Raw genomic sequence first — 57,671 nt, 5'->3', positions numbered from 1 at the left:
CTTTAGCAACGCGATTATCTGCAAGTGACACTATGGGTTGGTAATGCATTTCAAATTGATTTTTATGAAGTGCAGTACGAATGCCTTTGAGCATTTGCATTCTAGATTCTGCGACTTTTCGTAAGGTATCGTCAAAAATCACATAGCCGTTACGACCCTGCTGTTTTGCTCGATACATAGCTTGATCGGCGGCCTTCAGCAGGGTCTCCGCTCCGTTACCATCCATTGGTGACATTGCAATGCCCATACTTGTGGTGATATGGCATTGTTCATCTTGGATCTCAAAAGGCTGTTTGAATGCTGACTGGATCTGAGAGGCCAGTGTTTTACACGCTGTTTTATGTTCGTCATCTTCCAACACAAAGACAAATTCGTCTCCACCGATACGAGATAAAAAAGCGTTTGGCGAAAGCGCTTTCAAGCGTTGTGCTACCAACTTGAGAAGTAAGTCGCCGTAATAATGGCCCAATGTGTCGTTAATATCTTTAAAGTTGTCGAGATCGAGTAACAGTACGGCCGTTTGATGTTGGCCACCAGAAACTTGTTTTTTCAAGTGCTTTTTAAGTCCCACACGATTGTGGAGGTCGGTTAATTCGTCAAAATGTGCTTGCTTCCAGATCAGCGCATCTTTGCGCTTAACTTCGGTAATATCGGTGAAAATTGCGACACGTCGATAGATTTCACGATTATTATCGTAAACACTATCTATGGTTAGCCATTCGTTATAAAGCTCTCCATTTTTCTTTCGATTGACAATTTCTCCCTGCCAGCGACCATGCTCGTTAAGCTGCTGCCACATAAGTTCGTAAAAGCTACGGTCATGTTGACCCGATCCCAACATAGCGGTGGACTTACCTAGGACTTCGGAGCGTTGGTAACCTGTAACTCGAGTAAAGGCGAGGTTAACGTCCAAGATAAAGCCATTGGCGTCCGTGATGATCATGCACTCACTACTATTGTTGTAGACTAATGCCGCAAGGTTCAGCGCTTCTTCCTGATGCTTACGCTGACTAATATCACGGAAAATAAGCAACGCTTGAGGATGTGATTCAATGGCACACAAACGACATTCAACAACTTGGCTACTGGTGGGTGAAAACTCTAGTTGTACGTAGGTTTTGTCATTTAACAATGCAAGCTCTGCACGGATCCGCTTATAGATATGTTCTGGAAGTAATTCCCTAAGCGTTTGTGCTTTGTCTGTATAATCGCCATAACGGGATAAGATCTGAGCTTGTTGATCTAGGCGCACATAGCTATCGGGGAGTGCATTAATTAGGGCCTTTACAACGGCAAGTCTATGATTGGCATTGTCTTCGGCGGCCAAACGGGTCCGTGCCATATGGGCAAAGCGTTCGGCAATATGCTCAAATTCACTCGGAACTTTGGTGGCGTCAAAACTGGAATCTTGTTTGCCTGACTCAAGCGCAGCAATTGCATGTTTTAGTGCGCTTAGCGGTTTTAAAAGTTGTTGTTTTAACTGCCAATGGGTTTGCCAAAACAAAATACACGCAAGCGCAAAAAATATTCCCAAAAAGAGTGTAAACCGCTTGTCTATGCTACTTAACTGCGATTCGAAATCAAAGCTGAAGTAGATTTGTAAAGCGTGATTGCTGCTATTAAGAGATTGCTTAACATACACCAAACGGTTGCCTTCAGGGGTGGTAAGCAGCGTCGCTTGCTTGGTTAAATCACTTGGCCACGAGCTGCTGACAGCAAGACCGAGTTGTGCTTTTGATGTCGGGTACTGTGCAATAATTTGCTTTTTGGCATCGGCAATCATTACTCGAGTGCCAACCGGAAGGGGCAACTTTGCTAAGGTTTGGCTCCAATGGGTTAAGCTTTTCACTGCAACTAGCATAAACAAAAACTGTTGTTGATCGTTGTAAATTGGCAATGCGAAGTTAACAGTGGCGCGCTGCATACTGCGATCAATTTGATATTCACCAATACTAAACTGAGCAGTGCGCATTGCGGCTTTAAAATAGCCGCGATCAGCAATGTTGATTTTGCGTTGATCTGGCTGATGCGTAGTACAAAGTACGTTTCCTTGTGCGTCGACTATACCCAGGTTAGCAAGGTTAGGACTAAGAAGCATCGCGTGATATAGCAGCGCAGGGCATTGACCATGCTCTACCGTGAGATGATCAATACGGGTCGACAGTTGCTGAAGAACTTGCTCTGTATCTGCGAGCTCGACCTGCTGAATGGCCGCAACTTGCTTGGCGTAATGCAGCGCCTGTTGTGACTGTTGTGTTAATGCTAGCTGACGTTGCTCGTATAAAAGAAATAAAATAATGATCAGACATGGCAAGCAAAGCAGAACGAGTAAGCGATAAAATCGAAACTGTATTGAAGATTTCAGAATAATCCCACCTATGGAGCTGATCAGAGAGCGCGAATGATACCGAATCAAGTTGTTACAACCAAGCAAATTTGCATAAATAATTCAGTAGAAAAAGTACGCTAAAGTAAGGTTGAACAAATCGAATTTTTAATTTCTCATTTGAAAGTATGACGTGATTATTCGGTCAAAAAAAATGGCATTTTTTCCTCTCTCCACTTTTTTCCACCAAATTCATGATCTTCCACAAATCCCGCGATTTTTCTGGCTTTCAAAGGTGTTAAAGGTACCGACTGAACTTGACAAAAGTGCTTGTCAAGCCCTAGACTGTTCTTCTGTGGTAAAAAGTGGGTTTTAGTGGATCAAACTGGATCAACCAACTTATAAATAGGATCACGCATGTTTCGAGGTGCAAGTTCGCTAGCTTTGGATGACAAAGGGCGTTTTGCGGTGCCAACTAAGTACCGTCAACCGCTGCTGTCCGAAGATCAGGGAACTGTTATTTGTACTATTGCGATCAACGAACCGTGCCTGTGGCTCTACCCACTCTCCGAATGGCTAGAAATTGAGAACAAACTAAGTCGTATCTCGAACACCAATCCCAGAGTGAGACGTTGGCAACGGATGTTGTTAGGTCATGCTACAGAATACCAACTAGACAAAAATGGCCGGATTTTACTGGCGCCTTCGTTGCGCTCCCATGCGCAGCTAGGCAAAAAGATCATGCTAGTTGGGCTACTCAATAAATTTGAAATTTGGGATGAAGAACGCTGGTATCAGCAAATGCAGGCTGATACCGAAATTGAACACTCAGGAAACTTTGAGGAAAGCCCTGAACTGGATGATTTTTCCTTGTAGGGGTAAACAAATTAATGAGCGAAGAGTTTAAGCATATTTCGGTATTAATGACCGAAACCCTAGATGCCCTAGCAATTAACCCTGAAGGTATATATATCGACGGGACGTTTGGTCGCGGTGGGCACTCAGGTGAAATCCTCAAAAGGTTGTCTACTGGGCGTTTACAAGCCATAGATCAAGACCCTCAAGCAATTAAGGCGGCTGAAAAATTTGCCGACGATACACGTTTCTCTATAGCGCGAAGTCGTTTTTCGCAAATTAAATCCGTAGCGGAACAAGCCGGTATTTTAGGTCAAGTTGACGGTATTTTGTTAGACATCGGTGTGTCTTCACCTCAGCTTGATGATGCAGATCGTGGCTTTAGTTTTATGAAAGACGGTCCACTGGATATGCGAATGGATCCAGATTCAGGTCGAAGCGCCGCACAGTGGCTAGCTGAGGCTGAACTTGAAGAAATGGTGTTTGTGATCAAAAAATACGGCGAAGAGAAGTTTGCTACTCGCATTGCTCGTAAAGTTATTGAAGTGCGTGAGCACACCGCGATTACAACCACCGCGCAATTAGCGCAATTAATTGATGAAGCCGTGCCTGTCAAAGACAAACACAAGCACCCAGCAACTCGTACTTTCCAAGCTATTCGTATTTACATCAACAGCGAGTTAGAAGAAATTCAGACTGCATTGCAATCATCACTTGAGGTGTTAAAGCCGGGCGGTCGGTTAGTGGTGATCTCTTTTCATTCTCTAGAGGATCGCATTGTAAAGCAGTTTATCAAGAAGCAGAGTAAGGGAGAGGCGATACCCAGAGGTCTGCCTTTAACGGATGAACAACTTAAACAAAACCTCACCTTAAAGGCAGTGGGTAAAGCCATTAAGCCTAGCGATGCGGAGATTGCACAAAATCCGCGCTCGCGAAGCTCTGTATTGCGAGTGGCGGAGAAGCTCTAATGAATGCAAGTAAGCAACGTCAACCGAATCTGTTTGTAGAAATTGGCCATTACATTATTGCCAATAAGTTGACTGCATTCTTGCTATTTACGATTTTGATTTCTGCACTCGCTGTAGTGCAAATTACTCACTTAACTCGCCAGCAATTGATACAGCAAGATGAACTATTACAACAGCGCGATGAGCTAGACCTGCAGTGGCGCTACCTCGTTGTAGAAGAAGAGTTTTACTCGCAGCATGCAAGGATAGAAGAGATAGCGAAGATGCAGTTAGAGATGAAACGCCCGACCAGTAAAGATGAACAGGTGATCGTGCTGCCATGAATAAACAAAAGCAAAAAACTCAATCTATTATTACTTGGCGCTTCGCGCTAGTTTGCGGCGTGATGCTCACCGTTTTTATGACACTTGTCGCACGCGCTGCATTTTTGCAAGTAATTGAGCCCGATAAGGCAATTGCAGAAAACGAAAAGCGTACAGTTCGGGTTGAAAAACTCAATGTACAACGAGGCATGATCTTCGACCGCAATGGCAAAGAGCTGGCAGTGAGTGTGCCGGTTGTGAGCGTTTATGCTGATCCCCTTGCCATTGATAAGGCACTTGCCAAAAAAGTGTTACGTAAAGCCCGTAAAGAAGGTGAAGATTATAAGGCGTTGGAACAAAATGACGCGGAGCTGAAAATACGGAAACAAGCTTGGTACGATGATGAGCTCAGGTGGAAAGAGCTTGCAGATGTGCTCAGACTTAAACCAGAAAATGTCGATGAACGGCTTCGGGGAGACCCAAGCCGTCGTTTTGTCTATTTGAAGCGCCAAGTGACGGCGGTTGTTGCCAACTATATTCGTCAAATGCGCCTGCCGGGCGTGCACTTGCTGGACGAGTCCAAACGTTTTTACCCAAGTGGCGAAGTAACGGCGCACATGATTGGTGTAACGGATATCGATGGTAAGGGTATCGAAGGCGTTGAGCGTATGTTCGACTCTGCATTAACCGGTACAGCAGGTAAACGCACCATTCGTAAAGATGCGCAAGGCCGTGAAGTGCAAGTGCTATCAGAAGAGCAGCGTGTTGAGCCAGAAGATGTTTACTTGAGTATTGATTTACGGATCCAAGCTATTGCCTATCGCGCGTTAAAGTCAGCTGTACTGAGCTATAAAGCTACCTCTGGTTCGGCGATTGTTGTTGATGTACACACTGGCGAAATTTTGGCATTGGTGAATAGTCCAAGTTTTAATCCTAATGACCTAAGTACCGCAGCACCATACAAACGACGTAATCGTGCTATGACCGATTTATTTGAGCCCGGTTCAACCTTAAAGCCTTTAGCGGTACTGGCAGGTTTAAATTATGGTGCAGTCAAGGCAACAGACACGATAGATACTTATCCGGGCTGGATGAACTTAAGCGGTGGGTTAGTGAAAGACACTCGCAACAATGGTGAGCTGAGCTTAAGAGAAATCCTTAAAATTTCCAGTAACATGGGGGTTGCGAAGATCTCGCAAATGCTGCCAAAAGAATATTTTATCAATTTATACCAAGAAGTGGGTTTTGGTGAGCCAACGGGCTCAAACATGATTGGTGAAAGCGCAGGTTTATTTTATCCAAACCGCCGTTGGTCTAACTTTGAAATCGCAACATTATCCTATGGTTACGCAGTATCAGTAAGCACTGCTCAAATGGCGAGACTTTACGCTATGTTTGGAGCCGGTGGTATCTTGCGACCACTTACAATAGTGAAGCAGGATGAAATTCCTGAAGGTAAGCGTATTTTTAGCGAGCAAGATACACACGCAGTGGTAGAGATGATGGAGTCAGTATTTGAACGTGGTGGTACAGCCCACAACGTAAAAGTTGATGGGTATCGTGCCGCTGGTAAAACAGGCACTTCAGAAAAAGCCGTGGCGGGTGGCTACGGTGATGAGTACGTTGGTTACTTTGCGGGCGTTGCACCAGTAAGCGACCCAAGGCTTGCAGTTGTAGTGATGGTCAATGAGCCGGCGGGAGATGTTTACTATGGTGGCCAAACAGCAGGGCCCGCGTTTGCTGAAATTATGTCTAATGCACTGAGAATTTTAAACGTAGCGCCTGATAAAGAGCGCGTTGCTTATATTTCGGGAGCAGATAACGATGCGTGATCTGGCTCAGGTACTCAGTGATTATGGTGTCAATATTGCCCCTGTTGAGGTTGAGCATCTGCGTATAGACAGTCGAGCGGTTGGGCCGGGTGATTGCTTTATTGCACTGCAAGGCCATGCCCAAGACGGTGCGAAATATGCCGCCAGTGCCGTTGCGCAAGGCGCTAAATGTGTGCTTGCAGAAACGGGAAGCGAGCTTAATGTTGCACCAGAGCAAGCCATTTTTATCGATAATCTTGCCGATAAGTTGGCGGCAATTGCAGCGCAGTTTTATGCATATCCGAGTAAAAAACTCAAACTCATAGGCGTTACTGGCACTAATGGTAAATCTACCACGACAGCGATGATTGCCAATTTAGCTAGTCTAACCGGTAGTGCAGGGGCTGTGATAGGTACGCTTGGTTATGGCCAACCAGACAGTCTTATTCCGCTGGCAAACACCACGCCGTCAAACGTAGATTTACAACGTATTTTGGCGCTTTTACAGCAACAATATGATCAAGTCGCGATGGAGGTCTCTTCCCATGGCTTGGTGCAAGGTCGGGTTGACGAATGTGACTTTGATGTGGCTGTTTTCACCAATTTAACGCGCGATCACTTAGATTATCATGGTGATATGCAAAGCTATGCAAAAGCCAAGAAACTGTTATTCACTCGCTGTGCGCCAAACTATAAAGTCATCAATATTGACGATGAAGTGGGTGCAAACTGGGCAGCTGAATTTAATGACGGCACTTTGGTTGCCTACGGTCGCTGGGATGAAACGCATAGCTACCAACAATATGTATTCTTTGATGCCGTATTGGCACACCCAAATGGCTTAACGGCAACGTTAAAAACCAGCTGGGGTGAATGTGAAGTCAGCGTGCCACTGTATGGTGAGTTTAATCTTTATAATTTGGCTGCCGCGGTAGCGACCTTACTATTGCAAGGCGCAAGTCTTGAAGCGTTAAGCGAAGCATGCAGCCAACTCGCGCCTGTGGCAGGACGCATGCAGCCATTTAGTGCCCCTGAAAAGCCTACGTGTATTGTTGATTATGCCCATACCCCAGACGCTTTGGCACTTGCACTACAAGCCTTGCGAGCACATGTACCGGGCAATCTTATTTGTGTGTTTGGTTGTGGTGGTGACAGAGATAAAGGTAAGCGTCCTGAAATGGCACGAGCTGCAGAGAAATATGCAGATAAACTGGTGATCACCAGCGATAATCCACGAAGTGAAGATCCCAATTTAATCATTGACGACGTTAAGGCTGGACTCATCCACCCTGAGTATGCTGTCTGCCAGCCTGATAGAGGGCTAGCCATTCAACACGCGATAGACCTAGCTGATGAAAACAGCGTAGTGCTAATCGCGGGGAAAGGGCATGAGGATTATCAAATTATAGGTACTGAGCGCATTGATTTTTGTGATAGGCAATGCGTTGCAGCGATTTTACGAGGGGAAAAGGCATGATCAAGATGGATTTTTCTTGGCTTGCAGCAGTCTTAAAAACCCCTTACGACGGGGAGAATTTGGCAGTCGCCAATATTAATACTGATACCAGAACAATACAGTCTGGAGAGGTATTTTTAGCACTGAAAGGACCTAACTTTGACGGCCACCGCTTTTTGGATGTGGCCAAAGCGCAAGGTGCCATTGCAGCTATTGTTTCTGAGCTTGATGAAGATATTGATTTGCCGCAGTTTGTGGTTGCAGACACGCGTATCGCTTTAGGCCAAATTGGCCGAGCAGTGATTGAGACTGTTGCCCCTAAAACCATTGCAATTACTGGCAGTGTTGGTAAAACCACAGTGAAAGAAATGTGTGCGGCGATTTTGGCGCAAAAAGGCAAAGTCCTTGCGACAAAAGGTAATTTTAATAACGACATCGGAGTACCGTTGACGCTATTGCGCTTAAGTGAAGATGATGAATACGCGGTGATAGAACTCGGCGCTAACCACTTGGGTGAAATAGCTTATACCACTGCATTAGTGAGCCCAGACGTGGCGACAGTGTGTAATGTCGCGCCAGCCCATATCGAAGGGTTTGGTTCAATTGATGGCGTAGGAAAAGCAAAGGGCGAGATTTTCTCAGGGCTAAAAGCTGACGGTGTCGCAGTCATCAATGCAGATAGTGACTATGCCCAGATGTGGCAGGAAAACTTAGCTGTTTCCAAAGTAAAACGTTATAGCTTAAATGATCAGCTTGATATTTGGGTAGAAGCGATTGAGCTGGATGAGTTAGCTCGCCCGACCTTTACGCTATGTCAAGGTGAGGAGCGCGCGATCATTAGTTTACCGCTTTCTGGATTGCATAATGTTGGCAATGCGCTGATTGCGGCCGCATTGACAACTGAGCTGGGCGCAAGCTTGAGTGAGGTGGCTACGGGTCTTGGACAAATGGCTGAAGTAAAAGGCCGCGTCAACATGATCCAGGTGTCGGACACGCTGCGTGTTGTCGATGACACCTACAATGCAAATGTAAAATCTGTTAACGCGGCGATTGATTTACTGGCGTCTATGTCTGGCTATAAAGTATTGGCGTTGGGTGATATGGCAGAACTGGGTGAAGATGCCCGTGAATATCACCGTGAAGTCGGCGAATATGCTAAGCAGCAAGGCATTGATGAATTGTTTTCATTGGGGGTGCTGAGTAGCAGCGCAAGCAATGTATTTGAAAAGCCAAATCGTCATTTCTCGACTCGCGAGAATTTAATGAAGGCGTTACGGGTTGTATTGGCCGAGCAATCAGGGCAATGCACCGTTATCGTTAAAGGATCACGTAGTGCGCGGATGGAACTGCTCGTTGAAGAATTAGTAAACGCTGGCCAGTCGGATAGCGAGACAGGAGAAGTATCATGTTAGTTTGGCTAGCCGAGTATCTTACTCAGTATTATTCTGGGTTTAACGTCTTTTCTTACCTTACGCTAAGGGCGATTTTAGGCATTTTAACAGCCTTGATGATTTCGTTGTATTTTGGCCCTAAACTTATCGCTGCATTACAGCGCATGCAAATCGGTCAGACTGTACGTGATGATGGTCCGGAATCGCACTTATCCAAGTCGGGTACCCCAACTATGGGTGGACTGTTAATTCTGGCTGCAATCTTTACCAGTACGCTACTGTGGGGCGACCTTAGCAACAAATATGTTTGGGTGACGTTATTTGTCATTGGCAGCTTAGGTATTGTTGGGTTCGTGGACGATTACCGCAAGGTGATCAGAAAAGACAGTAAAGGCCTAATTGCGCGTTGGAAATACTTTTGGCAGTCGGTTATTGCGATCTCTACGGCGGCATTTTTGTACTTTACGTCTACCAGCGCTGCGGAAACCACGTTAGTTGTGCCATTTTTGAAAGATGTATTACCACAACTTGGTTTGTTCTATTTGGTTATGAGCTATTTCGTGATTGTGGGTACGTCAAACGCCGTTAATCTCACTGATGGTTTGGATGGTCTTGCCATTGTTCCGACTATTTTGGTTGCCTCCGCACTTGCTATTATTGCTTACGTTACCGGTAACGCGAATTTCTCAAGCTACCTTCATATTCCACATTTACCACTCACGAGTGAGTTGGTTGTGGTGTGCACGGCGATTGTCGGCGCAGGTCTTGGTTTCTTGTGGTTTAACACCTATCCGGCACAAGTTTTTATGGGCGATGTTGGTTCATTAGCGTTGGGTGGCGCACTCGGGATCATCGCTATTTTAGTACGCCAAGAGTTGGTGCTGATTATTATGGGTGGTGTATTTGTAATGGAGGCATTATCCGTCATTTTACAGGTGGGGTCTTACAAACTCAGAGGTCAGCGGATCTTTAGAATGGCCCCTATTCACCATCATTACGAATTAAAAGGATGGCCTGAACCTCGCGTGATAGTCCGTTTTTGGATTATCTCGATTATCTTGGTTTTGGCCGGTCTTGCGACGTTGAAGATTAGATAATGACGTATATTGAGCAATTACAGAAAAAGCATGTCACGGTACTGGGACTTGGAGTCACAGGACAGGGGATCGTGCGTTTTCTGCTGTCGCACGGTATTAATCCAAAAGTGGTTGATAGTCGTCCAGTGCCTCCAGGCTCGGATTGGCTAAGTCACAACGCACCTGAATGTGAAGCGGTATTTGGCAATCTTGCTGATGCCGCTTTGGCGCAAACGGATCTAATTATCATCAGCCCGGGGATCCCATTATTTGAACAAAGCGTTGCCGCAGCCATTGCCGAAGGCGTTGAAGTCATCGGCGATATTGAGCTATTTGCACGCCTCAATACCCGTCCAGTGATTGCCGTTACGGGCTCTAACGGTAAGTCCACCGTTGTTACGCTCGCGACAGAAGTATTGAAAGCCGCAGGCTTAAAAGTTGGGCTTGGCGGCAATATTGGCACGTCCGTGTTGTCGTTGTTAGAGCAGCCGTATGATGTTTATGTGCTCGAGCTGTCTAGTTTTCAGCTTGAAACCACGCATAGCTTGGCTTGTTTGTCGGCAATGATCCTCAATATTACTGAAGATCACATGGATCGCTATCCTGATTTTCAAGCTTATATTGAAGCGAAGCAACGTATTTACCAACATGTTGAGCATATTGTTTATAATGCTGAAGATCATTATACCTTTGCGCAGCATGGGCAAGGCAGCAGTGTGTCCCTTACTGAGGGAGATTATCACTTAATGACCTGTGACGGTGAGCCGCATTTTGCACACAAACAAACACCACTGTTACCGGTAAAAACACTGGCGATGGTAGGGCGACATAACCAATTTAACGCCTTGGCAGTGTTGGCGTTATTAGCGCCGATGCAACTGCCTATGCAGGTCTTTGCCAGCGCCTTTGCGAGTTTCACGGGGTTACCTCATCGTTGTCAGTTGGTTGCCGATGTTGCAGGGGTTCGTTACTTCAATGATTCAAAGGCGACGAATGTTGGATCGACGGTCGCCGCTATTGATTCTTTGGCTTCAGGCCGAAAAAATATTATTTTGATCGTAGGTGGGGATGCGAAAGGCGCAGACCTTTCACCACTCAAGGCGCCACTCAATGCACATTGCAAAGCGCTATTTTGTTTTGGGCAAGACGGCGCACAGTTTATGCCACTGCTGCGCAATAGCCATCAGGTCAACAATTTGGAAGAAGCAGTGTTGGCGGCAAAAACGATAGCGACCAAGGGTGATGTTGTGCTACTAGCACCAGCCTGTGCCAGCATAGACATGTATCCAAACTATATGGCGCGTGGGGATGAGTTCGTCCGTTTAGTGGGGGAGCACACTTGATTAACGTCGCTGATATCAGAGAGGCTTTAACGCCTCGCCAGTCTGAGAGCTTATTTGACGTGCCTTTGATGTACTGCATGCTCATGCTTATTGGAGTGGGATTTGTGATGGTGACGAGTGCTTCTATGCCTGTTGCAGAGCGGCTATTTGATAATCCTTTTCATTTTACTATTCGCCACGTAATTTTTTTAGTGGGCTCCTTTATTCTCTTTTGGTTTGCGACTAGCGTGCCAATGACTTGGTGGAAGCGCAGTAATCCATATTTGCTGCTTTTTGGTTTGGTACTGTTAGTCGCGGTACTTATTATTGGCCGGGAGGTAAATGGTGCTAGGCGCTGGATCCCGCTTGGACCTTTTGGTCTTCAGGTTGCAGAAGCATCTAAACTGTTTTTCTTTAGTTACATAGCTGGCTATCTAGTACGAAAACGCGAAGAAGTACAAGAAAATATCAAAGGGTTTGCAAAACCTATGGTGGTGTTTGCGGCCTATGCATTTTTAATTTTGATGCAGCCTGACCTAGGAACCGTTGTCGTGATGTTTGTGACAACTGTGGGATTATTGTTTTTAGCTGGCGCAAAGCTTTGGCAGTTTTTTACCTTAATGCTAACTGGGGTTTCCTTAGTTGTGTTGTTGATAATTATTGAGCCGTACCGAATGAAGCGCGTTGTTGGCTTTTTGAATCCTTGGGAAGATCCGTTTGGTGCTGGTTATCAATTGGTACAATCGCTGATGGCATACGGTCAAGGGGGCTGGTTTGGTCAGGGCCTGGGTAATAGCATACAAAAACTGCAGTATTTACCGGAAGCACATAATGACTTTATTTTTGCTGTAATCGCTGAAGAGCTGGGTTTTATTGGTGTATTTAGCATAATTATTGTACTCGGCGTATTGGTTACTCGAGCGCTTTTTATCGGGCAAAAGGCCCTTAAAGCAGGCAAAGAATACGAAGGATATTTTGCCTTGGGCATTGGTATTTGGTTTGCCTTTCAGGCAGTCGTTAATATTGGTGCGAGCGCCGGCATTTTACCCACTAAGGGCTTAACGTTGCCGTTTGTTTCTTACGGTGGGTCGAGTCTTTGGGTGATGACAATTGCGACAGGCATCTTACAGCGCATAGACTTTGAGACAAAAATGTCGACAAGGCAAGCAACATCCCGTGGAGGTAGGCGATGACAAAGCGTCTTCTAGTGGTCGCGGGCGGTACAGGTGGACATATTTTTCCGGGTATTGCAGTGGCACAATTTTTACAAGCGCAGGCTTGGCAAGTGAGCTGGGTTGGCACTGCAGACAGAATGGAAGCCGATGTTGTGCCACGTTACGGCTTTGAAATTGACTTTATTGCCATGAAAGGCGTACGTGGTAACGGGGTCAAACGATTACTAACCGCACCATTTATGGTTTTAAAAGCGGTACTTGCAGCAAAGCGTATTTTACAACGGCGTAAACCTGATGTGGTATTAGCTATGGGCGGTTATGTAACTGGTCCTGTAGGCGTTGCTGCGAAACTGCTTGGGATCCCTTTGGTGATCCATGAGCAAAATGCAGTTGCGGGTATGAGCAATAAGTTGCTGGCGAAAATTGCAAGTCGCGTATTGGCGGGTTTTCCCGGCGCATTCAGTGAAAAGCTCGCTCAGGTTGTGGGGAATCCGGTACGTGCAAGTGTTGCTGAGATTAGCGATAAACCCGTTTCAGAGCCGTTAAATCTATTAATTGTCGGTGGTTCATTGGGAGCAAAAGCACTGAATGAAACCGTGCCAGAAGGGCTCAAGTTACTAAAGCAACAGGTGGCCAGTATCGGATTAAATATTCGTCATCAAAGCGGTAAACATAACCAAGACGATACACAACAACGATATGAAAGTGCAGGCATTAATGCTGAGGTCAGCGAGTTCATTCATGATATGGATGCCGCATACGCTTGGGCTGACTTGGTTATTTGCCGTGCCGGTGCGCTTACTGTGAGTGAGATAGCCGCAGCTGGGAAAACGGCGATTTTTGTGCCTTTCCCACATGCCGTTGACGATCACCAGACGGCTAACGCGCAATTTTTAGTGTCGGCTGGGGCAGCTTTTATACTGCAGCAAACGGCACTGACGCCAGAAGTACTAGCAACTACACTGCAGCCACTTGTTATTGAGCCGCAAAAAATTGCGACCATGGCAGCAAAAGCGAGACAATGCGGTAAGTCGGAGGCAACAGCGAAAGTTGCCCAAATTTGTACAGAATTATCGAACTAGGATATTAAATGGAAGCTTCAAGCAGAAGAGCAATGCGACGTATCAACACCATCCACTTTATCGGGATTGGTGGTGCTGGTATGGGTGGGATTGCAGAAGTGCTGGCCTTTGAAGGTTACCGAATTACAGGCTCAGATATCGCCAAAAGTACGATGACAGAGCGATTAACAAATATGGGCGCCGAGATCTTTATCGGCCACCAAGCTGAAAATGTAAAAATGGCTGATGTGGTTGTGGTATCGAGTGCAATCAACGACCAAAACCCAGAGATCCAAGCGGCGAAGGCAAACCGTACGCCAATCGTTCGCCGCGCCGAAATGCTCGCTGAGTTGATGCGCTTTCGTCACGGGATTGCGGTAGCAGGAACACATGGTAAGACCACAACGACGAGCCTGATTGCGAGTATTTTTGCGCGGGCTGAGCTGGATCCAACCTTTATTATCGGTGGCTTGCTTAATAGTGCTGGCAGTAATGCCAAAGTGGGCAGCAGTGAATACCTTATTGCAGAAGCGGACGAGAGTGATGCATCGTTTTTGCATTTGCAGCCGATGGTGTCGGTGGTCACGAATATCGAAGAAGACCACATGGATACTTACGAGGGTGACTTCGAAAAAATGAAAGACACCTACATCGAGTTTATCCATAACTTACCATTTTATGGTCTGGCAGTGGTGTGTATCGATTCGCCAGTCGTAAGAGAATTATTGCCACGCTTTGCAAGGCCGACCATCACGTATGGTGAGGCTAACGATGCGGATTATCAGTTACTGGACTTCAAGCAAACACAAAGTGAATCACACTTTAAAGTCAGAACCAAAGACGGTGAGTTACTTGAAGTGAAGCTAAATATGCCAGGTAAGCACAACGCATTGAATGCGCTGGCATCTATTGCGGTTGCAAAAGATCACAATATTGAAAACGAAGCGATTTATCAGGCATTAGCCAATTTTGAAGGCGTAGGACGTCGATTCCAGCATTACGGCTCATTCAATAATGAAGTGGGTGAGGTGATGCTGGTTGATGATTATGGTCACCACCCGTCTGAGGTTGCGATGACGATAAAAGCCGCTAAGTCTGGTTGGCCTGATAAGCGTTTGGTTATGATTTATCAGCCACATCGCTATAGCCGAACACGCGATTTATATGAAGATTTCGTAAAAGTGCTTTGCGATGTTGATAAACTACTGCTGTTAGATGTATATAGTGCCGGCGAAGCGCCCATCGTTGGTGCGGATAGTAAAAGTTTGTGTCGTAGTCTCCGTCAACGTGGCGTTGAGCCGATCCATATCAGTGACCATGGTGAATTGGCTAAAGTGTTGGCAAGCACTATGGCTGATGGTGACTTAGTGTTGACGCAAGGGGCTGGCAATATAGGTCAAATCGTTAAGCAGTTAGCCGCAACCGGGCTATCGATAGCGCAGTTAAAACAGAGTGAATTATGAGTAGTCAGTTTGGAAAAGTAGCCGTATTACTTGGCGGTAGTTCAGCAGAGCGAGAGGTGTCGCTAAAGTCTGGTAATGCAGTGTTAAATGCTTTCGTTAACCAAGGTGTTGACGCGATTGCTTTTGATCCAGCAGAACGTAATTTATGGCAACTTAAAGACCTAGGTGTGGATCGTGTATTCATCGCACTGCATGGCCGTGGCGGTGAAGATGGCACTATTCAAGGTGCGCTTGAGTTTATGGGGATACCATACACAGGAAGCGGTGTACTTGGTAGTGCGCTTGCAATGGATAAAGTCCGCTGTAAGCATCTTTTTCAGTCTGCTAAGTTAAGTACGGCACCTTATGCTGTGGTAAGCAAAGAGACGGGTTTTGACGCTAAGGCGCTAATCGCTGAGTTTGGTAAAGTCATGGTAAAACCAAGCCACGAAGGCTCAAGTATAGGTATGGCTCAGGCAGACAGCGAAGAGACCCTGACTGCGGCATTAAATAATGCCTTTAAATTTGACGATCAAGTTCTCGTTGAACAATGGATCACTGGACGTGAATTTACCGTGTCTATGCTTGGTAAAGAGGCATTGCCTGTTATTGAAATGCGTACGCCTCGTGGTTTTTATGACTATGAAGCGAAATACCAAGTTAATAGTACAGAGTATTATTGTCCGGCAGATATTAGCGCTGCACATACTGAGCAATTACAAGTGATGGCAAAGCACGCTTTTGAATTGGTTGGTGCCACTGGTTGGGGACGCGTAGACGCCATGCAAGATGAACAGGGCCATTTCTATCTACTCGAGGTAAATACCGTACCTGGTATGACCGAAAAGTCATTGGTGCCGATGGCAGCAAAAGCGGTGGGTGTAAGTTTTGAGCAATTAGTTGTTCGCATTTTGGAGCAAACGCTTTAATATGCGAGCATTTTTGGCAGGGTTGAAGCTGATCGGTTCAAGAGTGAACTGGCCCCTTTTCTGGGGACTTAGCTTCTTCTTTGTGGTGATTTTTACATTGGTGAGAGGAACATACTGGGTAAGTGATTGGTTAGTTGCACATCATGATGCGCAAATAAAAACACTCAAAGTACTCGGTAAACCACATTACACCAATGAAGATGACATTGTGGCGGCAATTAAAACCGCAGATTTAAATAGTTTTTTTGAACTTGATGTAAAAGCAGTCCACAAGGCGGTAAAGTCTTTGCCTTGGATTGCGACAGTGTCAGTCAGAAAACAATGGCCGGATACGCTGCAAGTCTATGTGGTGGAACATAAGCCGGTTGCGCATTGGAACAGCGATTCATTACTCAATGATGATGGTGAAGTATTCCAAGCAAGCAGTAACAAGTTGCCGCAGGGGCTGCCTGAATTATATGGCCCTGAAGGGAGTGCTGAAGAAGCATGGCAAACATTTAAGCAGTTTAAAGCCTTGTTGGCGGTAAATCAGTTTACGTTGGAAAGTTTAGCGCTTTCAGAACGATTTGCTTGGCAGCTATGGCTGGACAATGGGATCCGATTAAATTTAGGGCGTGAAGACAAAGCCAAACGAGTACAACGTTTTATTGACGTGTATCCACGTATGGAACGGCCTGAAGGTAAAGTAATCGATGTCATTGATTTACGCTACGACACGGGACTGGCAGTGAGTTGGAAAGAACCTACTGAGCAGCAAGAACAACAAAATAACAAGAGTGAAGCATGACAAAGTCGGCAGAAAGAAACTTAGTGATTGGATTAGATGTTGGCACATCAAAGGTCGTCGCCACAGTTGGGGAGATCACTGTGGACAATCAACTTAGTATTGTCGGTGTCGGACGCCAAGAGTCTCACGGCATGGATAAGGGCGGGGTAAACGATTTAGACCTCGTTTCTGAGTCTATTAAACGCGCTGTAGATGAAGCCGAGCTAATGGCTGATTGCAGAATAAGCTCGGTTTATTTGGGGATTTCAGGCAAACATATTCAGTGTCAAAACGAAAGTGGCGTGGTGGCAATAAACAATGCTGAAGTCACTGACGATGATATTGCCAATGTTATTCATATCGCGCGCTCTGTGCCTATGTCTGCCGAACGCAAAATGCTGCACTCATTGCCGCAAGAATATAGCATCGACATGCAAGAGGGGATCAAAAACCCTCTGGGTATGAGTGGCGTAAGGATGGAAGCGAAAGCACATATCATTACGTGTTCAAATGACATGGCAAAGAATATTGAAAAGTGTGTTGAACGCTGTGGTTTACAGGTAGATCAATTAACATTTAATGCCTTGGCATCATGTTACTCAGTGTTGACTGATGATGAAAAAGAGCTTGGTGTTGCGGTATTAGATATCGGTGGTGGCACCATGGATATTGCGATTTATGTAAATGGTGCGCTGCGCCATACTGCTGTGATCCCGGTCGCGGGTAATCAGGTCACTGGCGATATAGCAAAAATATTTAGAACACCTATTTCGCATGCCGAGTCTCTGAAAGTACAATATGCCTTCGCGTCGAGCCAAATGGCATCAAGCGAAGAAACCATCGAAGTACCAAGTGTTGGTGGACGCCCTGCTCGGGTAATGTCTCGCCATACTTTATCTGAGGTGGTAGAGCCAAGATTTAGAGAACTGTTTGAGCTTGCACAAGAAGAATTACGTCGCTCAGGTTTTGAAGATCAAATTGCGGCGGGTCTTGTTATCACTGGCGGTAGTGCCAAGATGCAAGGTGCACAAGAAGTCGCAGAAGATATATTCCAAATGCCAGTAAGAATAGGTAAACCAATTGGCATTAAAGGATTAACAGATTATGTTGATGACCCTGCATATGCAACGGCGGTAGGTTTGTTACAATACGGCCGTTCACTACAATCGATGAATGCACAGAAATCGAAAGTAGATGCAGAGGGGAGTTGGTGGAACCGTGTTACAAAATGGTTCCAAGGCGAGTTTTAATACTCAAGTCGGAGAGTGAAGATGTTTGATATTATGGAACAGCACAGCGAAGAAGCTGTCATTAAAGTCATCGGTGTCGGTGGCGGCGGCGGTAACGCCGTAGAACACATGGTAAACCAAGAAATTGAAGGTGTACGTTTTATCGTAGCGAATACTGACGCACAAGCGTTACGCCGTTCGTCTGCGGATATTACCGTACAGCTAGGTACTCAGATTACCTCAGGCCTTGGAGCTGGCGCAAACCCAGAAGTGGGTCGCAGCGCAGCAGAAGAAGATCTAGAAACCATCAAGAGCAGCCTTGAAGGCGCAGACATGGTATTTATCGCAGCCGGTATGGGCGGTGGTACAGGTACCGGTGCCGCACCTGTTGTTGCTCGTGCAGCAAAAGAACTAGGTATTTTGACTGTGGCTGTAGTAACGCGTCCTTTCGATCTCGAGGGTAAAAAGCGCATGGCTGCGGCTGAGCAAGGTATTGCTGAGTTGTCAGAAATTGTAGATTCACTTATTACAATTCCAAACAACAAATTGCTTAAAGTTCTTGGTAAAGGGACTACACTGCTAGATGCCTTCGCTAAAGCAAATGACGTGCTTTATGGCGCGGTACAAGGTATTGCAGAGTTGATCACACGTTCAGGTCTAATCAACGTTGACTTTGCGGATGTGAGAACCGTGATGTCAGCAATGGGTACTGCAATGATGGGGACTGCTTCGGCAACAGGTCCTGATCGTGCACAAGAAGCTGCGGAAGCCGCGATTTCTAGCCCGCTTTTAGAAGATGTTGACCTAACTGGCGCGAAAGGTATTTTGGTGAATATCACCGCTGGCATGGACATTACTATCGAAGAGTTTGAGGTCGTTGGTAACCATGTTAAAGCATTAGCGTCAGAAAACGCGACTGTGGTAGTAGGTGCTGTTATTGACCCTGAAATGAGCGAAGAGCTAAGAGTGACCGTAGTTGCTACAGGCTTAGGTGGTGACCGTCGTCCGCAATTTGGTATTGTAGACAATGGCTTTAGACAAGCCTCAGGCTCAGATGCAGTAGGTGGCACACAAACTAGCTCACAAACGAGCATGTATGTGCCAAGCTTTACGCAACCACAAACGTCAGCGGCAGAACCTGAGCAACCAGCTGAAGCGCCTGCACCACAAGTACAAGAGCAGAAGCCACAACAAGCTTCTAGTTCAGCAAGTGCAAAAGGCAGCGACAGTAAAGAAAAAGGTGACTACTTCGATATTCCGGCTTTTTTACGTAAGCAGTCAGACTAAGGTTGGTATAAAAAATAAACAAAGATTGGCAGTTTGGTGGAACTATGTTATACTCCGCCGCCTATCTAGAATTTAAGTGGGCGAATATATGATTAAACAACGTACGATTGCACAAGTCGTTAAAGCCACAGGTGTAGGTTTACACAAAGGTGAAAAGGTCACGATCACTCTCCGACCAGCTGGTGTGAATACAGGTGTTGTATTTCGCCGCGTTGATCTAGACCCTGTTGTTGATTTTGAAACAACACCGGAAGCTGTGGGCGACACGCAACTGTGTACGTGTTTAACAAATAAAGACGGCGTTCGCTTGTCTACTACCGAGCATTTGATTGCTGCGGTCGCTGCGCTTGGGATTGATAATCTCATCGTAGAGCTAGACAGCGCCGAAGTGCCTATTATGGATGGCAGTGCATTGCCATTCATCTACTTAATTCAAAAAGGCGGGATTGAAGAGCAAAACGCTGCCAAGCGCTTTATTCGCATCAAAGAAAAAGTGCGTGTTGAAGATGGCGACAAGTGGGCTGAAATTGAACCTTACGATGGCTTCCACATCGACTTTGAAATCGACTTCAATCACCCTGCGATCAATGCTAGCCGCCAACGTATTGGATTGGACATTACCGCGCAAAGCTTTACTGAAGAGATCAGTCGTGCTCGTACTTTCGGTTTTATGCGTGACATCGAATACATGCATGCAAACAACCTAGCCTTAGGTGGTAGCATGGACAATGCGGTTGTTTTAGATCAGTTTAAAGTATTAAATCCAGATGGCCTGCGCTATGCGGATGAGTTTGTTAAACACAAGATCTTAGACTGTGTGGGTGATATGTTTATGGCAGGTCACAACATTTTAGGTAAGATCTCATGCTATAAATCAGGCCACGGCCTAAACAATATGTTGCTTCGTGAAATCATGGCAACTGAGTCAGCATGGGAGTGGGCAACATTCGAAGAGCCAGTCAGTATGCCAGCGCCAGGAATGGAAGCGGGTATCAATACCGCAACGGCATAAGCTTCTTAGGCTAATATAGTTTGATAAAAAGTGACGCTAAGGCGTCATTTTTTTTGCGTTGTGTTTGCGTGTTTAGCGAGTCTTTCTAGTTTTGCTTTAAGCGATGGTGGCGCGGATTGCGCTAGCGCTAGCAAATGCTCGCCAGTGGCTTGGCTCATACTTCGATTGGCTTGATAGGTCGAAGATTGGGATTCCACCTTATTTGAGAGACGCTGTTGAGCTTCTGGATTGGTGGTAATTTTCACTAACGCACAGTCATGTAATCCCACTTTTCTAAATGCACTGAGAATATCCATTTTTAAAAAGTTTAACCGAGTAGCAAGCGTTGCTGAAGCCGCTTCTATTGTTAGTGTCCCTTCTTTGTAGTAAGCAACACGGCACTTCTTACTCAAAATAGGGCCTAGAGTGTCTTCCAAACAGCTCTGTAACTGTTCCGCTTGGGCGCTTTTTTGACCATATTGATTGAGTTTATCTGACCACCCCCCCATCACTTCATCAAGCGGTTTTGGATTGTAGCGATTTTTAGCCAATGACTTACTTCCCATAGGTTGAAAAATAAAAAATAACCGCCATATCGGGATAATACGGAGTTAAATTACTCCGCACTGGTGGTTTCTCAGTCTACTAAGTATATCAGAGAGAAATTTTTGAGAAATCCAAAAGTACCAACATTTGTTGTCGAAAGCGCTTAGTTTTGTACTCGAATAAATGAGTCGAGTTAGGTGCCAACTAAACTTTATCACTTGCAACGCTACACTTACGCTCAACAGTAAAGATTTCTTGCAATTGAACTTGGTATTATTTACCCAATAAGGTTTGCAGAAACAAAGAGTCTGGTATGATAGGGCATAATTTTAACTCGGCAAGATACAAAATGCTCACTCCTAAATTGGCATAATGAAAACCGTAGTTTAGGAACGCTTTTGTCGCCAACAGGACAAGCGCGCCCCAGTCTTAATAACATAGGTTTAGAGACATGGGTCAGCCAATACACAGAGTGAAACGGTTTAAACATGTTAGCAAATATTTTTACCAAAATTTTTGGTAGTCGTAATGATCGCACCATCAAAAACCTAAGAAAAACAGTCGCTTTAATCAATGCGTTAGAAGAACAATACGACAAATTAAGCGATGAAGAACTAAAGGCAAAAACCGCTGAATTCAAACAGCGTATTGAACAAGGTTCGAGTCTAGATGATTTATTACCAGAGGCGTTCGCTACGGTGCGTGAAGCATCTAAGCGCGTATTTGGAATGCGTCATTTCGATGTGCAAATGATTGGTGGTATGGTACTACACCAAGGCCGCATTTCAGAAATGAGAACGGGTGAAGGTAAAACACTAACAGCAACATTGCCTGCGTATTTAAATGCAGTTTCAGGTAAGGGTGTTCACGTTATTACCGTCAACGACTACCTAGCTAAGCGTGATGCTGAGACAAACCGTCCACTATTCGAATTCCTAGGCCTTACTGTTGGATGTAACGTACCAGGCATGATGCCACAGCAAAAAAAGCAAGCCTATGCTGCGGATATCACTTATGGTACTAACAACGAGTTCGGCTTTGACTACCTACGCGATAACATGGCGTTTAGTGTTGAAGAGCGTGTACAGCGTCCACTTAACTATGCGGTGGTGGATGAGGTGGATTCAATCCTAATTGATGAAGCACGTACACCACTTATCATTTCTGGTCCTGCCGAAGATAGTTCTGAGCTTTATGCTGAAATCAATAAAATTGTTCCTGATCTTGTGCAACAAGAAAAAGAGGACGAGGAAGGCATTGAAGGTGACGGCGATTTCACCATCGATGAAAAAGGTAAACAAGTTCACCTTACTGAGCGTGGCCAAGTTAAAGTTGAAGAATTACTGACGGAACGTGGGTTGATTGAAGAGGGTGACTCTCTTTATTCAGCTGGTAATATTTCACTGCTTAGCCATGTTTACGCAGCACTGCGCGCTCACAAACTATATCAAAAAGACGTTGATTACGTTGTAAAAGATAACGAAGTTATTATTGTTGATGAGCACACGGGCCGTACGATGGAAGGGCGTCGTTGGTCTGAAGGCCTTCACCAAGCCGTTGAAGCTAAAGAAGGGGTTCGTATTCAAAACGAAAACCAAACCTTGGCTTCCATCACCTTCCAGAATTACTTCCGTCTATACAACAAACTTGCTGGTATGACAGGTACGGCGGATACTGAAGCATTCGAGTTCCAATCAATTTATGGTCTAGATACGGTAGTTATCCCAACCAATAAACCTATGGTTCGTGATGACCGAGCAGATCTTGTATATTTGACGCAAGAAGAGAAATTTGAAGCCATTCTTGAAGACATTCGTTCTTGCCAAGAACGTGGTCAGCCTGTGTTGGTGGGTACAGTATCTATCGAAAGTTCTGAGTATCTTTCTCACTTCCTTCGCAAAGAAAAAATTGAGCATAACGTACTGAATGCTAAATTCCACGCACAAGAAGCGGATATTATCGCGGACGCGGGTCTACCGGGCAAAGTAACGATTGCCACGAATATGGCTGGTCGTGGTACGGATATCGTACTGGGTGGCAGCTGGCAGTCGGATGTTGAAAAGTTAGAAAATCCATCAGAAGAGCAAGTAGCAGAAATCAAAGAAGCTTGGAAAGCGCGTCACGATGCAGTACTGGCTTCTGGTGGTTTACACATTATTGGTACTGAACGTCACGAATCTCGTCGTATTGATAACCAGTTGCGTGGTCGTGCTGGTCGTCAAGGTGATGCAGGTTCAAGCCGCTTCTACCTATCGATGGATGATGCATTGATGCGTATCTTTGCTGGTGAGCGTATGACTAACATGATGCGCAAACTCGGTATGCAACGTGGTGAAGCTATTGAGCACCCATGGGTTAACCGTGCCATTGAAAACGCCCAGCGCAAAGTAGAAGCGCGTAACTTTGATATTCGTAAACAATTACTTGAATACGATGATGTTGCGAACGATCAACGTAAAGTGGTTTACGAGCAACGTAACGAACTACTTGAAGAAGGCGATATTTCAGAGACTATTACGGCTATTCGTGAAGATGTGTTGAATGCGACTGTTGATCAGTATATTCCACCGCAAAGTCTTGCTGAAATGTGGGACATTCCAGCACTTGAAGAACGCTTGAAAAATGACTTCCATGTTGAGCTTCCGATTGCAAAATGGCTTGAAGAAGACAGCAAACTATATGAAGAAGTGCTACGCGATCGTATCGTAGAAGAGGTTGATAAGGCGTACAAGCAAAAAGAAGAGATGGTAGGCTCAGATGTACTACGTCATTTCGAAAAAGCGGTTATGCTACAAAGCCTAGATCAGCATTGGAAAGATCACTTAGCGGCAATGGACCATCTTCGTCAAGGTATTCATTTACGTGGTTATGCGCAGAAGAATCCGAAGCAAGAGTATAAGCGTGAGTCATTTGAGTTATTCTCACAAATGCTTGAGAACTTGAAGATCGACGTGGTTGGTGTACTTAGTAAGGTTCAGGTTCGTGCTGAAGAAGATGTTGAAAAAGTTGAAGAGCAGCACCGCAAGAGTGAGCAAGCACCGCGTGAATATCAACATGAAGAGGTTGAGCGCGTAGGTGGTGATGCACCAGAAGGTGTGTCTGTTGCTCATCGAAATGAGCCTAAAGTAGGCCGTAACGATCCTTGTCCTTGTCAATCTGGCAAGAAGTATAAGCAGTGTTGCGGAAAACTAAAATAACAGGCCCTAAATCTAAATTGGTATAAAAAGCGACGCTAAGTCGCTTTTTTTATGGAGTGAATTATGCAAAAAAAACGTGTTGAAGTTGCCGTTGGAGTGATCGAAAAAGATCAACAAATCTTTGTATGTTTAAGAGGTGAAGAGCAACATCAAGGTGGACTTTGGGAATTTCCTGGCGGGAAAATGGAAGCGGGCGAAGATGTGTTTTCGGCATTGAAACGTGAGCTACAAGAAGAGGTTGGCATCGAGATCTATAACTCATCAGAGCTAATGCGTATTGAGCATGACTATGCTGATAAGGCGGTGTGTTTATATATTCATCATGTTGAGGATTTTTCCGGTGAAGCCCATGGTGCAGAAGGGCAACCTTCTAAATGGGTTGCAGTTGAGCATTTGCATGAGCTCGCGTTTCCTGAGGCCAATAAAGCAATCGTAGAGTTACTACAAGCACGCTAAAGTAAGTGACAAACTTTGTTACTAAATTCAAAGATCAGAACGTAGTCATTCATCAGGCTCAGCGGTAGACTATTGAATGGCTACTTATACGCGAAATTCTATCAGGGGAATATAATGAAAAAACTCTCACTGACCGCTGCAAGTGTTGCACTTGCATTGGGATTGATTGGTTGTAGTGAACAACCGCAAACACAACAACAACAGCCAGCGGAGCAAGCCGAAGCACAAAAGGTGGTTTTGAACTCTGGTATTGAACTCGAAAATATTGATAAATCAGTGCGCCCACAAGATGACTTCTATTTTCACGTGAATGGTCACTGGTTAGAAAAAACAAAAATCCCTGCAGATAAGTCAAATTATGGTTCTTTCTCGCAGCTCTATGATGAGTCACAAAAAGCACTGCGTAAAGTGCTAGAAGATGCTGCAAATAACGCGTCTGCAAAAGCAGGCAGCGATGAGCAGAAATTAGGTGCGTTTTATCAAAGCTATATGGATGAAGGAGCGAGAAACGAACTAGGCTTAAACCCCATTAAGCCGTACTTGGATGACGTTCAAGCGCTGAAGACTAAATCAGAGCTACCAACTATCTTTGCTAAAATGCGTTTAACGGGGGCAAGTACACCGTTTGGTTGGTACGTTAATAATGATGCTAAAAACTCGAGTGAAAACGCGCTTTATATGTTCCAGTCAGGGCTTGGTCTACCTGATCGCGACTACTACCTGAAAGATGACGAAAAGTTTAGTAAAATTCGCGAACAGTATCAGCGCTATATCGAACAATTGTTAGCTAAGGCTGGTCATAAAAATCCAGGTCAAGCTGCGTTTAATATTATTGAGTTAGAAAAGCAGGTTGCTGAGGCACAGTGGACACGTGTTGAAAGCCGCGATGCGACTAAAACTTATAACAAGCTTAGCCAAGAAGAGTTTAATGCGTTAATGCCTGACTTTGATACGTCTGCGTTTTTAACCGCACTTGGTATTAAAACGGATTCACTTATTGTAAGCCAACCGAGTTTCTTTGAATCGCTATCAAAAATCATTGCTGATTCAAAGCTAGAAGTCTGGCAAGACTATTTAACTTTTCACTTTACCAATGACTATGCAGAGTTATTAAGCAAAGATATTGTTGATCTTAAATTTGGCTTCTTTGGCAAAACATTGAAGGGTGTAGAAGAGCAAGCACCAACATGGAAAAAAGCGGTAGATGCAAGTAACTCTGTTCTTGGGGAGATGTTAGGCAAAATCTACGTGAAGTCGTATTTCCCACCAGAAGCAAAGGCGCGCATGGAAGAATTGGTTGCCAACCTTATTAAAGGGTTTGATCAAGCAATTGACGGCTTAGAGTGGATGAGCGCTGAAACGAAAGTAGCCGCCAAAGAAAAGCTCAATAAGTTCACGCCTAAAATAGGCTATCCTGACAAATGGAAAGATTATTCAGCACTTGAGATAAGTCCTGATGATCTAGTGGGTAACTATGTGCGTTATAGCCAATTTGCTAATCAGGAAATGATCGATAAATTAGGCAAACCTGTGGATCGTGGTGAGTGGTTTATGACACCGCAAACGGTGAACGCGTACTATAACCCAGTGAATAACGAGATTGTATTCCCTGCTGCGATTTTACAGCCACCATTCTTTAACCTAGAAGCGGATGATGCAGTAAACTACGGTGCAATCGGTGCGGTTATCGGTCACGAGTTGGGTCACGGCTTTGACGATCAAGGTGCCAAGTATGACGGAGATGGTAACCTGCGTAATTGGTGGAGTGAGTCTGATTTAGCGCAATTTGAAGCGCGTAGCCAAAAGTTGGTTGAGCAATTTAATAGTTTTAAACCATTTGAAGATGCTAGCGTTAATGGTGAACTGACACTGGGTGAAAATATCGGTGATTTAGGTGGCTTAACCGTTGCATATAAAGCGTACCAAATTTCACTAGGCGATCAGAAAGCGCCGATTATAGATGGTTACACTGGAGAGCAGCGCTTCTTTATGGGTTGGTCACAAATTTGGCGTCGCAAATATCGCGATGAAGAGCTGCGTAATCGTCTGATGACAGATCCGCATTCACCAAGTCATTATCGAGTGATCGGTGTGCTACCAAATATGCCTGAATTTTATAAAGCATTTAATGTGAAAGAGGGCGATAAGATGTATCTTAAGCCAGAAGACAGAGTGAAAATCTGGTAATTTCACATTTTGATTCAGTGGCGGCGTTATTGCATTCATGCAGTAAATCCGCCGCTTTTTTACGACTCTCAATTACGATCCTCTGAAGCTTTCACAAGTTATCAAACTCAATCCTGCACTTTCTGCAAGCACTCGCTATTTCCAAGGTTAAGTTCATCGCTATTTGATGGTATTTACAGCTAAATCAGAGTAGTTTCATTTTGTCTAACACAGGGATATGAAAAAATAATGATAGCGCTGTCATTTTAACTTTTATATGATGTTTAGGAACAATGAGTGATTAAATGATGTTCATTTTGAATTGAACATGAAGACTGGGAGCAAAAGATGAGAATAAAAACGACTTTGCTTGGAGCGATAATTGCTGGGTGCTCGTTCTATACACAAGCATCTTTAACGCAGCAGCAATTAGCGCAGTTTGCAAGTGACACGCATTTTGAATTTGCGGTAGAAAATAACTTCAGTAATGGTGCAGAGGGCTTTAGCGGTGCTATAACACTGACTAACAACTCAAAAGTTGATCTACCAAAAGGGCAAAGCGATTGGCAAATCTACTTGCACTCAGTACGTCATATTTCAACGGAAACAGCTGAAGGTCTGCGCTTTGAGCATATTAATGGCGACCTCCATCGTATAACCCCTACTAATTCGTTCGCTGGTTTAAAAGCGGGTGAAAAACTCAAATTAGCTTTTGATGCTTCAGCTTGGGTTGCTGCATACAGCGATTTTATGCCGCGTGCTTTTATTGTCTCAGGTAAAAATAAGCCGGTCATTTTTGCAAATACTGATACCGAAGACATGACGCAGTTTGTTGCGCCATTTGAGCGTGAGAACCAGCTGAAAAGATACAATACACCTACTGATTACACGCAGATAGCTAACGCAGCGCTGCGTTTTGAACGTAATCAAAGCAATGTTTCGGTCTCAAAAGAAGATGCGCTAAGACGTATCATTCCAAAGCCTGAGCATATCGACTTTAACCGTGGTGAAATTGCCCTTAACAACAACTGGCAGATCCGCTTTGCGGGACGCTTAAAGTCAGAAGTCGCTGTTTTTCAGGAAGACTTATCAGAATATGGGTTGGATTTAAAAGCTGAAGCAAATCATGTGCCTGAAGGGAATATCCCAACGATCCGCCTTAAAGTTGCGAAAAGTCTAGGGCGCGATTATGACTACAACCAAGCCGGGTCATATACATTAGATATTGATGATGATGTGATTGAAATCACGGGTATTGATAACGCAGGTGTGTTTTACGGTATTCAAAGTTTGCTTGCGCTATTTCCTGCCGATAGTAAAAATGAAATTACCTTGTCTCACGTAGAGATCAAAGACTCTCCGCGTTTTAGCTGGCGTGGTATGCATTACGACAATGCCCGTAACTATCATGGTAAAGATGCGTTATTTAAGTTAATTGAACAGATGGCGCGCTATAAGTTAAATAAGTTCCACTGGCACTTTTCAGATGATGAAGGTTGGCGCTTGGAGATCCCTGGGCTTCCTGAGTTGACGGAAGTTGGCGCTTTCCGTTGTTTTGACTTACAAGAGCGTGAGTGCTTACTGACTCAGTTGGGCACAGGCCCTTTCAAAACGGGAAGTGGAAATGGTTACCTTTCTCGCGAGGACTTTGTCGAGTTACTTAAATTTGCTACTGCGCGTCATATTGAGATCATTCCAGAAATCGAAAGCCCCGGGCATGCTCGTGCTGCGATTAAGTCGATGGAAGCGCGTTATCACAAATTGATGGAAGCGGGTAAAGCGCAAGAGGCCAAAGCCTATCTTCTGAACGATATTGATGACACTTCAAAGTATCTAACCGTACAACTCTACACAGATAACTCTATTAATGTTTGCTTGGACTCAAGCTATGCCTTTATAGAAAAGGTGGTATATGAGCTGCAGGAAATGTATCGCGATGCTGGTACTATGCTAACGACAGTCCATTTTGGTGGCGATGAGGTTGGAAAGGGCTCATGGACTGAGTCACCTGCATGTAATGAGTTATTTGCGGTAGCCGACAATGGGGTCGCTGGACCCAATGATTTAAAACCATACTTTACTCAAAAAGTAGCAAAACTGCTTGCTAAGCGTGGGATTACCCCTGCCGCTTGGGAAGATGGTTTAATGTATAACACTACGACGACCTTTAAACGTGATGAATTCCCAAATCCGCAGTTTTTGGTAAATACTTGGGATAACATTTGGGAGTGGGGAGTTGCAGACAGAGCTCACCGTTTTGCAAACAACAATTACCAAGTTATTTTGTCTCACGGTACTCATTTGTACTTTGATCACCCTTACGAAGCGCACCCTGAAGAGCGCGGCTATTATTGGGCAACTCGTTATACAGATACGAAAAAAGCATTTTCATATATGCCAGATAATATTTATGCGAATGCGGACTTCACGCGAAACCGTGAGCCTATCGTGAATCTTGAAGCCTTAGTTGGTCGAGAATTACCTGCGCTTAAGAAGCCGCAAAATATCCTTGGTATGCAAGGGCAAATATGGAGTGAGACCATTCGCTCGGAAGACCAAGTGTTACGATTGATTTTCCCTCGATTGCTTTCGCTTGCAGAGCGCGCTTGGCATAAAGCGGATTGGGAAGGGCGTCGTATTAACCAAAAAGAGCTAAACAAAGACTTCTCAACCTTCGCTGCAGCCCTGTCTTTAAAAGAGATTGCAAAGTTACAGAATGATGGCATTAAGCCAAACCTTCCGGTTCCAGGTGCTAAGGTGGTGTTGGGGAAACTTGAAGCGAATAGTGCGTTTCCTTATCTGGCAATAGAAGTGAGCGTAGACAATGGTGAATCTTGGCAGCCTTATACTGATCAGATGAGTGTCTCAGATGAAAGTAAGGTATTGTTGAGAACGCGAGCCGGAGAAAAAAATACGAGCCGTGTCACAGGGTTGAAATAAACCCTCGTATTCAGTTTATCGCAAAAAAGGGCAATGGCCCTTTTTTGGTGATAATTTTGCTCAAATTCTAACTGGTAATGAAATAGATTTTAACGTAAAGTTAAATGTCAGCGCTGTCATTTTTCTGGATCTATGCCAAATTGAGCACATAAAGCGCAAAAATAATAATCCAAATTAACTTTGTACATTGCTGAGTTTGCTTCAAAACTGCAATGTACCCCTAGCAACAAGAAGAGTTTTATGGAAGCGACAGTGGATAAAGAACAACTCGCCAAACAAAGCGTCTGGCTACCTATGACACTCGCAGGGTCAATGTTTTTCATATTGGGCTGCATTACTTGGTTAAATGGGGCTATTACGCCATTCTTACAACAGATGTTGGAGCTATCACCGCTCCAAGCTTCATTTATCATTTCTTCTTTCTATATTGCAGTGACGATCGCTGGTATCCCATCAGCGATGCTGATCAAAAAAGTCGGTTACAAAAATGGTATGGCTATCGGTTGCGCGATTATGGCTTTATCTGCATTGATGTATATTCCTGCTGCAAAAATGCAAATGATCGAAATCTTCCTATTTGCTCAGTTAATGATAGGTGTTGGTCAAACTGTGTTGCAAACTGCTGTAAATCCATATGTGGTAAAAATGGGCTCTGAAGAATCAGCGGCTGTACGCGTATGTATTATGGGTTTACTCAATAAGTCTGCGGGTGTAATCGTACCTATCGTATTTGCAGCTGTTGTGGTCAGCGGTGTAGTAAATGAAGGTGAAGCACTGTCACAAGTTCAAAAGGACGCGATGGCAAACAGCTTGATTGCCCCATATATGAGTATCGCAGGTTTAATCTTCTTATTTGCTTTATTTGCAAAAGTATCACCACTTCCAGATCTCGTATTTGAAGAAGAAGCTTCAACAGGTAAGGGTGAAGTAAAAGAAGCGCTTAGTCATCCTCACTTAGCGCTAGGCGTTATTGGTATTGCGTTATATGTTGCAGTTGAAGTTATTGCCGCCGATACGATTGGTTCATATGCATTACAGTTAGGGATTGCTGATTACTCTGTGATGACGTCATATACCATGGGCTGTATGTTAATCGGTTATGCGATCGGGATCGCGACTATTCCACGCTTTATGTCACAGCAAACTGCGCTCGTGATGTCAGCTATTGCAGGTATAATCACCGTTTTTGCTGTTGTTTTAGGCAGTAATGAGTCATACTTCCTATCGAATATACTATTGGTACCTTTTGGTGGACCTCACTTACCAGATCCGCTATTGTGTATTGCGTTGTTGGGTTTTGCTAATGCCATGGTATGGCCTGCAATTTGGCCTTTAGCACTTGATGGCTTAGGGCGCTTAACAGGCACTGCATCAGGCCTACTTATTATGGGTATTGCCGGTGGCGCACTTGGACCATTGCTTATCGGTTTAGGCAACGTTGCTGGACTAGGTGCTCAAGGTGCGTACAGTTTAATGCTACCTAGCTACTTATTCATTCTCTTCTATGCATTGAAGGGTCATAAAATGAGAAGCTGGAAGTAATACAGAATTTCTATGTATGTAGAAATAATCCCGTGTGTGATGCCACCTGAATAAGGTGGCATTTTTTATGCCTAAATCACTCCGTTATCTGCAAAACCGGCTTAATGCTGAGATCTTATTCGCGATATAAAATCGCCGCTACGCAGATGTCTGGTGCTTGTTGCTTGTTGCTTGTTGCTTGTTGCTTGTTGTTTGTTGTTTGGTGTTGGTCGTGTCGGAGCTGCTTTATGCTGAGAGGGTTTCATTCTTAAGTCGCGATATAAAATCGCCGCTACGCAGATGTCTGGTGCTTGTTGCTTGGTGTTGGTCGTGTAGGAGCTGCTTTATGCAGCGAGGGTTTCATTCTTAAGTCGCGATATAAAATCTCAGCAATGCTGATCTTTGGTGCTTATTATTTGATGTTGGTCGTGTAGGAGCTACTTTATGTAGCGAGGTTTTCATTCTTAAGTCACGATATAAAATCGTTGCTATGCAGATCTCTATCGTGCAGGAGCTCTGTATACGCAAAAAGATAAAATGAAAATAAATACATAGAAAGAATGGGGCGACTGATGGGACTTGAACCCACGACAACCGGAATCACAATCCAGGGCTCTACCAACTGAGCTACAGCCGCCACTAAAGACTTGAACACCTCGTGTGGTGTGGCGCGCATAATACATAAGTTTTTATCAAATGCAAAGGGAAATATAGAAAAAACTTAATAAAAGATTTTTTTGGAGATTATTTCTACATACAGCAAATATTCATATATCCTATGTATGATCCAGCCGATCTAATGATAAATAACTGCTTAATATAAAAAGGGGGATGAGTATGGAAGCTATTTGGAAGTGGGTTAATGAGAACTCAGATTTAATCTTACACTATGTGCTTCAAGGCGTTATAGCACTAATAATTTTCTTCGTTGGCTTAAAACTTGCCAAGCTCAGTGCTAATCTTACCGAAAAAGCATTTGGTAAGCGCAAGGTAGATAAAGCAGTAGGCTCATTTGTTGCCAATATTGCTTATGCGATTGTGTTTGCTGCGACATTGCTTATGGCATTGTCTCAAGTCGGTATCGAAACCACCTCATTCATCGCTATTCTAGGTGCAGCAGGTTTGGCAGTTGGTCTTGCACTACAAGGTTCACTGTCTAATTTTGCCTCTGGCGTATTGATCATCATGCTGCGTCCATTCAAGTCAGGTGACTATATTGAAGCAGGCGGTAAAGCGGGTAGCGTACAAAAAATAGAAATCTTCTCTACAGAGCTTCGCACCCCTGATAACAAAGTGATTGTGATGCCAAATTCTTCTATAATGTCAGGCGCAATTGTTAACTACTCACGTGAAAAAACACGTCGTATTGACCTTGTTATTGGTGTTGGCTATGACGCAGATCTAAGAGAAGCCAAAGCAGTATTAAAGTCTGTATTAGACAATGAGCCAAGAATTCTTAAAGAACCTGCGTATAATGTTGCCGTACTAGAGCTTGCTGATTCAAGTGTTAACTTTGTTGTTCGTCCTTGGGTTAAAACAGAAGAGTACTGGCCGACGTATTTCACACTTGTGGAAAATATTAAGATTGCGCTAGACGAAGCCGATATCACCATTCCATTCCCGCAAATGGATGTTCACCTACATAAAGATCAGTAAAAGGTTAGTTAGAAATGAAATTAAAGGTTTTAACCTGTTGTATTCTTATGGCTGCGAGCGCTAATGCAGCGGCAGAAGGCAAAGCTAAGAAGCCAAAGAAAGTTTGGGATGTAACCAGTGAAGTGGGTGCGATTATCACCAGTGGTAACACAGAAACAACAACCTTAAAAGGTGGGATAAAAGCTAAGCACAACCTAACTAATTGGAACAACGAGTATAAGTTAGATGGTTTCTACAAAGAAGACACGCGTGAAAACGATGCCGGCGTAGATGTTACATCTCGTACCAACGAAAAATACTCAGCGTCAGTTCAGGGTAACTACAAGCTAAATGAAGATAACAGTCATTTGTTCGTGTTTGGTTCTTATGTTTCAGATTACTTTGGTGCCTACCGTAGTGAAGCGGTTATTTCAGTGGGTTATGGTCAACGTTTATTCGAAAATGATGATATGTACCTTAACGCTGAAATTGGTCCCGGTGTAAAGCGTTTTGAGCACCAAGACGATAGCACTGAACTTGACGATGACGGTGAGCTACTTGCTGGTACGTCTGAAAGCGAATTCATCGGTGTTGGTAAATTAGATTACCAATGGCAGATCTCAGAAAACGCACGGTTTACACAATTGATTGCGGTTGAATATGGTGATACTAACACTAAAACAACGTCTGAAACGGCGTTGCTGACCAAAATCAACGGTTCTCTACAGATGAAAGTGGCGTACAACATTATCCACAACTCTGACGTAGCAGACGATAAAGAAAATACAGACACAGAAACTTCACTTACTTTGGTTTACAGTTTTTAAGTTGTAAACCTGTTCATTTAAATAATGATGTTTAAACTTGCTAGGTCTTCCGTTTAAACATCATTATTAGCTTGAAGAGTTTAATCTTCCCGTTTAGCTAAACAAATTAACTAATTTGAGCTAGCGATAAGTTGTGGGCTAACTCATTGAAAATAACGAGCTCACTTATGTCAGTTATTCTATTCAGATGATACTTTCTGACTCAAGATTGATAAGGGAGGGCATAGCTGAGAACAACAACTACTAGAAAATAAGTAGCTATCCCAAATTCAGTCCAACCGCTTCTCAAGTTGATACTGTTACACAATATAACAGAATGCATACTTCTCCCCGATTTGGATTTTTGAATAACTAGTGTAGAATACGCGTCTATTTATGAATTTCACTTACACAGGATGAAGTAAGGCATGTTGGTAAACCGTCTTCTTTTATTACTAATAATGCTATTTGCCTGCTCCGCAGCCGCTTTTACTCCAACAAAGCAGCAAATAGAACAGTTTAAAAAACTACCGAAAAGTCAACAACAGTTGCTTGCTAAGCAGTACGGTATTGATATTAGTACACTAAACTCTTCTAGTGGTGGCACAACAGAAAATCAAAAGCCAGAAGCAGTCAACATGCCACAGCCACAGCCTGAGAAAGACTACCTATCAAATGAAGAAAAACGCTTCAAACCTGAGCAAGAGGATTTAAAGCCTTTTGGTAGTGAGTTGTTTAGTGGCAATACACTTTCAGAGACTGACGTAAGTAATGTTTCTGTTCCACAGGACTATATCTTGGGTGCTGGCGATCAGCTTAAGGTTAGTTTTTTCGGCCAACAAAGCTTTGAAGAAATAGTCGAAGTTGATGGTGAGGGCCATGTCAAACTTTCAGAATTGGGACCCGTTAGTGTTACTGGAATGCAATATAGTGAATTTAAAAAGTTATTGCAGGATAAGGTATCAAGAGAGCTTATTGGTACCTCAGTATACGTATCCCTTACAGCGCTGAAAAAAATTCGGGTTTTAGTGGTTGGAGAAGTTAAAAAGCCTGGAAGTTATACTTTATCGTCTTTGTCAAATATCACTCATAGTATATATACCAGCGGTGGATTAACTGATATTGGCTCTTTTCGTAATATTCAGTTGAAGCGTAAGGGGAAAGTCATAAAAACACTGGATCTTTATGACTTATTACTAAGTGGTGATAATGCAGATGATGCACCGCTTAGAGCTGGAGATACAGTATTTGTACCAAGTCTGAAAAGTCAAGTGCGACTTGAGGGGGCGGTTAGACGAGAAGCTATATTCGAAGTCAAAGAGGGGGAGTCTCTAGCTGATCTGATGATAATGTCTGGTGGTATGAGTGCAACAGCGTTTAAAAATTCGGTGACGATTAGCCGCTATACTAACGGTACACGAACTGTGATTGGTGTTGAGCGGAGTGAGTTTGCAAGTACGATGCTCAAAGATGGTGATGCTGTTAAGGTTGATAAAACGGGAACTCACTTCGATAATGAAGTGACGCTGATTGGTGCCGTTGTAAGGCCAGGTAAATATGCTTGGAAACCAGGGTTAACTATCAGTGAATTATTTAATAACTCACTGCATTCAGTTCTTCCCCAAGCTGATACGGGCTATGGATTGGTCCTACGAGGGGGACGTTTTGAAAAAGTATCTCTTGTACAGTTTAACTTACTTGAGCAACTAAGACCCAATACTAATAAGAAACACCTTGTAGAGCTACAAAGTGGCGATAAAGTGTTTGTTTTTAGCCGTTTTCAGTATCTCAACGAGGAGAAAGATGCGCTAAAAGCATTAGATTTAACTGCTGATGAGCTAGAGCAGCAAGAAAAAACAAAGCTATGGCACTTATATGAAAATGAGTTGTTTAAGGCATTTGTGGACACCGAAGCCATTGCAACGTTAAATCAGGGACAAAAAAGCCAGGTCGCCACAGAAGATTTTGAAGAAAAAAGTGAGCCTGAAAGCGAAAACTGGTCTTTCATGTTACCAGAAGAGACGAATGCAGAGTTGGACACTAAAACTGAACTGCCAAGTCCGTTTTCTAGAATATCTTTATTAGAGCCTGTTATTAGGCAACTACAACATCAAGCAACACCACAGCACCCTTTGGAAATCGTAACAATTCAGGGGCGCGTAAAATACCCTGGTAATTATCCAATAGCCAGTAATTATACTGTGAAAGATGCCATAGAGGCGGCAGGTGGATTACTCGAATCTGCCTATTTAGGTTTAGCCGAGTTGACAACGTTCAAAAATGATGAATCGATGAATGTAGAGCATAGATCTTTCGATTTGGCTATGGAGTTGAAGCAGCCGTCTATTACCATCAAAAGTAAAGATGCCATAAATATACTGTCAGTTCCAAAATGGATGGATGAAAACCAAGTTACAGTTAAGGGGGAAGTGAAGTTCCCAGGTACATATACAATCAAGCGTGGCGAAACACTGAATGATGTGCTTGCACGTGCAGGGGGATTGACGGAGTTCGCTTCAATAGACAGTGCTGTATTTACAAGAGAAGAGATAAAAAATCAAGAACAGGAACAACTTAAACGCTTAACTGAAAATCTAAAGCGAGAGATTGCATCTAAGAGTCTTCAGCCTAGCTCTGAAAATATTACTTACTCCGAAGTTAAACAGTTACTCAAAGACTTAAGTACGATTAAAGCGCAAGGTCGGCTGGTAATCAATCTGCCTAGTATTATGAATGGCAGGCAATCCTTAGTGTTACAAGATGGGGATACTCTTTATATTCCTCAAGAAAGAGATTCTATTAGTGTTATCGGGGAGGTGAATTATCCAGCTTCTCATTTATTTGAACAAGGTTTGAGTCTTTCTGAGTATCTAGAGCGTAGCGGTGGTATTAAAGAATTGGCTGATGAAGAGAGAATATATATCATCAAAGCCAATGGTTCCGTTATTATTCCAAAGAATAACTGGTTCGCAGTAAATCGGGAAGACACACTCTCTGCGGGGGATACCATTGTAGTTCCACTTAATTCTAATTACATGGACAACCTAACGCTTTGGAGTACTACTACCCAAATTATTTATCAACTTGGTGTTGCAGCCGCAGCTATCAACAATATTTAATTTAGGGAACTTTCTGATGTCTAAACAAAATAACGAAGATGTTTCAATTGGAGATATTTTCACCTTAGTAAAGCAACGATTATTAGTTATTATTGTTGTCACAGGTTTGTTTATCGGATTAGGTGTGGCTTTTGCACTCTCTAAAGCGAATATCTACCAGTCTCAAGTTCTTCTAAGCCCAGCAAGTAATCCGTCAAATAGTAGTGGGGGCTTATCTGGACAACTTGGAGGTCTTGCGGCGCTTGCAGGTGTGCAGCTTGGAGGCGGCTCTGCAGACAAGTCATTGCTGCATTTAGAGCGTTTCAAGAGTCGTGTTTTTTTAACTGAGTTTATTAAAAAACATAAGCTAAAGGAAAAAATCTATGCAGCGAAGTCGTATGAATGGCAGAAAGGAGAGTTGCTCTATGATGCGGATAAGCTTGCGAAATTTGATGTGAATGCAGAAGAACCTATTTCGATAAATATGGTTTTTGAGCAATTTATTGAAAACAATTTTGAGCTGGAAATTGATACTAAGACTGGACTAGTCGCGCTATCAGTGCTTCATCAATCTCCTTTTGTAGCTAAAGAGATCACCGATTTATTGGTGAAAGATATTAACCAAGTGATCCGTCAAGAAGAAATCTCTGAAGCTAATAAAAGTATCGATTATTTAGAAGCTGCGCTAGAAGCGACTAAAGTGCTTGAAACAAAAAAAATGTTTTATCAGTTGATCGAGCAGCAACACCGAACCAAAATGCTGGCCAGTGTTAAAGAAGAATATGCCTTTAAAGTTATCGACCCCGCTATTATTCCTGAGCGTAAGTATGGCCCTAACAGAGCGCTGATCGTGGTGATTTTTGCGTTGTTAGGAGGAGTGTTAGCCACAGGATACGTAATAGTCTCGGGCCTGAGGGCAACGAATAATTAATCATAGCACTTTGCTCCTTGATAGGTATGCCCAGCGCTATTGCTGGGCATGTAAGGTTAATCGTGATATTTAATAATCTTGTTATAAACAAACTTGTTTGGCTCTTTGTTTTTTTATTCCCAGTTTTGCCTCATACTCTAGGGGCCCCCACCGCACAAAAAGTACTACACGTTTTTGCTTTTGTATTCGTCGCTTTGTCGTTAGTGATTAGACGCACTTACTTTAAGCAAGGCTTCGTCACTGCTGTTGTGGCTATTTGCACTGTGATGATGAGCTATTACATGGCTGTATCATTGGCTTTTACTAACTTTTTAACCTTTAAAGATCTGCCCGATTATTTACGTCCTCTTATATACTTGATATATATTCTCATCCCTTTAATCTATCCACTAGATGAGGAGGAACTGCGTACATTTTTTGTTTTCTTCAAAAAAATGTTTGTATTTCAGGTGATCATTTCAATGTTGATTTACATTCCTGCACTGTGGCCTGTCGTTGATATATTTAAGGGACGACCTAGTGATGACATGCCGTTACATTTTTATCGTTGGTCAGGAACCTATGGTTATCCTTCAGACTTCTCGTTTTATCTGTCATTTTTTATTTTTTACTATTTCAGCTTTTTTGCTCGGCGAATATCAATGTCGGTTGGTGAGTGGTCAATTGTGTTTGTTGCGTTTTGTGCGATGTTTTTGAGTTTTAGTAGAGGTGGATTATTCTCGACGGTAGGAATTTTAGGCCTTGCTTTTTGGCTCACTGGCGCAAGAACGCGCAAAACTTCGTACTTACTGCTGTTTGCTATGGTTGTGGCTAGCGTCTCAATTTTTCTATCCTTTAGTGAAGAGTTTGAGCAAGTCTCTTATATACTTGAGACTTTTGGTGGCGAAGATGGAGATGTTGACGGCTCGACTAGCCACCGACTAAAAGAGCTTGCGTTGGCTGGCGAGTATTTATCACAGTTACCGCCGTTGTCTGAAGGCTCAAATCGATTAGAACTTGAGACTAGGATAGAGGTAATAGAATCTTTCTATGGCTTTCACCTTATTAAGTGGGGGATTCTAGGGTTAACAGCAGCTCTAGTAATTAAGTTTGTATTTTTCTTAGTTTGTTGTTATGTATATAAAAAGGGGTTATGCTCCAAGAGGAATGAAACTCAAACGGCGCTAGCGTTTGCTGTAGCATGTTTGGTCGCCTCAGAAGTCTTGCTGTTTGGCTTTTCTTCAGCGATAAGCGACCGCTTTAAAACGCTGCCTACCTTTTACCTGCTATTTGGTTACGTGTTGTCTGGTTATTTGTTGACCTCAAATGTAAGCAAAAAGTGTCGTGGTGGTGTTGTGTGATTAATCTTTATGAAAAGGTTGCGAATACGACTTGTTATGTTACTTTTAAAACCATATTAATTTAGCGCTAGCTCTTGAATTTAATTTAGCTTATTATCATAATAGACGAGCCTAGATTTGATGCTACATGTTTGTGCAGTATCGGTCGGGCCCTTTAACTTATTTAACGTTTTGCTATACTCTGGTGTCCAGAGTGTGTAAATATTAACTGAAAACATAAAGTGTCCACCGGATACATGGAGATAAAAATGAAGCGTTTTAATAAAGTCGCTTTAATCCCTGCTGCAGTTGCTGCTGTACTAGCAGGTAATGCTTACGCAGGTACTGAAGCTTGTTTCGAAGTTTACAAAGGCGCAGATGCTCTAGCTGTTACAGGCTTTGACACTATCTACGGCGGTGCGGCTTGTATCGCAGAAGCTAACCGTACAGGTGCAACTGCTGCAAACCTTGAAGCTACTAACGAAGCAAAAGTTGCTTATGAGCTTACTGGTGATTTAACATTAGATTTTGACGCTGTTGATGGTACAAACACTGACCAACACATCGTTTACATCCCTACTACTGATATCCCTGGTGGTACTAAAATCACTATCGAGCTTAGTGGTGCAACTTTCGCTGGTAACGCTAACCAAATCCACCTAGTAAAAGATGCTGATGGTTCTGGTGCAAACACTAACTTTGAAGCGGTAGCATCTTCGGATGGTACAGTTGATGGTGTTTCTTCTATCACTTTCCTGACTAAAGCTGGTATCACTATCGGTGCAGGTACTCGTCTTGCGTTCTCTCGTGTTTCTACGGGTGCTGACTCTACAGCTATCGATCCAGTAGGTATCAAGATTGCTAACACAACTTGTACTACAGCTTCTACAACACAGTCTGTAACAATCAAGTCTACTTCTGCTATTACAGATGGTGGTAATGGTTATAACATCCAAGGTGCTGTTTCAGCTGCTCAGAAAGTTGTTGATATCACTCCTCAGTTCTACGCACTACACGGCGGCACAACTGCTGAAGTTCAGGTTAATGCTGAAAGCTCAAATTCTGAAGGCAATGCGATCGTTGCTCGTACTGAATTTGTATACAATGCAGCAGCTAACAACCGTTTAGTAGCTACTAGCTCACAAGCGATTTACAAGAACGGTTTCTATAACCGTGCAGCACTTCTAGACCAAGCTATTACTCTAGACGCTGATGACCACCTAGAAACAGCTTTCGTTGCAACTGCAGAGCCAGGCGCAAACGTTAAAATGCGCCTATACAATGGCCGCACTGCTGCTACAGGCGTGTTAGACACATCTGTTCCTGTACAAACTGGTACAGTACCGGGTTCATTTGGTTTAACTCAAGCTGCTGCTACTGTATACAACACAGAAGCTGTTGATCTATTTACTCCGAATGCTGGTACAGGTGATGCAGAGCCTAATACTCAGACAACTGCTCCACTTCAGGGTGCAACTTACAACACAATGTACTACGTTGTTGAGAATAACCCGACTGACGGTATCATGAACTTCAACTACGAAGCTACTACTTACTACACGCTAGACTTCGGTACAGCAGGTGAGCTTGATCACTGTGAAGATAACAAAGTAACTCACAAAGTTGGCGTTAACGGTGCAGTTCTTAAAGTTCCTTACGTAGTAAATGCTGAAGGTAACTTTGTACGTGTTACTAACGAACACGATGAAGCGGCTGAAGTAACAGTTGACGTGTTTGGTGAATCTGCTAACGGTAACACTGGCGCTCGTAAAGTGACTGCTGTAGAACTTGGTCAGGTTCCTGCTAAGTCTTCTGTAGTATACTTCGTACCTAAGCTAATTGAGCAAGCTGTTGCTCAGAAAGGTTACACAGGTGCTGACGGCGGTTACGCTGCAGAATCTCTAGGTACAAACGCTGCAAACGCTAAATCAGCTGACAATCGTCATACTGTAACATTCACTGTTACTGCTCCTAAAGATTCAGTACACGGTGTATCTGTACAGAAAATCATTGGTGGTACTGACCGCGTAATGCCAGTACTAGACCAAAACGAATGGTCTCAGTAATTTTTAATTACTTACCATAGTTTAAAAACCCTCGCTTTTGCGAGGGTTTTTTTATCATTATAGGCTAATGTTTGGCTCTGTGCCTTATCACAATTTTTTTGGTCAACGTTGACTCTATTAGCGTCAAACATCATTCACTTTAAGTATAGATGAGCTAATGGAATGGAAATAGATCTACAGATTCTGCTTTTATAGGGGGACAAAGCGAACAGATATTCATTTGCCTACTTAAGTGATCTCTTTCGAGACAAGAAAGCTTTATCGTGCACTACCGTTTCGTGTAGAAATCGATGAGGTAGTAAAGCTCAAAAATAGCCGAGGCTAAATATTTTGCTACTAGCTTTCTGATATATGAGTGTGACATGGGTTTTCGAAGGTGGTTGTGAAAATGAGTTTTGGGTAAATCATGGACTGACCGTTTAATTTTGAAGTTCACCGCAATTATATCTTTATCAACACAGTGAGTTTTATAATTAACTCTGCCTGCGTATCAAAACGCCGTTATAATCTGATGCCAATATTAGTGAAGCGTATCTGGTGAACTTAGAGTCAAAGCTAGTTATCACAAAGTTATTTGTTACCCAAAACTAAGATTGATCAGGTATACCAACAACCTGTGTTTGTCCGGACCAACCTGTCATAAAAAAACCTAAATTAAGGAGTTTCAATGAAAAACTGGTTATTACCAATAGCATTATCAAGTTTACTACTAGGGTGTAGTACCACTCAGAATACTGAGCTTAAAGAGCTACGTGCAGAAGTGGAAAAATTAAGAGAAATTCAACAGCAAGTAGCCGTCAGAGTTGGACTTGCTGAGCTGGTAAAGCCAGATACATTACCCCTGTCCAACGAAGGTAAATGGATTGGAGATAAAAATGCTAGTATTGTGATGATTGAATACACTGATTTACATTGTCCTTATTGCAAAAAATTCCAACAAGAAATTTGGCCTGAATTTAAAAGCAAGTTTGTTGATTCTGGTGAGGTTGCTGTACTAGCGCGTGAACTCCCATTAACTAAGCTTCACCCAAAATCTGGCTATGCCGCTGTTGTACTGCGCTGTGCAAATAAACAAGGTCAGTATGAAGGGGTTAAAGATAAGCTTTTTGAGTTAGGAAATAACATAGTCACGGATTCACTAAAGGAAATTGCCACTGACTTTAACTTAGATGAAACTGTGTTTAATGCATGTCTTGAGGATAAATCCGTACATGCAGAAGTTTCTCGCTCAATTACTGATGCTCAACTACTTGGTTTAGATGGCACTCCTTCATTTGTGATTGGAAAGCAGAAAGACGGAATATTAGTTGATTATCAAATCGTAACAGGTGGTGGCATTGATAAACTAAGTGCTGCAATTAATGCATTAAAGTAAAGCTACACTAGTTCAAAATTATACCGTTGTATGTTAGATTTCAGCGGTATAGATGGAGCCCACTTGTGATGGGTTTTCACTCTAGAATTATGCATTTATTGTGTCAAAGGCCTTGTTTACATTGTGCTGGAACTAATTTGGGTTGTTGGTGTCTTACGCAGGTCACGGCTTTCTACTTGATATAAACAGCATTGACTAAATGAGTATTCAAATGAAAAAGTTAAAAAAAATTAAGGGTTTCACTTTAGTGGAGTTGTTAATTGTTATGGTAATTTTGGGGCTTTTAGCCTCTGTTGTTGCGCCTCGAATGTTTAGTAAGGTGGGTACTGCTAGAGAGGGTACTGCAAAAGCGCAAATGCAGGTTATTTCAACCGCGTTAGATTCTTATCGATTAGATATAGGCTACTACCCAAAAACTCTTGATGAGCTTGTGACGAGTAACAAAGAAATGTGGGATGGTCCTTACTTTCCGAAGCAAATACCAAATGACCCTTGGGGTAATCCATATAGTTATAAAGCTATCAGTGAAAACGGTAGCGAACAATTTGAGTTGAAGAGTTTTGGCCGAGACGGCAAACCTGGTGGCGAAGGTGAAGATGCAGACGTGGAACTCTAAGGTTCATGAGTATATTGGCAGCCAGCAAATATTAAATAGTGAGCGGCTGCAGCAAGTTGCTGAGTTTGAGAGAGGTGCACTTTCTCAACTTGAGATAGTACTATTGAATTCTGGCTGGATTGATGAAGACCAGCTCTGTGAGTTATATTGCACATTGCTTAATTGCAAAAAATGGAAAGATAACTTAGATACTTCAGCGGACTATATAAGCTTTTTAAAATCTATCAATTTAGAGCTTTTATTAGAAAATGACATGGCTCCGGTTTCTGTCTGTGAGACGAAGGTGGGCATAGTATTCGCTAACCCACATAGCCGTGATGCATTAGATTACCTTCGTTTTATTACTCAGGAAAAGCGGTTTTACGCTGTAACAAAGAAAGACTTTGAGTTACTAGCCGAACAATGTCGAGCGTTAGTTTCAGATACGCCTGAGCTTTCTATCTCAAGTGATAATCTAAGTGCATTAAAAGAGTTAGCGTTAGGCGCGCCAACTGTAAATCTGGTAAATAGCCTAATAAATAAAGGGGTGAAGCTTGGAGCTTCAGATTTACACATCGAACCTATTAATGGTAAATATCGAGCTAGGTATCGAATTGATGGCATTTTAAAAGAAGCAGATCCGATACCCAACAACCTTCAGCTAGCAGTTATCTCAAGAATTAAGATTCTATCAGGGATGGATATTGCCGAAAAGAGGCGCCCACAAGACGGTAAAATAGAAATGAAGGCGGGTGCTACTGACCTAGATATTCGCTGCTCAACATTGCCCTTGGGTACTGGCGAAAGTGTCGTAATGCGTTTTCTAATAAAAAATGCTGTTAAATTCGATTTGGAAAAGTTAGGCTATTCAGCCGATCTTGTCGATAAAATAAACCAGGACCTTAAAAAAACATCCGGAGTTATTTTAATGACTGGACCTACGGGCTCAGGCAAAACAACCTCTCTTTATTCCTTTTTGAATCAAATAAATCGTCCCGATATTAAAATAGTTACCCTAGAAGATCCTATCGAGTATCAATTACCGGGGATTAACCAAGTACAAGTGAATGCTGAGATTGGATATGATTTTTCAGCAGGGCTTAGAAGTATTGTGCGTCAGGATCCCGACGTAATCATGGTTGGTGAGATCCGTGATAATGAAACTGCTAAGATAGCTTTACAATCAGCACTAACTGGGCATTTAGTTTTTAGTACGGTCCACACAAACGATGCGCCTTCGGCTTATACGAGATTACTGGATTTGGGTATTCAAGAGTATTTATTAAACGCCGGTCTAGTTTCTATTATGGCGCAGCGACTAGCCAGAACCTTGTGTAATCATTGTAAACAACCTCTAAGTGAACAAGAAACAAGAGAACTATATCAACGATATAAATTATCTGAGGTTGCAGAGGGAGTAGACAAGCCTCTTTATCAAGCTAAAGGGTGTGAACACTGTGAGAATACAGGTTATTCTGGTCGCGTCGCATTTCTAGAGTATTTGCCCTGTGATATAGATGTTAAGAAACTCCCCAAAGATGAGCGCCTTCTCGATAGCCTTTATGAAATGATGGAGCAAAAGCAGCTTCGCACGCTTAAGCAAGATGGTTTTCTAAAAGCTGTAAATGGTCAGACGACTATAGAGGAAGTATTGAGGGTAGCTGGGTGAGTCAAGTATTCAGATATAAAGTCTGTAATTCAGAGGGCGAGATAGAAAAAGGTGAGCTCACGGCCGAAAGTGAAAGCTCGGTATATAATCAGCTACAGTCGAAGGATTTATTAGTTCTTGAAATAAAAGAGATACAGACGAGAAGTATTCGTAAAAAAGTATCACTTAACGATTTAGAGCAGTCAACTAGCCAGTTGTCTACTTTACTTCAAAATGGCCTCCGCGTGGACAAAGCTCTGGATGTGCTTGCCCAATCTAATCGGAATTCTGCTCTTGGACAAGTATGGGCCTCTGTTCTGGCTGATATAAAGCAAGGTGCTGTGCTAAGCGAAGCGCTGGCGAAAAGAGCGGATATTTTTTCAACTTTGTATATTGAAATGGTGAAAATTGGCGAGGCAACAGGCAACTTGCCTCAGGTATTTGCAAGGTTAAGTCAAAACTTGCAGTTTCAAAGTGCATTGAGAAGCAAGGTTATTCAAGCTTCAACTTATCCCATTTTCATATTGTTCGTTTGCATTTCTGCTATCTGGGCTATTTTTAATTTTGTCATTCCTAGTATGTCATCTATGTTTGACAATGGTGGAGAGATCCCCGAATACACTAGGCTGCTATTAGACCTTTCGACTTGGGTTCAAAATTATCAGCTTCATTTACTAATCTTCTTACTTTTATGCGCCTTAGCTTTATACAGTGCAATGCAAAGAGATTTACTAAGAAAAAAGCTATTTTCGATGGTGATTCAGTTTCCTATTGTAAAGCAAATAGTAAACCACTCAGATCGTATAAAGTTCTCAACGGCTTTGCAGTTGACATTAGAAAGTGGTGTTAGCTTATCTGATAGTTTACAGTTAGCTTTGCAAACGGTGGCTAACCCTAGACTTCACGCAAAACTTACGAAAGTGGTGAGCGTTGTTAGTAGTGGTGGTGTTTTAAGTAACGAACTTAAGGGGGTTAGTCTGTATGATGATGTTGCTATTTCTCTAATTACTGTAGGTGAAGAAAGTGGTAGCCTAGCAAGCTCTTTTAATGAGATAGCCAATCGCTCTCGAAACCGTTTTGAGAGTTGGCTCACTAAATTTACCGCATTGTTAGAGCCACTATTGATACTAATAATGGGGGGGATAGTTGGCTCTGTCGTAATCGTGATGCTTCTAAGTATAGTGTCGATGAATGATGTCTCTTTCTAAACAAAAAGGCTTTACTTTAGTCGAATTGCTGATTGTTTTGGCACTAGTTGGCCTGACAAGTTCTGTGGTACTGCCAAATATGTGGGGCCAATTAGAACAAGTTAAGCGTTACTCTGAAAAGCAGCAACTTAAATCTTTGCTTGAATATGCAAAACAGTACTCAATTTATAGAGGGCGTGATTTAGAAGTGCGTATTGAAGGATTTAACATAGAGGTGTGGGAAGCTGGGAGAGTACAAATACCCCAACCAGAGGTTGAGTATGAATCCTCCGAGAAAGCTAATATATCAGCACTTAAATCAATAACGTTCTCACAGCTTAGTTTTGAACGTGAAACGGTTCAATTGTCTTCTAGCAATTATTTAGTGGCGAAAAAATTATCATTTACCTACAAAGACACAGAGAAAAGTGAAACGATTGAGTTCTAAGCAGCAGACAGGGATGACACTAATTGAAGTGCTAATTGCTTCTGTTATTTTATTTATATCTATTAGCGCAATTAGTTATGTTACTCAAGCTATGTTGTTGAACGAGAGAAGGCTTGTTACAACGGCACAGCAATCCTACATGCTTGAATATATTCAAGATGAAGTAAGGTATCAGTATGAGTATAACCTTCAGGTTGAAGGTGAGTACAAATATGATGGTGAAAGTTACTATTGGCGAGTTGAAGTGGTATCAGAGAAACCAGCCTTGACAAGCGTTGGTGGTAGTGAAAGCGGTGAAACATCAAATGGAACGATGATTTTATATAAATGCGCTGTTTTTTCTCAATTACTCCCAGCCCCCAAAAAAATTACTGAGTTCAAAAATGTATTCTGGCGTGAAGCAAAGTAATAGAACTGGGTTTACCCTGATTGAAGTATTAATTTCAATGGTTATCTTTTCGATAGTAATTGCACTTGCTGTAATGAGTTATCGATTCTCCCTACAAAATTTAACCAGCTCAAATAGCAGATATGATATTGACAAGCTTTCTAGAGTAAAACTTGTGAATCAACAAATTAGAGAGGCATTCCCTTATGGGTATGTAGACGAGCTTGGCAAAACAGTTCCTTTTTTTATTGGAAAAAAAGAGGGATTTGCGTTTGTTACTCGTTCTCCAGTATTGATATCGGAGCCAATTGCAGTATCCACACTGTATATTAAAGACCGTGATTTGTTGTATTGTGAAGTCCCTCTTGGTGTTGTTTCGTTAAGTAGCTTTAAAATTCATGAGAGTAACTGTGAGAAGAGCATTTCATTTATGTCCAGCCAAAGCTTTGAGTTTCAATACTTTGGTTGGAAAGACTGGCTTGAGTTTAGCAATTACTACTCTGAATACTTAGATATAGTTGTGAAGCCTAAGCCCACTTGGAATGATACATTCTATGCGTCTCAGCGTAAAATAATGCCTCTTTTTATTCGTATTAAGGTCAAAAATGATAATGCGCGCGGTAAAGTCAATCATCTGATCTATCGAATATCTAGAATTCCACCTTCTTTATTAGGTGCAAGTAGTGAATAGCAAAATAAGTAAAAGTAATGGTGCAGCATTGCTATTAGTATTGATGATCACTGCAGCGATGGCCAGTATGATGATCTTTATGTCCGAAAAAGGTAGCAATACAGCTAATATGGCAAATATGATCAAGCAACATAATAGGGCTAAAATTGCAGTCGACAATGCTCAATCTGAAATTATCTATGAGTTAATGACAACACCGCTAGGTATTTTGGGGCCAAACTCTCGTTATCCTGGGATTGAGTTAATAGATCCTTCACTAAAAAACTTTAGAGGTGAGGCTACAAAGCGGGGTAACCTTCATGTGCGTGCTCAAGATCTAAGTGGTCTAGTATCGCTCGCGCCATTGAACGAAGGAGCATTTAAGCAGTTATTATTACATTACGGCACAGACTCTAGCGACATAAACCAAATTATGGACCGCTTTGATGATTGGCAGGATATCGATAATTTTCGCCGTCTAGAAGGAGCTGAAAAGGGAGATTATATACAGCCTTTTTTACCTAATAATACAGCGTTGCAGACCGTTGAAGAGCTACGCTACATTCTCCAAAATGATAATTTATTTGAACAAATTCAGCCTTTTTTGGTGCTTCGGGTCAATCCCTATATTGTTCGACAATTTACACCTAAGTCTTTATACTCTGCGTTTGGATTTGAGGGGCAAACACCTTCGCTAGATGAGGGGGAAGGGGGTGTTGATAGCATCGCCAGTGGGAAGCTTTCTATTCAAATCACATTTGAGGGGTCTGTAAATTACTCAAAGCGTTTTAGTTTTGAGAGAGGCCCAGGGTTACGGCCATATTTTGTAAGTAAAGAAGAAGTAGTGAACTAGCTCATGATGTTGTCGAATAAAAATATCAATGATGCGACAGCTTTGGTCGTACATAAAAAGTACTTTCTTAACAGCCAAAAAGAGCTCGTAGATACGCAGTGCCCCACAGTCAAAGTCAAGTTATCTGAAGCCTGTGTGCTAGATAGAAATCTTTTTTGGGCAACTACGAAGCAGTATTCAAAGTCTTCCTTAAATCAGATTTTTAATATTATCAAGGCACAAAGTAAAGCTTTGCCTCCATTTGAAGGTACGTTTTTTTGGCGTGCTAGAAACTTAAGCAAAAGTCATTTTAGTATTGAATATTTTGTCATCCCTAAAGATGTTTATCAGCTGATCCCTGATTCATGTGAATTCATCCTGCCACTTTATTGCGAAGTAGAAGACTCGAATAACTGGCCTCTCAGTCTAGCCCATAAAAATAGTAGCCAGCTCTCGTTATCCGAATCACAACTATTATGGTTTGATCTTATTGGACTTCGAATAAAGCGAAGTAAACCAAAAAGAAGTGAGCGGATCTCGAATAGAAACTTAGTTTATGGCCTTTTGGCTGCAGGTGTTATAACTGCTACCGTCCTTACTAGCTACGTCTTTTGGAATAAAATGACGTTAGACTCAGCAAAAGAATTAAACCAAGCTCAAGTGAATGAAAGTATTGATAAACGACGTCAATATAATAACCAGATTGATTCAGTTAAAGAATTACAGCAATTTTTAGCCGATAATCCAAATGTACTGAATAAACTTGCAGGTTTGCAATTAAATGTTAGGGATGTTCTGTTTGAAAGGGTCACAGTAATACCTAAAGGAGTTGAGCTGCGAGGTGTCACCGTGGGATCTGCAACTGATTTATTAAAGCAAGTTGTTAGCTCTCCCGGAGTCAAAGAAGCAAAGTTTTCAGGGCCAGTTATAAAGCAAAAAGCAGGCGGAGAGGCTTTTACAATAGAGGTAGTTTGGCTGTGAACTCACGTGAGCAATTGATAAAAAAATGGGGAGGGGCTGCTATAGGTCTTCTGATCTCCTTGGAGTTTTTAATCTTTCCTTGGATTGATTGGATTTCAAAATCAATGGATGAAATTGCCGCCGCTAGAGTGTTTGCATCTAAGCAAGCGGTTGTAGCTGCTCAGTATGATGAGATTGATGCACAACTAAAAATATTAGACTCTCAACTAGAGAATTACTCAGGTCTTCCGCAGTTAAGTGAAAAGGAGGATCCAGCGTTACTCTGGCTTGAAGTTGTTGATGTGGCGATTGAAAAAGTAGAAGTCCAAGTTAATAACAAAGCACCACAACGAGAAGTTGCTATTAACAGCACTTATTCTGCTTTTACCGGGATGATAAATGTGTCTGGAGATTATAATCGTATTCTAAATCTTTTATCCGAGTTAGAAGACATTAGTAAAGGAAATAGAGTTAGGCAAGCCTCCATGTTCCAATCTAAGGCTCGTAAAGGACATGTAACTGCTAACATTGAGTTTGTGAGGGTGTATAAAAAGAAATGAAAAACCTTCTAATACTGTGTAGTTTCATCATTGTTGCTATTTGGTGGGCACTGAAAATGATAATGGCTTCATATATTAATGTTAGTGAAAAGGAAAATAATCTGACAACGATCAATATTCACACGGAATCACCTCTGGATGTTGAAGCGCTATCAAGAAATCTAGGCGTGGAGTTTAAAAAGATCGACGATAAAAAGCTCGATGCTCCCTTGTACCAAGATGCACAACTGTCACTTATTGCTGTTTATACATCTGGCGAGTTAGCTGTAGCAAGGGTCAGGGTAAAGCTTAGTGATAGTGATGAATTTTTGAATATAAAAAAGGGTGACTCGTTTTATCAATATCTCATCACAGAAATTGATGTGAATAGCATTACATTGTCGCTTAAAGACACCCAACCGATAGAGTTAAAGATATTCAAGCCACTCACCGTGTCTGTTATGGCAAGTGAAGCTAATGGAGAAGTTTAGAATGATATCAATGCCTTCAAAGAAACTGTATTTGGCGATAATGTCAATATTGTTGGTCTCGGGCTGTGCAAGCAAAACTGGTTTACGGGACAAAGAGCTTCAAGTGGAAAAGTCCCTCCTAAACAAAAGGAATGAACAGGTTGCTACCGCCTCTGAAAAACAACAGGTTGAGGAGCAAGACCGACAGTTTAAAGAAGTTAACGTTGAAGATTGGGGGGGAATTACGCGTCTAAAAGAAGAAGCTAAATCTGCTCCTAAGCTTGAAGGCCCTGCTATTACTTTTTCGGCCGATGAAATGCCCGTAAAAGAATTTGCAAACAAGGTATTTCAAGAGCTGCTTGGAATTAACTATGTTATATCTCCTAAATTATCAGCTTCTAGAGATACTGTAACACTCAATCTTTCTTCTTCCATCGATAGAACTGAATTCTACAGAGTTGCAATGAAAGCGCTAGAAGAGAGTGGCGTGACTAGCTTCAGAAAAGATGAAATTCTATACCTTTCGAAATCAAGTGGCGCGGAACAAAAAAATTCAATTGCGGTGGGAATAGGTAATAAAGTCAATGATATCCCTGAAGTTGCTGGCGCTATCACACATATCGTACCGTATGTTTATAGTAGTAGTAGAAATATTACCAATATTCTTAGCAAATTATCGACAGCCAAAGTGACCGTTAACTCGTTACAAAAGCTTATTATTCTCGAAGGAGAGAGAGCTGAACTAGTGCGGGCTATAAAAATTATCAATATGCTTGATGTACCTCGTGCTTTTGGTCGTGAAATACGTTTATTTGAGTTTGCACACATTTCCCCTAGTGAGGGCATTGAACAAATAAAGGCGTTGTTGGAAGAGGATGGCTTAAGTGTATCGAAAGAAGGTGATGTCTCTTTTGTGCCATTACCACGCATAAATTCATTCGTGGCATACGCTGCAAGCCAAGATACAATTGAGCGTATTAGCTTTTGGGCTAGAAAAATAGATGTGCCATTAGCTGGTGATGAAAGACAATACTTCATCTATAAGCCAAAGTATGCGAAAGCTGAAGATATGCGAGAGTCTTTGGATGTATTGCTACGAGGCAGAACATCAGGTGGGAGTGAGGATACCGCATCGAAAGGTGCTGTAAATAAAAGCGCAGAAAATGTTAAATTTAGCTTGGATAAACAGCAGAACGCGTTGATTTTTTACACAACTAAAGATGAGTATCGGCTGGTTGAATCACTATTGAAAAAAATGGATGTATTACCAGGGCAAGTAATACTGGATATCACGATTTTAGAGATCACACTGAATGACGAAATGTCATCAGGTATTAAGTGGCTATATAACCAAGCTGGCGCAAGTGGGTCTGATAAGCTGACGTTAGATCCGGGAGTCGGAACGCTATTTGGTCAAGCTATATCTGGCGATTGGAAGGCTGAGTTCAATTGGAAAGACTCTCTTGATGATGCAAGAGTGTTGTCACGACCCTATTTTATTGTTCGAGATGGTGAATCTGCGACGTTGAGTTCAGGTGATCAGATCCCGATAATTACTCAAACAGTTGAAAACCTTGGTAACAATAGCTCTGTATCAAACTCAGTGCAATATCGTTCAACAGGTATTAATGTATCTATTACTCCAATCATTAACTCTCAAGGTGTTGTGACTTTATCTGTTTCAATGTCTGTGAGTGATGGTAAACCTAACACACTTGGTGGGGTCTCCTCTCCAACTATTACAAACCGCTCAATTAGTACTGAAGTTTTATCTGGAGATGGTCAAACAGTAGCTTTAGGTGGACTGATCCAAGAGAAGAAAAGTGACTATACTCAGGGCGTTCCTGCGTTAGGTGAATTGCCTATTTTAGGAAACCTGTTCAAAGCTAAGGTGGATAGCTTACAGCGTACAGAGTTGATGATGCTTATTACGACTAAAGTAGTCAAGAGTGAATCAGAAGTTGACGAATTTGGTGAAGCGATATCAGAACTGTATAGCGCCCCAATTGTGATTAAATAAAAAATGCCTGTTCCGAGCTTTAACCCATCTTATTTTGTTTTGTAAGAGCTCGGAACAGAAAGCTATAGTATTATGGTGTACAACTTGATTACCTTTTTTTGAATATCATATGAGTAAGGTAGTTGATGACGAAAGCTGGGTACTGTTTTATTACACGATCTCTAACGTGTTTATGCATTATCATGCGTTGCAGCCATCTGAGACCTAGCTTTTTGATAATAGGATTATAGTAGTCTGGTTTTATAGAGGTTTGAGTCAAAAAGCCGCCACATGTAATTAGTAGCATTGGGCGGGTTAGCTTTTTCTTGGTTTCCACACAAAACTTCTCTTGATAGGGAGTTCCCATACCGACCAAAACTACGTCTACCTCTAAAGCTTCAATCTGATTTACTACAGGCTCGATATCATCAATATAACCATCTCTGTTGAACACGATATTTAGATTGGGGTACTGCTTCTTTAACACTTCCACAGCTTTAGCATTTTCAGAGCTTGTTGCTCCAATGACCGCCAAGCGTTTGTTATGTTGTTCAACGTATTCAAGGAAAGGCTTTGCAATAGAGCTGTAATCAAAGCTCGCCCTAGATATTTTGGGAGAGAAGAGATTGTGTAGCATGCAAAGTAGTGCGCCATCGGAGAAATAGTAATCAATACCATCAATTAATGAGTCACTTTTTTGCACTTCGTAGTAAGAAAATGGGTTTACAAACGAGATCGCGATGGTTTTTTCCTGTAGAAATGCATTATTTCTTATTTCTGAAAATTGATGCCCAGAGTAGATCTTTCTATTTAAACTTGGTTTCATAGAGATTTGAACAGCTTATAGTAGTTGTGAACCGATGATTTTAGTGTGAACTCTTCAGTATCCACGGATTCCTTTATTACACCTTGCTCAATCAAATCAATATAACTTGCAAATTGAGTGGTATCACCAAAGGGCACAAGGTAGCCATATAACCCATTTCTCGTAAGCTCTTTTGGGCCATATCGACAATCAAACGCAATGATGGGGGTTTTTAGGTAACTAGCTTCCACCAAAACGGTTGGGAGACCTTCCCATCGAGAAGGTAATAGGATTGCCTTAGCGTGTTTAATATACTTATAAGGGTTGCTTGTTGCACCGTGTAAAATTACTTGAGACTCTAAATTGTACTTCTTTATTAAGGTTTCTAGCTTGGCTTTGTCAGGTCCATTACCTAGGATGACTACTTTACATGTCGGCTTTTCTAATTTGAGCAAACTTTCGAGCAGCAAATCGTAGCCCTTTTGATAATGCAGTCGCCCAACACAAACGTAATAGTCTTCATATTCAGGCATCGCCTGATCGGCTAATGTAAGAATATCTTCGCTCAAAACTGGGTTATAAATTCTAGTTGTGTTGTTTTTTGAGCAAACGCCTAGTTTTATGAGATTCTGAAATATTCCGTCAGATACACATACTACTTTATCCATTTTACGATAAAGCAGTGTGGCCCCGATTCTTCGAATAACGTTTTTAACCCAACTTTCTTCGGGAAGTTGAATAGGAACGTGTTGTATTGCAATTGTTTTGCAGTGTTTTGGTAAAACGGCAGCCAATTTTGACAGCCCACCTTTTGTAAAGATAACGATGGTCGGTTTATATTGCTGTATTAACGTTTTGAAATTATTCAACTTTGATGCGCTATCACAAACAGTGGTGATACTCTCGAAGTCTTTTAATAAAGGGCCTTCTTTGCATACTGAGGTAGCTGCAATCTCAACATCATACTCTGATAAAAGCCCTTTTATTAACTGTAGAGTTACTCTCTCAACTCCACCTAAAGTAAAGTCCTCAAGTACAAATAGCAATTTCATTATCGACCTAGTATTCGTTTTATATTATGGAAAAATGAGTATTTGAAAATAGCATGATCAGCCGATGCTAGCACTCTAAGAGGGACCCATTGCCCTTTAATTATATGCTCCCAGCACTTCATAGCATTACGTTGTTTTTGATCCATTAAATGCTCATGCTTTGCTAAAAACTGATAGAATCCTTTTAGCCTATTTGGTGAGCGTGTTATGCTCACAGAGCTACTTTCGTGCTGAAGGTAGGTTGATTTAGGTAGTTTTAGCCCCGGACCAAAGCGTTCGATGAACCGCACCCATGTGTCGTAATCCTGCCAAGCTTTAAATTCTTCATCAAACCCGCCAATCTCTCTTAGATGTTCTGTTTTGCAGAAGATTTGATTACCTACTTTATTGATAACCAGCATACTTTCTATAGAGATAGGCCCAATGAAAAATGGATGCTCTTTTTGGGTTGAGCCTTTGCATATTGTGACTGGCGTACAGAGAAAACTATATTGTGGTTGCCATGAGTTTAGCAGTACTTCTAATCTATCAGGGCTAAACTCGTCATCATCATCGAGCCCCGTAATAAACTCACCTTGGGCAGCCTGAATAGCAGTATTCCTAGCATGGCACGCACCTTTGGCTTTATCATTATGAAATACTCTGATCTGATCGCTTTGGATCGAATCTAAAAATGCTTTTGTCCCATCATTAGAACCGTCATTAACAATTATTAATTCCCAATTACCATAGCTCTGAGCTTGAACACTTAATAGCGCCCGTTTCAGGTTGTCTAATCTATTATGGGTAGGCATGTATATGGTGATTAATGGGGAAGTGCTTGGGTGCTTAAGACTGACGGTCATAATTCTCTTAATCTGTAGGCGTAAGTATTCAATTAGCCACAATACTACCCAGCAATAGTAAGGTATAGGGAGCAACGTGAACAGTATCGATAGTCGATGTGAGTCATGCTGCACCAACTGAGCGTGCGAATAATACTGTGTTAACTTCTGGAATAAATATTGAACCACATATTTTTACACAAGAGTCCTTTCTTGTGAATCTATTTATCGTCAGCTTTTTGTTTCAAAGCTGTACTTTTTTGAGAAAGAACCATTTTTATTAATAATTAACTTGAATCTTCATGAGAACTGAATTCAGATGCTCCGGCGAAAGAGAGTTCACTTGAGAGATATTGTACTGGAGATAACAATTATTAACAGCAAGAGGCTTTTTATTTACAGCTTAACGGGAGATGATGATTGACGACGAAATCCCCTTTCATAGTGCATAAGTAATCTAAATCAAGTACACTATGTCGGTTTTGAATTACAATTGTTGCGCTATTTCCATTTGTAATTTGTCTGTATCAATGTTGATTGCCGTGTAAGAGCACGAGTAGACGAATGAGTTATATGATTTTGGAGTGTTTTTAATGGAGCTCATGCTGGCCTTATTTTTTTCGTTCGTGATGTCTCTTGTAGCGATTGGGGTAGTGAGACCTGTTGCGATTCGTTTCAACCTCGTCGACAAACCAAATGAACGGAAGAAACACGAGGGAAATATTCCATTAATAGGTGGAATTGCAGTTTTTTGCAGCGTTTCTGTTACCGCAAGCCTCTTTTTCCCCCTAAATAATGAACTAGCCAGTTATCTGTTTGCTTCGGGTCTAATGGTCATGCTTGGAGTTATGGATGATCGACATGATTTAAGTGTTCGGATTAGGGTGTTTTTTCAAGTTGTCGTAGCTACATTGATGATAGTTTCGACGGACGGCTACATCGAGAACTTGGGTAATATCTTGTTTTTTGGTGATGTAAACCTCGCTTGGTTTGGTGTTGTCTTTACTTATGTGGCGGTTATTGGAATTATCAACGCCTTTAATATGGTTGATGGGATAGATGGGCTACTCGGTTCAATGGCTATTATCACGCTAATTTCTATTTCATTTCTCTTGTTTAGTGGTGGTCAAACTAGCTTATTGTCGATTTTATTGGTTGCGGCTCTCGTTCCATATCTAATATTCAATTTAGGTGTATTTGGTACGCAGTATAAAAAAATATTTATGGGTGATGCTGGCAGCATGTTTATTGGCTTCACGGTAGTTTGGTTACTTGTAATTAATACGCAGGGGGAATTTAGTTCATTTCGTCCCGTTACAGCCTTGTGGATTGTAGCTGTTCCACTTATGGATATGGCTGCGATTATTATTCGCAGAATTAGAAAAGGTAAATCTCCCTTCAGCCCAGACCGTGACCATCTGCATCACATCTTTCTACGAGCTGGTTTTACCTCAAAGCAAGCACTAGTCATTATTTCAGTTATCGGTATTCTATTTGCTATGGTAGGACTTGTTGGCGAGGTATATCAGGTATCAGAGGGATTAATGTTTTTGCTATTTATTGCGATATTCATTAGCTATAACTATGCAATATTACATGTTTGGCGAATCTTAAAGTGGTACAGAAAGCGCACAGCCATAAGGTAAAGTAGTAATGAATAAAGGAAAATCGTTCAATATAACAGTAGTAGGAACGGGTTATGTTGGTCTTTCTAACGCTGTGTTACTAGCCCAGCATAATAACGTTATTGCACTGGATGTTGTTCAAGAAAAAGTTGAGCTGCTAAATCGTGGTATTTCCCCAATAGAAGATAAAGAGATCTCATCCTATTTATCTTCCGGCGATTTGTGCTTCACTGCAACTGTGGATAAACAGCGAGCATACGATAATTCTGAAATTATCATCATAGCAACACCGACAGACTATGACCCAGAGACAAATTACTTTAATACATCGTCTGTTGAAGCAGTTCTTCATGATATTAAAAGGTATGCTCCATCAGCTGCTGTATTTATCAAGTCAACTGTGCCAGTGGGCTATACTGAGAAGATAAAGGCGCAGTTTCAATTCGAGAATTTAACTTTCTCTCCAGAATTTCTTCGCGAAGGAAAGGCTTTACATGATAATTTGTATCCATCGAGAATAATTGTTGGTGGTTACACTGATATAGCGAAAACCTTTGCACAGCTTCTTCAGCAGGGGGCAAAAAAAGCAGATATTCCTCTACTTTTTACAGATTCAACTGAAGCTGAAGCGATAAAGCTTTTTTCTAACACTTACTTAGCGATGCGCGTCGCTTACTTCAACGAATTAGATAGTTATGCAGAGGCGCATGGACTGAGTAGTCGGCAGATAATAGAGGGAGTGGGGCTGGACCCTAGAATTGGAAATCACTATAACAACCCTTCATTTGGTTATGGAGGTTATTGTCTGCCTAAAGACACTAAGCAGTTGTTGGCTAACTATCAAGATGTTCCAAACAATATGATAGGTGCAATAGTAGAAGCTAATACCACTAGGAAAGACTTTATTGCTAATTCAATTTTGGCAAAAAAACCTCAAGTCGTTGGGATTTATAGGCTTATTATGAAAGCAGGCTCTGATAACTTTAGAGCTTCCGCTATTCAGGGGGTGATGAAACGCATCAAAGCTAAAGGTGTAACGGTGATAGTTTATGAACCCAGCTATGATGGAGAACATTTTTTTAACTCCGAAATTGTAAAGTCTATCTCTGAACTAAAAGAACGCAGTGATATCATTGTCTCAAATAGAATGGTTGAAGAACTTATAGATGTTAAAAGTAAAGTATAT

46 protein-coding genes and 1 tRNA gene (1 of these 47 running past the window's edge) are annotated in these 57,671 nt (G+C 42.3%); 41 read left to right on the top strand and 6 right to left on the bottom strand.

Annotation, left to right across the window (positions count from 1 at the left end; translation table 11 throughout):
- A protein-coding gene (locus tag L1D50_RS00475) for an EAL domain-containing protein (protein ID WP_128728922.1) crosses the window boundary here: on the bottom strand, positions 1–2,314 show its 5' portion. The gene continues 680 nt to the left of window position 1, outside the view; 2,314 of the gene's 2,994 nt are visible here — the first part of the coding sequence; the start codon lies at positions 2,312–2,314; its stop codon lies off the left edge, out of view.
- 429 nt (positions 2,315–2,743) lie between these two features.
- On the opposite strand from L1D50_RS00475, the gene mraZ reads away from it, so the two are divergent.
- The 16 genes from mraZ to lpxC all read left to right on the top strand — a co-directional run bounded on the left by mraZ (position 2,744) and on the right by lpxC (position 20,408).
- Positions 2,744–3,202: a division/cell wall cluster transcriptional repressor MraZ gene (gene mraZ, locus L1D50_RS00470; RefSeq protein ID WP_128728787.1), complete on the top strand. Its 459-nt coding sequence runs from the start codon at positions 2,744–2,746 to the stop codon at positions 3,200–3,202.
- A gap of 14 nt (positions 3,203–3,216) precedes the next feature.
- Complete coding sequence (gene rsmH / locus L1D50_RS00465) at positions 3,217–4,149, top strand: 16S rRNA (cytosine(1402)-N(4))-methyltransferase RsmH (RefSeq protein WP_128728786.1); 933 nt, start codon at positions 3,217–3,219, stop codon at positions 4,147–4,149.
- Positions 4,149–4,472, top strand: a complete 324-nt coding sequence (gene ftsL, locus L1D50_RS00460; protein WP_128728785.1) for a cell division protein FtsL — start codon at positions 4,149–4,151, stop codon at positions 4,470–4,472. Before rsmH ends, ftsL begins: the two co-directional genes overlap by 1 nt.
- Positions 4,469–6,283 carry a penicillin-binding transpeptidase domain-containing protein gene (locus L1D50_RS00455; RefSeq protein WP_128728784.1) on the top strand — a complete coding sequence of 605 codons (1,815 nt, stop codon included), beginning with the start codon at positions 4,469–4,471 and terminating at the stop codon, positions 6,281–6,283. The genes ftsL and L1D50_RS00455 overlap by 4 nt, the downstream gene beginning before the upstream one ends.
- Positions 6,276–7,739: a UDP-N-acetylmuramoyl-L-alanyl-D-glutamate--2,6-diaminopimelate ligase gene (locus tag L1D50_RS00450; protein WP_128728783.1), complete on the top strand. Its 1,464-nt coding sequence runs from the start codon at positions 6,276–6,278 to the stop codon at positions 7,737–7,739. The genes L1D50_RS00455 and L1D50_RS00450 overlap by 8 nt, the downstream gene beginning before the upstream one ends.
- Positions 7,736–9,130: a UDP-N-acetylmuramoyl-tripeptide--D-alanyl-D-alanine ligase gene (murF, locus tag L1D50_RS00445; RefSeq protein ID WP_239965289.1), complete on the top strand. Its 1,395-nt coding sequence runs from the start codon at positions 7,736–7,738 to the stop codon at positions 9,128–9,130. Before L1D50_RS00450 ends, murF begins: the two co-directional genes overlap by 4 nt.
- Positions 9,124–10,206, top strand: coding sequence for a phospho-N-acetylmuramoyl-pentapeptide-transferase (gene mraY, locus L1D50_RS00440; RefSeq protein ID WP_010368649.1), 1,083 nt, complete (start codon positions 9,124–9,126; stop codon positions 10,204–10,206). The genes murF and mraY overlap by 7 nt, the downstream gene beginning before the upstream one ends.
- Positions 10,206–11,528, top strand: a complete 1,323-nt coding sequence (gene murD, locus L1D50_RS00435) for a UDP-N-acetylmuramoyl-L-alanine--D-glutamate ligase (RefSeq protein ID WP_128728781.1) — start codon at positions 10,206–10,208, stop codon at positions 11,526–11,528. Before mraY ends, murD begins: the two co-directional genes overlap by 1 nt.
- Positions 11,525–12,700 carry a cell division protein FtsW gene (gene ftsW, locus L1D50_RS00430; protein ID WP_239965288.1) on the top strand — a complete coding sequence of 392 codons (1,176 nt, stop codon included), beginning with the start codon at positions 11,525–11,527 and terminating at the stop codon, positions 12,698–12,700. Before murD ends, ftsW begins: the two co-directional genes overlap by 4 nt.
- The gene (gene murG / locus L1D50_RS00425) at positions 12,697–13,764 is read left to right on the top strand and encodes an undecaprenyldiphospho-muramoylpentapeptide beta-N-acetylglucosaminyltransferase (RefSeq protein WP_128728779.1); all 1,068 of its coding nucleotides are present in this window, start codon (positions 12,697–12,699) and stop codon (positions 13,762–13,764) included. Before ftsW ends, murG begins: the two co-directional genes overlap by 4 nt.
- A gap of 8 nt (positions 13,765–13,772) precedes the next feature.
- A complete protein-coding gene (gene murC, locus L1D50_RS00420) occupies positions 13,773–15,206 on the top strand; it encodes a UDP-N-acetylmuramate--L-alanine ligase (protein ID WP_239965287.1) in 1,434 nt (477 codons plus the stop codon).
- Positions 15,203–16,114 (top strand): D-alanine--D-alanine ligase, encoded by a 912-nt coding sequence (locus L1D50_RS00415; RefSeq protein WP_128728777.1) that lies wholly within the window; start codon positions 15,203–15,205, stop codon positions 16,112–16,114. Before murC ends, L1D50_RS00415 begins: the two co-directional genes overlap by 4 nt.
- A 1-nt stretch (position 16,115) precedes the next feature.
- Complete coding sequence (locus L1D50_RS00410; protein ID WP_069020760.1) at positions 16,116–16,901, top strand: cell division protein FtsQ/DivIB; 786 nt, start codon at positions 16,116–16,118, stop codon at positions 16,899–16,901.
- Positions 16,898–18,130 carry a cell division protein FtsA gene (gene ftsA / locus L1D50_RS00405; protein WP_128728776.1) on the top strand — a complete coding sequence of 411 codons (1,233 nt, stop codon included), beginning with the start codon at positions 16,898–16,900 and terminating at the stop codon, positions 18,128–18,130. Before L1D50_RS00410 ends, ftsA begins: the two co-directional genes overlap by 4 nt.
- A 21-nt stretch (positions 18,131–18,151) precedes the next feature.
- Positions 18,152–19,396: a cell division protein FtsZ gene (gene ftsZ, locus L1D50_RS00400; RefSeq protein WP_045987929.1), complete on the top strand. Its 1,245-nt coding sequence runs from the start codon at positions 18,152–18,154 to the stop codon at positions 19,394–19,396.
- Between the two features lie 88 nt (positions 19,397–19,484).
- Complete coding sequence (lpxC, locus tag L1D50_RS00395; protein ID WP_010368639.1) at positions 19,485–20,408, top strand: UDP-3-O-acyl-N-acetylglucosamine deacetylase; 924 nt, start codon at positions 19,485–19,487, stop codon at positions 20,406–20,408.
- Positions 20,409–20,452: 44 nt separating this feature from the next.
- Here the strand turns inward: lpxC and L1D50_RS00390 are convergent, their stop codons facing one another.
- Entirely contained in the window at positions 20,453–20,938 is a 486-nt protein-coding gene (locus L1D50_RS00390; protein ID WP_239965286.1) for a DciA family protein, read from the bottom strand.
- 483 nt (positions 20,939–21,421) lie between these two features.
- Here L1D50_RS00390 and secA point away from each other — a divergent pair, with 483 nt between their 5' ends.
- The 5 genes from secA (at position 21,422) to L1D50_RS00365 (ending at position 31,234) form a co-directional block, all read left to right on the top strand.
- The gene (gene secA, locus L1D50_RS00385) at positions 21,422–24,130 is read left to right on the top strand and encodes a preprotein translocase subunit SecA (RefSeq protein WP_128728774.1); all 2,709 of its coding nucleotides are present in this window, start codon (positions 21,422–21,424) and stop codon (positions 24,128–24,130) included.
- A 63-nt stretch (positions 24,131–24,193) separates the two neighbouring features.
- Positions 24,194–24,586 (top strand): 8-oxo-dGTP diphosphatase MutT, encoded by a 393-nt coding sequence (mutT, locus tag L1D50_RS00380; RefSeq protein ID WP_128728773.1) that lies wholly within the window; start codon positions 24,194–24,196, stop codon positions 24,584–24,586.
- 114 nt (positions 24,587–24,700) lie between these two features.
- Positions 24,701–26,773 carry a M13-type metalloendopeptidase gene (locus L1D50_RS00375; RefSeq protein WP_239965285.1) on the top strand — a complete coding sequence of 691 codons (2,073 nt, stop codon included), beginning with the start codon at positions 24,701–24,703 and terminating at the stop codon, positions 26,771–26,773.
- Between the two features lie 327 nt (positions 26,774–27,100).
- A complete protein-coding gene (locus L1D50_RS00370) occupies positions 27,101–29,692 on the top strand; it encodes a family 20 glycosylhydrolase (RefSeq protein WP_239965284.1) in 2,592 nt (863 codons plus the stop codon).
- 240 nt (positions 29,693–29,932) lie between these two features.
- Positions 29,933–31,234, top strand: a complete 1,302-nt coding sequence (locus tag L1D50_RS00365) for an MFS transporter (protein ID WP_045987925.1) — start codon at positions 29,933–29,935, stop codon at positions 31,232–31,234.
- 540 nt (positions 31,235–31,774) lie between these two features.
- Here L1D50_RS00365 and L1D50_RS00360 read toward each other — a convergent pair.
- A tRNA-His gene (locus tag L1D50_RS00360) sits at positions 31,775–31,850 on the bottom strand.
- Positions 31,851–32,050: 200 nt separating this feature from the next.
- Between L1D50_RS00360 and L1D50_RS00355 the strand changes: the two genes are divergently transcribed.
- The 18 genes from L1D50_RS00355 (at position 32,051) to L1D50_RS00270 (ending at position 52,200) form a co-directional block, all read left to right on the top strand.
- Positions 32,051–32,869, top strand: a complete 819-nt coding sequence (locus tag L1D50_RS00355; protein ID WP_128728770.1) for a mechanosensitive ion channel domain-containing protein — start codon at positions 32,051–32,053, stop codon at positions 32,867–32,869.
- 14 nt (positions 32,870–32,883) lie between these two features.
- Entirely contained in the window at positions 32,884–33,675 is a 792-nt protein-coding gene (locus L1D50_RS00350) for a DUF481 domain-containing protein (RefSeq protein WP_138522219.1), read from the top strand.
- Positions 33,676–34,082: 407 nt separating this feature from the next.
- Entirely contained in the window at positions 34,083–36,773 is a 2,691-nt protein-coding gene (locus L1D50_RS00345; protein ID WP_239965283.1) for an SLBB domain-containing protein, read from the top strand.
- A gap of 16 nt (positions 36,774–36,789) precedes the next feature.
- Positions 36,790–37,683, top strand: a complete 894-nt coding sequence (locus tag L1D50_RS00340; protein ID WP_128728767.1) for a Wzz/FepE/Etk N-terminal domain-containing protein — start codon at positions 36,790–36,792, stop codon at positions 37,681–37,683.
- A 461-nt stretch (positions 37,684–38,144) separates the two neighbouring features.
- A complete protein-coding gene (locus tag L1D50_RS00335) occupies positions 38,145–39,023 on the top strand; it encodes an O-antigen ligase family protein (protein WP_161568709.1) in 879 nt (292 codons plus the stop codon).
- A gap of 248 nt (positions 39,024–39,271) precedes the next feature.
- Complete coding sequence (locus L1D50_RS00330) at positions 39,272–41,068, top strand: hypothetical protein (protein WP_128728765.1); 1,797 nt, start codon at positions 39,272–39,274, stop codon at positions 41,066–41,068.
- Positions 41,069–41,735: 667 nt separating this feature from the next.
- Positions 41,736–42,443, top strand: a complete 708-nt coding sequence (locus tag L1D50_RS00325) for a thioredoxin domain-containing protein (protein WP_128728764.1) — start codon at positions 41,736–41,738, stop codon at positions 42,441–42,443.
- Between the two features lie 211 nt (positions 42,444–42,654).
- Positions 42,655–43,059, top strand: a complete 405-nt coding sequence (gspG, locus tag L1D50_RS00320) for a type II secretion system major pseudopilin GspG (protein WP_205125749.1) — start codon at positions 42,655–42,657, stop codon at positions 43,057–43,059.
- A complete protein-coding gene (locus tag L1D50_RS00315; protein WP_239965282.1) occupies positions 43,040–44,707 on the top strand; it encodes a GspE/PulE family protein in 1,668 nt (555 codons plus the stop codon). Before gspG ends, L1D50_RS00315 begins: the two co-directional genes overlap by 20 nt.
- Positions 44,704–45,894: a type II secretion system F family protein gene (locus L1D50_RS00310; RefSeq protein ID WP_239965280.1), complete on the top strand. Its 1,191-nt coding sequence runs from the start codon at positions 44,704–44,706 to the stop codon at positions 45,892–45,894. The genes L1D50_RS00315 and L1D50_RS00310 overlap by 4 nt, the downstream gene beginning before the upstream one ends.
- The gene (locus tag L1D50_RS00305; RefSeq protein WP_138522227.1) at positions 45,878–46,321 is read left to right on the top strand and encodes a type II secretion system protein; all 444 of its coding nucleotides are present in this window, start codon (positions 45,878–45,880) and stop codon (positions 46,319–46,321) included. The genes L1D50_RS00310 and L1D50_RS00305 overlap by 17 nt, the downstream gene beginning before the upstream one ends.
- Positions 46,302–46,730, top strand: a complete 429-nt coding sequence (locus tag L1D50_RS00300) for a prepilin-type N-terminal cleavage/methylation domain-containing protein (protein ID WP_205125748.1) — start codon at positions 46,302–46,304, stop codon at positions 46,728–46,730. The genes L1D50_RS00305 and L1D50_RS00300 overlap by 20 nt, the downstream gene beginning before the upstream one ends.
- Positions 46,717–47,400 (top strand): prepilin-type N-terminal cleavage/methylation domain-containing protein, encoded by a 684-nt coding sequence (locus tag L1D50_RS00295; protein ID WP_161568708.1) that lies wholly within the window; start codon positions 46,717–46,719, stop codon positions 47,398–47,400. The genes L1D50_RS00300 and L1D50_RS00295 overlap by 14 nt, the downstream gene beginning before the upstream one ends.
- The gene (locus L1D50_RS00290) at positions 47,393–48,232 is read left to right on the top strand and encodes a type II secretion system protein GspK (RefSeq protein WP_128728757.1); all 840 of its coding nucleotides are present in this window, start codon (positions 47,393–47,395) and stop codon (positions 48,230–48,232) included. Before L1D50_RS00295 ends, L1D50_RS00290 begins: the two co-directional genes overlap by 8 nt.
- Before the next feature lie 3 nt (positions 48,233–48,235).
- Positions 48,236–49,192, top strand: coding sequence for a hypothetical protein (locus L1D50_RS00285; RefSeq protein WP_128728756.1), 957 nt, complete (start codon positions 48,236–48,238; stop codon positions 49,190–49,192).
- Positions 49,189–49,731, top strand: a complete 543-nt coding sequence (locus tag L1D50_RS00280; RefSeq protein WP_128728755.1) for a hypothetical protein — start codon at positions 49,189–49,191, stop codon at positions 49,729–49,731. Before L1D50_RS00285 ends, L1D50_RS00280 begins: the two co-directional genes overlap by 4 nt.
- Positions 49,728–50,201: a hypothetical protein gene (locus L1D50_RS00275; RefSeq protein ID WP_128728754.1), complete on the top strand. Its 474-nt coding sequence runs from the start codon at positions 49,728–49,730 to the stop codon at positions 50,199–50,201. The genes L1D50_RS00280 and L1D50_RS00275 overlap by 4 nt, the downstream gene beginning before the upstream one ends.
- Before the next feature lie 103 nt (positions 50,202–50,304).
- The gene (locus tag L1D50_RS00270; protein WP_239965278.1) at positions 50,305–52,200 is read left to right on the top strand and encodes a secretin N-terminal domain-containing protein; all 1,896 of its coding nucleotides are present in this window, start codon (positions 50,305–50,307) and stop codon (positions 52,198–52,200) included.
- Between the two features lie 88 nt (positions 52,201–52,288).
- Here the strand turns inward: L1D50_RS00270 and L1D50_RS00265 are convergent, their stop codons facing one another.
- From L1D50_RS00265 to L1D50_RS00255, 3 genes are read right to left on the bottom strand one after another with little or no spacing between them, the layout of a single operon-like run.
- Complete coding sequence (locus L1D50_RS00265; protein WP_239965277.1) at positions 52,289–53,005, bottom strand: WecB/TagA/CpsF family glycosyltransferase; 717 nt, start codon at positions 53,003–53,005, stop codon at positions 52,289–52,291.
- Positions 53,002–54,036 carry a glycosyltransferase gene (locus L1D50_RS00260; RefSeq protein ID WP_239965276.1) on the bottom strand — a complete coding sequence of 345 codons (1,035 nt, stop codon included), beginning with the start codon at positions 54,034–54,036 and terminating at the stop codon, positions 53,002–53,004. The genes L1D50_RS00265 and L1D50_RS00260 overlap by 4 nt, the downstream gene beginning before the upstream one ends.
- Positions 54,036–54,881, bottom strand: coding sequence for a glycosyltransferase (locus L1D50_RS00255; RefSeq protein WP_239965275.1), 846 nt, complete (start codon positions 54,879–54,881; stop codon positions 54,036–54,038). Before L1D50_RS00255 ends, L1D50_RS00260 begins: the two co-directional genes overlap by 1 nt.
- Before the next feature lie 572 nt (positions 54,882–55,453).
- Between L1D50_RS00255 and wecA the strand changes: the two genes are divergently transcribed.
- On the top strand, positions 55,454–56,506 hold the full coding sequence (wecA, locus tag L1D50_RS00250; RefSeq protein ID WP_138522233.1) for a UDP-N-acetylglucosamine--undecaprenyl-phosphate N-acetylglucosaminephosphotransferase: 1,053 nt from the start codon (positions 55,454–55,456) through the stop codon (positions 56,504–56,506).
- Positions 56,507–56,513: 7 nt separating this feature from the next.
- On the top strand, positions 56,514–57,671 hold a 1,158-nt coding region (locus L1D50_RS00245), incomplete at its 3' end, for a nucleotide sugar dehydrogenase (RefSeq protein ID WP_239965274.1).

This window comes from Pseudoalteromonas sp. Isolate6, assembly GCF_022398435.1.
In the GTDB taxonomy this organism is placed as follows: Bacteria; Pseudomonadota; Gammaproteobacteria; order Enterobacterales; family Alteromonadaceae; genus Pseudoalteromonas; species Pseudoalteromonas galatheae.
Note: the sequence above shows the minus strand (reverse complement) of the source record. Positions and strands in the feature narration are given on the sequence as shown.

Excerpts from the sequence above, each read along its gene's own strand:
- mraZ (WP_128728787.1), top strand. The coding sequence starts at position 2,744 with ATGTTTCGAGGTGCAAGTTCGCTAGCTTTGGATGACAAAGGGCGTTTT.
- rsmH (WP_128728786.1), top strand. The coding sequence starts at position 3,217 with ATGAGCGAAGAGTTTAAGCATATTTCGGTATTAATGACCGAAACCCTA.
- ftsL (WP_128728785.1), top strand. The coding sequence starts at position 4,149 with ATGAATGCAAGTAAGCAACGTCAACCGAATCTGTTTGTAGAAATTGGC.
- L1D50_RS00455 (WP_128728784.1), top strand. The coding sequence starts at position 4,469 with ATGAATAAACAAAAGCAAAAAACTCAATCTATTATTACTTGGCGCTTC.
- L1D50_RS00450 (WP_128728783.1), top strand. The coding sequence starts at position 6,276 with ATGCGTGATCTGGCTCAGGTACTCAGTGATTATGGTGTCAATATTGCC.
- murF (WP_239965289.1), top strand. The coding sequence starts at position 7,736 with ATGATCAAGATGGATTTTTCTTGGCTTGCAGCAGTCTTAAAAACCCCT.
- mraY (WP_010368649.1), top strand. The coding sequence starts at position 9,124 with ATGTTAGTTTGGCTAGCCGAGTATCTTACTCAGTATTATTCTGGGTTT.
- murD (WP_128728781.1), top strand. The coding sequence starts at position 10,206 with ATGACGTATATTGAGCAATTACAGAAAAAGCATGTCACGGTACTGGGA.
- murG (WP_128728779.1), top strand. The coding sequence starts at position 12,697 with ATGACAAAGCGTCTTCTAGTGGTCGCGGGCGGTACAGGTGGACATATT.
- murC (WP_239965287.1), top strand. The coding sequence starts at position 13,773 with ATGGAAGCTTCAAGCAGAAGAGCAATGCGACGTATCAACACCATCCAC.
- L1D50_RS00415 (WP_128728777.1), top strand. The coding sequence starts at position 15,203 with ATGAGTAGTCAGTTTGGAAAAGTAGCCGTATTACTTGGCGGTAGTTCA.
- L1D50_RS00410 (WP_069020760.1), top strand. The coding sequence starts at position 16,116 with ATGCGAGCATTTTTGGCAGGGTTGAAGCTGATCGGTTCAAGAGTGAAC.
- ftsA (WP_128728776.1), top strand. The coding sequence starts at position 16,898 with ATGACAAAGTCGGCAGAAAGAAACTTAGTGATTGGATTAGATGTTGGC.
- ftsZ (WP_045987929.1), top strand. The coding sequence starts at position 18,152 with ATGTTTGATATTATGGAACAGCACAGCGAAGAAGCTGTCATTAAAGTC.
- lpxC (WP_010368639.1), top strand. The coding sequence starts at position 19,485 with ATGATTAAACAACGTACGATTGCACAAGTCGTTAAAGCCACAGGTGTA.
- secA (WP_128728774.1), top strand. The coding sequence starts at position 21,422 with ATGTTAGCAAATATTTTTACCAAAATTTTTGGTAGTCGTAATGATCGC.
- mutT (WP_128728773.1), top strand. The coding sequence starts at position 24,194 with ATGCAAAAAAAACGTGTTGAAGTTGCCGTTGGAGTGATCGAAAAAGAT.
- L1D50_RS00375 (WP_239965285.1), top strand. The coding sequence starts at position 24,701 with ATGAAAAAACTCTCACTGACCGCTGCAAGTGTTGCACTTGCATTGGGA.
- L1D50_RS00370 (WP_239965284.1), top strand. The coding sequence starts at position 27,101 with ATGAGAATAAAAACGACTTTGCTTGGAGCGATAATTGCTGGGTGCTCG.
- L1D50_RS00365 (WP_045987925.1), top strand. The coding sequence starts at position 29,933 with ATGGAAGCGACAGTGGATAAAGAACAACTCGCCAAACAAAGCGTCTGG.
- L1D50_RS00355 (WP_128728770.1), top strand. The coding sequence starts at position 32,051 with ATGGAAGCTATTTGGAAGTGGGTTAATGAGAACTCAGATTTAATCTTA.
- L1D50_RS00350 (WP_138522219.1), top strand. The coding sequence starts at position 32,884 with ATGAAATTAAAGGTTTTAACCTGTTGTATTCTTATGGCTGCGAGCGCT.
- L1D50_RS00345 (WP_239965283.1), top strand. The coding sequence starts at position 34,083 with ATGTTGGTAAACCGTCTTCTTTTATTACTAATAATGCTATTTGCCTGC.
- L1D50_RS00340 (WP_128728767.1), top strand. The coding sequence starts at position 36,790 with ATGTCTAAACAAAATAACGAAGATGTTTCAATTGGAGATATTTTCACC.
- L1D50_RS00335 (WP_161568709.1), top strand. The coding sequence starts at position 38,145 with ATGTTGATTTACATTCCTGCACTGTGGCCTGTCGTTGATATATTTAAG.
- L1D50_RS00330 (WP_128728765.1), top strand. The coding sequence starts at position 39,272 with ATGAAGCGTTTTAATAAAGTCGCTTTAATCCCTGCTGCAGTTGCTGCT.
- L1D50_RS00325 (WP_128728764.1), top strand. The coding sequence starts at position 41,736 with ATGAAAAACTGGTTATTACCAATAGCATTATCAAGTTTACTACTAGGG.
- gspG (WP_205125749.1), top strand. The coding sequence starts at position 42,655 with ATGAAAAAGTTAAAAAAAATTAAGGGTTTCACTTTAGTGGAGTTGTTA.
- L1D50_RS00315 (WP_239965282.1), top strand. The coding sequence starts at position 43,040 with ATGCAGACGTGGAACTCTAAGGTTCATGAGTATATTGGCAGCCAGCAA.
- L1D50_RS00305 (WP_138522227.1), top strand. The coding sequence starts at position 45,878 with ATGATGTCTCTTTCTAAACAAAAAGGCTTTACTTTAGTCGAATTGCTG.
- L1D50_RS00285 (WP_128728756.1), top strand. The coding sequence starts at position 48,236 with ATGATGTTGTCGAATAAAAATATCAATGATGCGACAGCTTTGGTCGTA.
- L1D50_RS00275 (WP_128728754.1), top strand. The coding sequence starts at position 49,728 with ATGAAAAACCTTCTAATACTGTGTAGTTTCATCATTGTTGCTATTTGG.
- L1D50_RS00265 (WP_239965277.1), bottom strand. The coding sequence starts at position 53,005 with ATGAAACCAAGTTTAAATAGAAAGATCTACTCTGGGCATCAATTTTCA.
- L1D50_RS00260 (WP_239965276.1), bottom strand. The coding sequence starts at position 54,036 with ATGAAATTGCTATTTGTACTTGAGGACTTTACTTTAGGTGGAGTTGAG.
- L1D50_RS00255 (WP_239965275.1), bottom strand. The coding sequence starts at position 54,881 with ATGACCGTCAGTCTTAAGCACCCAAGCACTTCCCCATTAATCACCATA.
- wecA (WP_138522233.1), top strand. The coding sequence starts at position 55,454 with ATGGAGCTCATGCTGGCCTTATTTTTTTCGTTCGTGATGTCTCTTGTA.